This window comes from Nocardia brevicatena NBRC 12119 (assembly GCF_000308495.1).
Lineage (GTDB): Bacteria > Actinomycetota > Actinomycetes > Mycobacteriales > Mycobacteriaceae > Nocardia > Nocardia brevicatena.
In genome coordinates this window covers 1-57088 of record NZ_BAFU01000064.1, presented here as the reverse complement: position 1 = coordinate 57088, position 57088 = coordinate 1, and the positions used below count along the sequence as shown (strand labels likewise).

55 protein-coding genes and 2 pseudogenes (1 of these 57 cut by a window edge) are annotated in these 57088 nt (G+C 68.6%); 34 read left to right on the top strand and 23 right to left on the bottom strand.

Translation table 11 applies throughout. The features are described from left to right. Positions 1–2190 carry the 3' portion of an ATP-binding protein gene (locus ON20_RS17220; protein WP_040836767.1) on the top strand. It extends 417 nt beyond the left edge of the window, so 2190 of the gene's 2607 nt are visible here — the last part of the coding sequence; its start codon lies off the left edge, out of view; it ends in the stop codon at positions 2188–2190. Positions 2191–2454: 264 nt separating this feature from the next. Here the strand turns inward: ON20_RS17220 and ON20_RS17215 are convergent, their stop codons facing one another. After that, positions 2455–2718: a DUF2631 domain-containing protein gene (locus ON20_RS17215; RefSeq protein ID WP_040836765.1), complete on the bottom strand. Its 264-nt coding sequence runs from the start codon at positions 2716–2718 to the stop codon at positions 2455–2457. Positions 2719–2835: 117 nt separating this feature from the next. Here ON20_RS17215 and dxr point away from each other — a divergent pair, with 117 nt between their 5' ends. The 5 genes from dxr (at position 2836) to ON20_RS17190 (ending at position 9472) form a co-directional block, all read left to right on the top strand. Then, positions 2836–3993 carry a 1-deoxy-D-xylulose-5-phosphate reductoisomerase gene (dxr, locus tag ON20_RS17210; protein ID WP_040836823.1) on the top strand — a complete coding sequence of 386 codons (1158 nt, stop codon included), beginning with the start codon at positions 2836–2838 and terminating at the stop codon, positions 3991–3993. 133 nt (positions 3994–4126) lie between these two features. Then, positions 4127–5326 carry a M50 family metallopeptidase gene (locus tag ON20_RS17205; RefSeq protein WP_040836763.1) on the top strand — a complete coding sequence of 400 codons (1200 nt, stop codon included), beginning with the start codon at positions 4127–4129 and terminating at the stop codon, positions 5324–5326. 110 nt (positions 5327–5436) lie between these two features. Further along, positions 5437–6597 carry a flavodoxin-dependent (E)-4-hydroxy-3-methylbut-2-enyl-diphosphate synthase gene (ispG, locus tag ON20_RS17200; protein WP_040836761.1) on the top strand — a complete coding sequence of 387 codons (1161 nt, stop codon included), beginning with the start codon at positions 5437–5439 and terminating at the stop codon, positions 6595–6597. Positions 6598–6756: 159 nt separating this feature from the next. Beyond that, positions 6757–7620: a GNAT family N-acetyltransferase gene (locus ON20_RS17195; RefSeq protein ID WP_083864999.1), complete on the top strand. Its 864-nt coding sequence runs from the start codon at positions 6757–6759 to the stop codon at positions 7618–7620. A gap of 64 nt (positions 7621–7684) precedes the next feature. Further along, entirely contained in the window at positions 7685–9472 is a 1788-nt protein-coding gene (locus ON20_RS17190) for a penicillin-binding transpeptidase domain-containing protein (RefSeq protein WP_040836759.1), read from the top strand. Positions 9473–9502: 30 nt separating this feature from the next. Here ON20_RS17190 and ON20_RS17185 read toward each other — a convergent pair whose 3' ends face one another. The 8 genes and pseudogenes from ON20_RS17185 to ON20_RS17150 all read right to left on the bottom strand — a co-directional run bounded on the left by ON20_RS17185 (position 9503) and on the right by ON20_RS17150 (position 14713). Beyond that, entirely contained in the window at positions 9503–9727 is a 225-nt protein-coding gene (locus tag ON20_RS17185; RefSeq protein WP_040836758.1) for a hypothetical protein, read from the bottom strand. 215 nt (positions 9728–9942) lie between these two features. Further along, complete coding sequence (locus ON20_RS17180) at positions 9943–10443, bottom strand: peroxynitrite isomerase (protein WP_040836756.1); 501 nt, start codon at positions 10441–10443, stop codon at positions 9943–9945. Between the two features lie 110 nt (positions 10444–10553). After that, on the bottom strand, positions 10554–11093 hold the full coding sequence (locus ON20_RS17175; protein WP_245547285.1) for a hypothetical protein: 540 nt from the start codon (positions 11091–11093) through the stop codon (positions 10554–10556). A 301-nt stretch (positions 11094–11394) separates the two neighbouring features. Further along, positions 11395–11711 (bottom strand): annotated as a pseudogene (locus tag ON20_RS17170) (amino acid permease); the annotation flags it as partial. Between the two features lie 232 nt (positions 11712–11943). Then, on the bottom strand, positions 11944–12804 hold the full coding sequence (locus ON20_RS17165; RefSeq protein WP_040836751.1) for a helix-turn-helix domain-containing protein: 861 nt from the start codon (positions 12802–12804) through the stop codon (positions 11944–11946). 254 nt (positions 12805–13058) lie between these two features. After that, a complete protein-coding gene (locus ON20_RS17160; protein ID WP_051162679.1) occupies positions 13059–13670 on the bottom strand; it encodes a TetR/AcrR family transcriptional regulator in 612 nt (203 codons plus the stop codon). Between the two features lie 179 nt (positions 13671–13849). Next, positions 13850–14347, bottom strand: coding sequence for an alpha/beta hydrolase (locus ON20_RS17155; RefSeq protein ID WP_040836749.1), 498 nt, complete (start codon positions 14345–14347; stop codon positions 13850–13852). Between the two features lie 171 nt (positions 14348–14518). Continuing rightward, the gene (locus tag ON20_RS17150) at positions 14519–14713 is read right to left on the bottom strand and encodes a hypothetical protein (protein ID WP_218002538.1); all 195 of its coding nucleotides are present in this window, start codon (positions 14711–14713) and stop codon (positions 14519–14521) included. A gap of 523 nt (positions 14714–15236) precedes the next feature. On the opposite strand from ON20_RS17150, the gene ON20_RS17145 reads away from it, so the two are divergent. The 5 genes from ON20_RS17145 to ON20_RS17125 all read left to right on the top strand — a co-directional run bounded on the left by ON20_RS17145 (position 15237) and on the right by ON20_RS17125 (position 19944). Continuing rightward, on the top strand, positions 15237–15680 hold the full coding sequence (locus ON20_RS17145) for a DUF4254 domain-containing protein (RefSeq protein ID WP_245547284.1): 444 nt from the start codon (positions 15237–15239) through the stop codon (positions 15678–15680). A 113-nt stretch (positions 15681–15793) separates the two neighbouring features. Continuing rightward, the gene (locus tag ON20_RS17140) at positions 15794–16609 is read left to right on the top strand and encodes a GntR family transcriptional regulator (protein ID WP_245547283.1); all 816 of its coding nucleotides are present in this window, start codon (positions 15794–15796) and stop codon (positions 16607–16609) included. 156 nt (positions 16610–16765) lie between these two features. Continuing rightward, a complete protein-coding gene (gene map / locus ON20_RS17135) occupies positions 16766–17629 on the top strand; it encodes a type I methionyl aminopeptidase (RefSeq protein WP_040836819.1) in 864 nt (287 codons plus the stop codon). Further along, the gene (locus ON20_RS17130; RefSeq protein WP_051162677.1) at positions 17626–19242 is read left to right on the top strand and encodes a cobyric acid synthase; all 1617 of its coding nucleotides are present in this window, start codon (positions 17626–17628) and stop codon (positions 19240–19242) included. The genes map and ON20_RS17130 overlap by 4 nt, the downstream gene beginning before the upstream one ends. A 138-nt stretch (positions 19243–19380) precedes the next feature. Then, the gene (locus ON20_RS17125) at positions 19381–19944 is read left to right on the top strand and encodes a hypothetical protein (RefSeq protein ID WP_040836817.1); all 564 of its coding nucleotides are present in this window, start codon (positions 19381–19383) and stop codon (positions 19942–19944) included. A 4-nt stretch (positions 19945–19948) separates the two neighbouring features. Here ON20_RS17125 and ON20_RS17120 read toward each other — a convergent pair whose 3' ends face one another. Then, positions 19949–20968, bottom strand: coding sequence for an alpha/beta hydrolase (locus ON20_RS17120; protein WP_040836815.1), 1020 nt, complete (start codon positions 20966–20968; stop codon positions 19949–19951). Between the two features lie 461 nt (positions 20969–21429). On the opposite strand from ON20_RS17120, the gene mqo reads away from it, so the two are divergent. From mqo to ON20_RS17090, 6 genes are all read left to right on the top strand, one after another. Beyond that, positions 21430–22950, top strand: coding sequence for a malate dehydrogenase (quinone) (mqo, locus tag ON20_RS17115; protein ID WP_040836745.1), 1521 nt, complete (start codon positions 21430–21432; stop codon positions 22948–22950). 126 nt (positions 22951–23076) lie between these two features. Then, the gene (locus ON20_RS17110; protein WP_040836743.1) at positions 23077–23526 is read left to right on the top strand and encodes a GNAT family N-acetyltransferase; all 450 of its coding nucleotides are present in this window, start codon (positions 23077–23079) and stop codon (positions 23524–23526) included. Positions 23527–23603: 77 nt separating this feature from the next. After that, a complete protein-coding gene (locus ON20_RS17105; protein ID WP_051162689.1) occupies positions 23604–25667 on the top strand; it encodes a magnesium chelatase subunit D family protein in 2064 nt (687 codons plus the stop codon). Positions 25668–25746: 79 nt separating this feature from the next. Next, entirely contained in the window at positions 25747–26361 is a 615-nt protein-coding gene (gene cobO, locus ON20_RS17100) for a cob(I)yrinic acid a,c-diamide adenosyltransferase (RefSeq protein WP_040836742.1), read from the top strand. A 37-nt stretch (positions 26362–26398) separates the two neighbouring features. Beyond that, positions 26399–27871 carry a cobyrinic acid a,c-diamide synthase CobB gene (locus tag ON20_RS17095; protein ID WP_040836741.1) on the top strand — a complete coding sequence of 491 codons (1473 nt, stop codon included), beginning with the start codon at positions 26399–26401 and terminating at the stop codon, positions 27869–27871. Further along, positions 27858–28277: a cobalamin biosynthesis protein gene (locus tag ON20_RS17090; protein ID WP_245547282.1), complete on the top strand. Its 420-nt coding sequence runs from the start codon at positions 27858–27860 to the stop codon at positions 28275–28277. Before ON20_RS17095 ends, ON20_RS17090 begins: the two co-directional genes overlap by 14 nt. Before the next feature lie 382 nt (positions 28278–28659). Here ON20_RS17090 and ON20_RS17085 read toward each other — a convergent pair whose 3' ends face one another. Further along, on the bottom strand, positions 28660–29646 hold the full coding sequence (locus tag ON20_RS17085) for a helix-turn-helix domain-containing protein (protein WP_245547281.1): 987 nt from the start codon (positions 29644–29646) through the stop codon (positions 28660–28662). 71 nt (positions 29647–29717) lie between these two features. Between ON20_RS17085 and ON20_RS17080 the strand changes: the two genes are divergently transcribed. Then, positions 29718–30068, top strand: a complete 351-nt coding sequence (locus tag ON20_RS17080; RefSeq protein WP_051162675.1) for a cupin domain-containing protein — start codon at positions 29718–29720, stop codon at positions 30066–30068. 16 nt (positions 30069–30084) lie between these two features. Here the strand turns inward: ON20_RS17080 and ON20_RS17075 are convergent, their stop codons facing one another. Together ON20_RS17075 and ON20_RS17070 are read right to left on the bottom strand one after the other, a co-directional pair. Beyond that, positions 30085–31215 carry an Rv3169 family protein gene (locus ON20_RS17075; protein WP_051162673.1) on the bottom strand — a complete coding sequence of 377 codons (1131 nt, stop codon included), beginning with the start codon at positions 31213–31215 and terminating at the stop codon, positions 30085–30087. A 4-nt stretch (positions 31216–31219) separates the two neighbouring features. After that, the gene (locus ON20_RS17070) at positions 31220–32350 is read right to left on the bottom strand and encodes a phosphotransferase family protein (RefSeq protein WP_040836739.1); all 1131 of its coding nucleotides are present in this window, start codon (positions 32348–32350) and stop codon (positions 31220–31222) included. A gap of 241 nt (positions 32351–32591) precedes the next feature. On the opposite strand from ON20_RS17070, the gene cobA reads away from it, so the two are divergent. Both cobA and ON20_RS17060 read left to right on the top strand, forming a co-directional pair. Continuing rightward, complete coding sequence (cobA, locus tag ON20_RS17065; RefSeq protein ID WP_051162670.1) at positions 32592–33869, top strand: uroporphyrinogen-III C-methyltransferase; 1278 nt, start codon at positions 32592–32594, stop codon at positions 33867–33869. Positions 33870–33875: 6 nt separating this feature from the next. Then, positions 33876–35372 (top strand): MFS transporter, encoded by a 1497-nt coding sequence (locus tag ON20_RS17060; protein WP_040836738.1) that lies wholly within the window; start codon positions 33876–33878, stop codon positions 35370–35372. A 147-nt stretch (positions 35373–35519) separates the two neighbouring features. Here ON20_RS17060 and ON20_RS17055 read toward each other — a convergent pair whose 3' ends face one another. Both ON20_RS17055 and yaaA read right to left on the bottom strand, forming a co-directional pair. Then, positions 35520–35930, bottom strand: a complete 411-nt coding sequence (locus ON20_RS17055) for a PPOX class F420-dependent oxidoreductase (RefSeq protein ID WP_040836735.1) — start codon at positions 35928–35930, stop codon at positions 35520–35522. A 173-nt stretch (positions 35931–36103) separates the two neighbouring features. Beyond that, on the bottom strand, positions 36104–36847 hold the full coding sequence (gene yaaA, locus ON20_RS17050; RefSeq protein WP_040836733.1) for a peroxide stress protein YaaA: 744 nt from the start codon (positions 36845–36847) through the stop codon (positions 36104–36106). A 231-nt stretch (positions 36848–37078) separates the two neighbouring features. On the opposite strand from yaaA, the gene ON20_RS17045 reads away from it, so the two are divergent. The 4 genes from ON20_RS17045 (at position 37079) to ON20_RS41240 (ending at position 40422) form a co-directional block, all read left to right on the top strand. Beyond that, the gene (locus tag ON20_RS17045; RefSeq protein WP_040836732.1) at positions 37079–38827 is read left to right on the top strand and encodes a proline--tRNA ligase; all 1749 of its coding nucleotides are present in this window, start codon (positions 37079–37081) and stop codon (positions 38825–38827) included. 479 nt (positions 38828–39306) lie between these two features. Then, entirely contained in the window at positions 39307–39798 is a 492-nt protein-coding gene (locus tag ON20_RS17040; protein ID WP_040836730.1) for a beta-class carbonic anhydrase, read from the top strand. A 222-nt stretch (positions 39799–40020) separates the two neighbouring features. Then, positions 40021–40215, top strand: a complete 195-nt coding sequence (locus ON20_RS41245; RefSeq protein ID WP_245547280.1) for a helix-turn-helix domain-containing protein — start codon at positions 40021–40023, stop codon at positions 40213–40215. Between the two features lie 24 nt (positions 40216–40239). Continuing rightward, positions 40240–40422 carry a hypothetical protein gene (locus ON20_RS41240; RefSeq protein ID WP_245547279.1) on the top strand — a complete coding sequence of 61 codons (183 nt, stop codon included), beginning with the start codon at positions 40240–40242 and terminating at the stop codon, positions 40420–40422. Positions 40423–40884: 462 nt separating this feature from the next. Here the strand turns inward: ON20_RS41240 and ON20_RS17030 are convergent, their stop codons facing one another. Beyond that, positions 40885–41763, bottom strand: a complete 879-nt coding sequence (locus tag ON20_RS17030) for an SDR family NAD(P)-dependent oxidoreductase (RefSeq protein WP_051162687.1) — start codon at positions 41761–41763, stop codon at positions 40885–40887. 132 nt (positions 41764–41895) lie between these two features. Between ON20_RS17030 and ON20_RS17025 the strand changes: the two genes are divergently transcribed. After that, the gene (locus ON20_RS17025; protein WP_040836728.1) at positions 41896–42528 is read left to right on the top strand and encodes a TetR/AcrR family transcriptional regulator; all 633 of its coding nucleotides are present in this window, start codon (positions 41896–41898) and stop codon (positions 42526–42528) included. Positions 42529–42554: 26 nt separating this feature from the next. Here the strand turns inward: ON20_RS17025 and ON20_RS17020 are convergent, their stop codons facing one another. Both ON20_RS17020 and ON20_RS17015 read right to left on the bottom strand, forming a co-directional pair. Further along, the gene (locus tag ON20_RS17020) at positions 42555–43334 is read right to left on the bottom strand and encodes a class I SAM-dependent methyltransferase (RefSeq protein WP_051162667.1); all 780 of its coding nucleotides are present in this window, start codon (positions 43332–43334) and stop codon (positions 42555–42557) included. Positions 43335–43520: 186 nt separating this feature from the next. After that, positions 43521–43895: a VOC family protein gene (locus tag ON20_RS17015; RefSeq protein ID WP_040836726.1), complete on the bottom strand. Its 375-nt coding sequence runs from the start codon at positions 43893–43895 to the stop codon at positions 43521–43523. Positions 43896–43975: 80 nt separating this feature from the next. Here ON20_RS17015 and ON20_RS17010 point away from each other — a divergent pair, with 80 nt between their 5' ends. Further along, entirely contained in the window at positions 43976–44437 is a 462-nt protein-coding gene (locus ON20_RS17010) for a MarR family winged helix-turn-helix transcriptional regulator (RefSeq protein WP_040836724.1), read from the top strand. Positions 44438–44464: 27 nt separating this feature from the next. Here the strand turns inward: ON20_RS17010 and ON20_RS17005 are convergent, their stop codons facing one another. Then, a complete protein-coding gene (locus tag ON20_RS17005; RefSeq protein WP_040836722.1) occupies positions 44465–47692 on the bottom strand; it encodes an AfsR/SARP family transcriptional regulator in 3228 nt (1075 codons plus the stop codon). A 206-nt stretch (positions 47693–47898) separates the two neighbouring features. Between ON20_RS17005 and ON20_RS17000 the strand changes: the two genes are divergently transcribed. From ON20_RS17000 to ON20_RS16990, 3 genes are all read left to right on the top strand, one after another. Then, positions 47899–48813 carry an alpha/beta fold hydrolase gene (locus ON20_RS17000; protein WP_040836720.1) on the top strand — a complete coding sequence of 305 codons (915 nt, stop codon included), beginning with the start codon at positions 47899–47901 and terminating at the stop codon, positions 48811–48813. Continuing rightward, a complete protein-coding gene (locus ON20_RS16995; protein ID WP_040836718.1) occupies positions 48810–49397 on the top strand; it encodes an NADPH-dependent FMN reductase in 588 nt (195 codons plus the stop codon). The genes ON20_RS17000 and ON20_RS16995 overlap by 4 nt, the downstream gene beginning before the upstream one ends. A gap of 204 nt (positions 49398–49601) precedes the next feature. Continuing rightward, the gene (locus tag ON20_RS16990; RefSeq protein ID WP_040836717.1) at positions 49602–50153 is read left to right on the top strand and encodes a dihydrofolate reductase family protein; all 552 of its coding nucleotides are present in this window, start codon (positions 49602–49604) and stop codon (positions 50151–50153) included. 151 nt (positions 50154–50304) lie between these two features. Here ON20_RS16990 and ON20_RS16985 read toward each other — a convergent pair whose 3' ends face one another. Both ON20_RS16985 and ON20_RS16980 read right to left on the bottom strand, forming a co-directional pair. Continuing rightward, positions 50305–50730 carry an SRPBCC family protein gene (locus ON20_RS16985; protein WP_040836716.1) on the bottom strand — a complete coding sequence of 142 codons (426 nt, stop codon included), beginning with the start codon at positions 50728–50730 and terminating at the stop codon, positions 50305–50307. Between the two features lie 57 nt (positions 50731–50787). After that, on the bottom strand, positions 50788–52632 hold the full coding sequence (locus ON20_RS16980) for a hypothetical protein (RefSeq protein WP_245547278.1): 1845 nt from the start codon (positions 52630–52632) through the stop codon (positions 50788–50790). 292 nt (positions 52633–52924) lie between these two features. Here ON20_RS16980 and ON20_RS38995 point away from each other — a divergent pair. After that, positions 52925–53020, top strand: a pseudogene (locus ON20_RS38995) (3-alpha-hydroxysteroid dehydrogenase); the annotation flags it as partial. 42 nt (positions 53021–53062) lie between these two features. Here the strand turns inward: ON20_RS38995 and ON20_RS16975 are convergent. Together ON20_RS16975 and ON20_RS16970 are read right to left on the bottom strand one after the other, a co-directional pair. Beyond that, positions 53063–53500 carry a ferritin-like domain-containing protein gene (locus tag ON20_RS16975; protein WP_040836715.1) on the bottom strand — a complete coding sequence of 146 codons (438 nt, stop codon included), beginning with the start codon at positions 53498–53500 and terminating at the stop codon, positions 53063–53065. Positions 53501–53575: 75 nt separating this feature from the next. Next, on the bottom strand, positions 53576–54073 hold the full coding sequence (locus tag ON20_RS16970; protein WP_040836800.1) for a hypothetical protein: 498 nt from the start codon (positions 54071–54073) through the stop codon (positions 53576–53578). A gap of 389 nt (positions 54074–54462) precedes the next feature. Between ON20_RS16970 and rimP the strand changes: the two genes are divergently transcribed. The 4 genes from rimP to ON20_RS16955 form a co-directional block, all read left to right on the top strand. Beyond that, entirely contained in the window at positions 54463–55083 is a 621-nt protein-coding gene (gene rimP / locus ON20_RS16965; protein ID WP_040836714.1) for a ribosome maturation factor RimP, read from the top strand. Continuing rightward, positions 55080–56108, top strand: a complete 1029-nt coding sequence (gene nusA, locus ON20_RS16960) for a transcription termination factor NusA (protein ID WP_040836712.1) — start codon at positions 55080–55082, stop codon at positions 56106–56108. Before rimP ends, nusA begins: the two co-directional genes overlap by 4 nt. A 182-nt stretch (positions 56109–56290) precedes the next feature. Beyond that, positions 56291–56557 carry a YlxR family protein gene (locus ON20_RS38990; protein WP_245547277.1) on the top strand — a complete coding sequence of 89 codons (267 nt, stop codon included), beginning with the start codon at positions 56291–56293 and terminating at the stop codon, positions 56555–56557. Between the two features lie 114 nt (positions 56558–56671). Continuing rightward, positions 56672–57088, top strand: a 417-nt coding sequence (locus ON20_RS16955; RefSeq protein WP_040836711.1) for a translation initiation factor IF-2 N-terminal domain-containing protein, incomplete at its 3' end; no start/stop codon positions are given.

Here is a 57088-nt window from a genome sequence, read left to right as displayed (position 1 = left end):
GTGGCGAGTGTGGTCGCCGACCTGCTCGAGGTGGTACCGGAGTTGACCGTGCTGGCCACCAGTCGCGAGCCGATCGGCTGGGCCGACGAATACCTCGTCCCGGTTCCACCGTTGACCGACCAGCAGGCATCGCTTCTGTTCCGCCGCCGCGCCGAACTCACCGGATACCTGCTTGCCGGGAAGGATCAGATGCGGACCGCCGCCAAGATCTGTCGCCGGTTGCACAATCATCCCCTCTACATCCAGTTGGCGGCCGCCCGGTTGCGACATCAGCCACCCGCGCTGGTGTTGAGCGGGCTCACCGGACGGGCCGACGATGCCCGACTGCGGTGGCCGCGCAGTGTTCGCGCGGGAGTCGAGCCCCGCCATTACGGGGTCGGTGACGCCATCACCTGGTCCTATGAGTTGTGCACGGAAAAAGAGCGCCTGCTGTTCGAGCGTCTGTCGGTCTTCGCCGCGGGCTATCACACCGGCTCCGACACTGCCGACCCGGACGCGCCGGTGGATGTCGGTGCCGACCTGGAGGCCATCGAGGCCATCTGCAGCGACGACGAGTCGATCGAGGACCGGACCGACGTGGGTGTGGCCTTGGCTCGAGACGAAATCGAGGATCTGCTCGACCGGCTCGTCGATCACGCGCTGGTATCGGTGCACCGGACATCGACCACGATGCGGTACGCCCTGCTGGAAAGCCTGCGGGTGTATGCCCAGGACCGGCTGCGGCAACGCGGCCACGCCGGGATGGACGAGCCTGCCCGCCTCGCCGACCGGCACTTGCGGTACTACCGGGACAAAATCTGTGACGCCGCCACCTCCTGGCCGATCTCCGAGGGACAGAACCTCATGAGCTGGGTCCGAACAGTGTGGGCCGATACTCTGACCGCACTCGAGACCGGCCTCACCACTCCTGCCCGTGCATCACTCGGCCTGGAAATCTGTATCGGACTGTTCACCATGCAGAATTATGTCAACGGGTCGGTACGAGAAATGCGCAACTGGACCGAACGTTGCCTGAACGCTACCCGTGCACTGGGCACTCGCCCCACCGCACTCCAGGTTGCGGGCATGGCAGCCCTCTCCGGACTCGCCCTGATTCAGGGCGATCAGAGGGAGGCCGGACAGATACTCGAGGGCTGTGTCGCCGCCTGCATAGAGGACCCGGAGATCAGAGCGACCTGGCGGGACGCCCCCGAGACGGATATCGGCCTCCCTGCTCCCGTCGAACACATGTGGGGGCAGGAATTACTGCTCGTCCACAACGATATTCGTGCCCTCGATGTGTTCTTGCGCGCCCGAGACAAATTCCTCGCCGAGAGAAATTATGGTCCGGCGGCGTACGAGGAACTGCATGTCGCCTTCACGGCGGGTCTCCTGGGGACCGCCGAGCAATCCCGGGAGCTCACCCAACGTTACTACGAGCGTGTCGATACTCCCGGTACACCGCGGGAGAAATCCTGGGCCGAGCTCACACGGGCGATCGCTTTGACCTGGCACGGTGATCCTGTCGAGGCGTTGGAGCTGGAGCGGTCCTCGCTGGCCTATCAGCTCACCGTCGGTGACCGGTGGGTGGGGATGTGGGCCGTGCAGATTCGTATCTGGACGTTGGCACGCCTGATCACCGACCTCCTGGCCGCCGATCACCCCGACCATGCCAGGTTGGCGGACCTTGCCACCGAGATCGCCCATCTCGCGGGGGGAACGGCGGCCATGGCCGACAAATTCGGCCTTGTCGCCAATGCGATGAGCCACTTGATCGCCAAGTCCGTCGAGGCCGTCGCGGTTGCCCATCGGATACTGGGGTCCGACGTATACACCACGGCGGAAGCGCGTGGCAGGCGCTTGCGCCCCGAGTACAACGAGACACAACGGCTCGTCCTGGGCACCTTCACCATCGATACCCCATCGAATGATCACTCGGCCGGACGCGGGTTCGTCTCCCGTTGGCACGACTTGACCCAGGCCGAACGAGAGGTTGCGGTCCTGGCCGCGGCCGGCTGGACCAATCCCGCCATCGCCGCCCGCCGCGGGAAATCCATCCGGACCATCGATGCGCAGATCACCGCCATCCTGCGGAAACTGGCGGTCGTGTCCCGCGAGGACACCATCGAACATATCCCGCGCGACACCATCGACGAAGTCCGCATCGAGGCCGCGCGACAACCCGACAACCGAAAGAGCCGAAAAAAGTAGCGTTGTCCTCGCTGTGCTTATCAATAGTTGCTGCTAACGGTCCGGCCACCTTCGGCGGCGCCTTTGGCACGAACTCCATGTACGCGGTTTCGAACACCGCAAGACCATGTCTTATCGAACCGAAGTCTTATCGAACCGAAACTTCTTGGTTGCCTTGGCCGTTGAGGTTGGTCACCGTCGTGAATCGGAATCCGGGCAACAGCGGGACCGGGCACACAGGGTCGTTGTGGCGAGTGGGAATGTTGCCCGGCCGCTCGGCGCGGTTCAGCGTGGCCTGCGGCGCAGGACGGAATCGCGGATCAGGATGATCGCGAGTAGCGCGGCGAAGCCGACGAGGAAGTAATTCTCCACATTGCCCTGGTGGTTGCCGATGAGCATGCCCAGCAGGGCGATGACCACGAACCAACCCGCGACCTGGAAGGTGCGGCGGGACTCGCCGCTCCAGCCCCACGCCGCCGACGGAACCTCGGCAGGGTCCACGGTGGTGACGACGCGGTCATGGGCGGGTTCGAGTTCCGTGGCGGACACGATCGCTCCTCCTCGAGAGAACGGGATACTGCCGATATCGTGGCATACGACCGGTCGTCGTAGCCACCAGGGGCGGGGTCGGTGACCCGGCGGGGTCCGTTCGGTGACAATGGGCTGGTGTCACACATCCGCAGAGTCCTCCTGCTCGGCAGCACCGGTTCCATCGGAACCCAGGCACTCGAGGTGATCGCCGCCAACCCGGACAGATTCGAGATCGTGGGTCTGGCCGCCCGCGGCGGGAACACCGATCTGCTCGCCGCGCAGATCGCCGCCATCGGCACCGGAAATGTCGCGGTCGCCGACCCCGTCGCCGCGCAGCGGCTGGGGGTGGAGTTGAACGGGCCGGGCGCGGTGACCGAACTGGTGCGGCGCACGGAAGCGGATGTGGTACTCAACGCCCTGGTGGGCTCGCTCGGGCTGGAGCCGACGCTGGCGACGCTGGAGTCGGGCACGCGGTTGGCGCTGGCGAACAAGGAGTCGCTGGTCGCGGGCGGATCGCTGGTGACGAACGCCGCCGCGCCGGGCCAGATCGTGCCGGTCGATTCGGAGCATTCCGCGCTGGCCCAGTGCCTGCGCGGCGGGCGGGCCGAGGAGGTGGACCGGCTGGTCCTCACCGCCTCGGGCGGGCCGTTCCGAGGGTGGACGACACAGATGCTGCGCGAGGTGAATCCGGATGAGGCCAAGGCCCACCCCACCTGGTCGATGGGCCCGATGAACACGCTGAACTCGGCGTCGTTGGTGAACAAGGGTTTGGAACTGATCGAAACCCACCTGCTGTTCGGTATCGGCTACGACCGCATCGAGGTCACCGTGCACCCGCAGTCGATCGTGCACTCCATGGTCACCTTCACCGACGGCTCCACCCTCGCTCAGGCCGGCCCGCCCGATATGAAACTGCCCATCGCGCTGGCCCTGGGTTGGCCCGATCGAGTTCCCGGCGCCGCGGCGGCCTGTGATTTCGGCACCGCCGCCACCTGGACGTTCGAACCGGTCGACAACGAGGTGTTCCCGGCGGTCGAACTGGCCCGGCGCGCGGGAATGGCGGGCGGATGCGTACCCGCGGTGTACAACGCGGCCAACGAAGTAGCGGTGCAGGCGTTCCTCGACGGTGTGATCCGGTTCCCGGATATCGTGCGCACGGTCGAGCGGGCGGTGGACGCCGCCGACGGTTGGCGTACCGAGCCCACCTCGCTCGCGGAGGTGTTGGCCGCGGACTCGTGGGCGCGCGACCATGCCCGCGGCATGGTGGGCGGTTCCGCCTTGTCCAACTCGTGAGCCGATTTCCGGTCGAGGCAGGCAGCACCCAACGTTGGTGGGCGGTTACTGTTGATACGTGCTCGCGGCCGATTCGGTGCGCGTGCGCGCCGGGAGTCGACGAGCTGCGCAACGCAGGAGGGCTGTAGGGCAGATGGTGTTCGCATTGGGATTCGTCCTGTTCGCCCTCGGCATCACGCTCTCGATCGCATTGCACGAGTGCGGGCATATGTGGACGGCGCAGGCCACCGGTATGAAAGTGCGCCGCTACTTCATCGGTTTCGGCCCCAAGATCTTCTCGTTCCGCCGTGGGGAAACCGAATACGGGGTGAAAGCCCTGCCGCTGGGTGGTTTCTGCGATATCGCCGGGATGACCGCGCTCGACGAACTGGCCCCGGAAGAGCTCGACCGGGCCATGTACCGACAGGCCGCCTGGAAGCGTCTGGTGGTCATGAGCGGCGGTATCGCGATGAACTTCGTGCTCGGTTTCGTCCTCATCGTGGTGCTCGCGGTCGGGTGGGGTCTGCCGCGCCTGAATCAGCCGCCGGAGACCGCTCTGGGCGAGATGAGCTGTGTGGCGCCGCAGAACCCCGACGGTTCGCTGGGCACCTGCACCGGGCTCGGCCCGGCGCAGCGCGCGGGGCTGCGGCGCGGTGACGTGGTTACCGCCGTCAACGGTGTGGAGGTCGACACCTGGAAGGAATTCCAGCAGCTCACCCAGCGGCAGACCGGCCCGTTCGCCTACACCGTCGAGCGCGACGGCCAGACCCTCACCGTGCCCATCACCCCCGAGCGGGTCATGCGCTACCCCGCCGACGGCGGGCCGGGGCGCGAGGTCGGGGTGGTCGGCGTCGGCATGGACTACTACGAACCCGTCCAGTACGGCGTTCTCGCCGCGATACCGGCCTCCCTCGATTTCACCGGCGACCTGTTCGTCCGTACTTTCCAGTCCCTGCTGCAACTGCCCGCGAAGGTATCGGCGCTGTGGACCGCTGTCACCGGTGGTGAGCGGGACCCCGAGACCCCTGTCAGTGTCTACGGCGCCAGCCGGATCGGCGGTGAATCGGCGGAGCTCGGGAAGTGGAACGTTTTCATCCTGGTCCTGGCCAGCCTGAACTTCTTCCTCGGCGCGTTCAATATCCTGCCGCTGCTCCCGCTGGACGGCGGCCATATCGCCGTGGTGCTCTACGAGAAGATCCGCAACACCGTGCGCGGCCGGCGCGGCCTGGCCCCCGGCGCCCCCGTCGACTACCTCAAACTCCTACCCATGACCTATGTCGCGGTAGTGGTGGGCGGCGCGTACATGCTCCTGACCCTCGCCGCGGATATCGTCAATCCGATCAGCATCCTCTAGGACCCGAACCGGTGACGCGCTGTCATGGCGGTCACACGGGCGGCTTCGCGTGTCCCGACTAGACTCGGCAGGTGAACGGCCCCACTGGAGATGAAAGCAGGCATCCGAACGTGACCAGCACAATCGGATTGGGTATGCCGGCCGCGCCCGCGGCCGTGCTCGCACCCCGACGCAAGACCCGTCAGCTGATGGTGGGCGGTGTCGGTGTCGGCAGCGACCACCCGATCTCGGTGCAGTCGATGACCACCACCAAAACCCACGACATCAATGCGACCCTGCAGCAGATCGCGGAGCTCACCGCGTCGGGCTGCGATATCGTGCGGGTCGCCTGCCCGCGGCAGGAGGACGCCGACGCGCTCGCCACGATCGCGAAGAAGTCGCAGATCCCGGTGATCGCCGATATCCACTTCCAACCGCGCTATATCTTTGCCGCCATCGACGCCGGGTGCGCCGCGGTGCGCGTCAACCCGGGCAACATCAAGGAGTTCGACGGTCGGGTCGCCGAGGTCGCCAAGGCGGCCGGCGCCGCCGGTATCCCGATTCGTATCGGTGTGAACGCGGGTTCCCTGGACAAGCGGATGATGGCCAAATACGGCAAGGCCACCCCGGAGGCCTTGGTCGAATCGGCGCTGTGGGAGGCGAGCCTGTTCGAGGAGCACGGGTTCGGCGATATCAAGATCTCGGTCAAGCACAACGACCCGGTGGTGATGGTCGAGGCGTACCGGCAGTTGGCCGCGCGGTGCGACTATCCGCTGCACCTGGGTGTCACCGAGGCGGGTCCGGCGTTCCAGGGCACCATCAAATCGGCGGTGGCGTTCGGCGCGCTGTTGAGCGAGGGCATCGGCGACACCATTCGGGTGTCGCTGTCGGCTCCGCCCGCCGAAGAGGTCAAGGTCGGTACGCAGATTCTGCAGTCGCTGAATCTGCGGCCGCGGAAACTGGAGATCGTCTCGTGCCCGTCGTGCGGCCGAGCGCAGGTGGACGTCTACACCTTGGCCAACGAGGTGACCGCCGGTCTGGACGGACTCGAGGTGCCGCTGCGGGTGGCCGTCATGGGTTGCGTGGTCAACGGTCCGGGCGAGGCGCGGGAGGCCGACCTCGGCGTGGCTTCGGGCAACGGCAAGGGCCAGATCTTCGTCAAGGGTGAGGTGATCAAGACCGTGCCCGAGGCGCAGATCGTGGAGACCCTGATCGAAGAGGCCATACGGATCGCCGAGGAGATGGGCGGGGACGCGGGCACCGGGCGACCGGTTGTCACCCCCGTCGGCTGAGTGATCGGGCCGCTCGATGCGGATTCGTGGCCTCTCGCACGATCGCACCGTGGCGGCCCGCGCGGTCCGTCGGCCATATCGCCCGGTCGATGGACACATTCCGATGTAGACGGCGCATACCTGTACCGCCGCGCCGCCGTTCGTGGCAGGCTGTGGAACGTGCGGAGTCTGCTGGAGCCGACACGGCGCGCGAAGTATGTTCCCGCGCGCCGGCTCGCGAAGCGGGACCTGGCCCAGGTCCTCCGGGTGCTCGACGCCGACCCGGTGGCGTGCTGTATGGTCGCCGCCCGGGTCCAGGAGTACGGGTTGGACACCCAATGTGGTCAGGGTGAACTGTGGAGCCGCGGCGGGCCCGCCGACTCACTGTGCTTCTCCGGGGTGAACCTGGTGCCGTTGCGCGGTGACCGCGACGCCCTGCGGGCCTTCGCCGACCGGGCGATCCGCTGGCCGCGCATCTGTTCGTCGGTGGTCGGCCGCCAGGAGTTGGCGCTGCCGTTGTGGGAGATGCTCGTCGACCATTGGGGGCCGGAACGGGAACTGCGCGGTAGTCAGCCGCTGCTGGCGCTGAGCGGTGCCGCGCCGGCGACCGCCGACCCGCGGGTGCGGCAGGTCCGGCTCGACGAACTGGAGCCCTACCTCGAGGCCGCCATCGCCATGTTCATCGAAGAGGTCGGGGTGGACCCGCGCGCCGGTGACGGCGGCCGCGCCTACCGTAGGCGGGTGGCCGGTCTCATCGAAGCCGGACGGGCCTGGGCCCGATTCGACGACGGCACAGTGGTTTTCAAGGCGGAAGTGGGAGCGCAGTCCCGACACACCGGCCAGATCCAGGGCGTGTGGGTACATCCCGAACACCGCGGTCACGGCCTCGGCACCGCCGGCACCGCCGCGGTCGCCAATGCCGTTGTCGCCTCGGGGCGCACCGCCAGTCTGTACGTCAACGACTTCAACGAGATCGCCCGCCGAGCCTACCGTGCGGTCGGGTTTCGACAGATCGCCACCTTCGCCACCGTGATGCTGGACTGATCGCCGGTCCGGTCCCGGTGTGCCCCAGCGGATTGCCGGTGTCCGGCCGTTACGATCGGTGCCGATGTCGATCCGCCTGATCCTCGTGCTGACAGCCGCGGTGTTCACAATCGCGGCTTCCGGCTGTGCCTCGGTTCGGAGCGGGCCTCTGCCCGCGGCGGATGCGTTCCTCGCCGCTTTCGCCGCCCGGGATGTCGAGACCGCCGCGGCCCGCACCACCGTCCCCGAAACCGCCCGTACGGTACTGCTGTCCGCGTGGGAACAGCTGCAGGCCGAAGAGCTTTCCGCGCAGACCGGTTCGGCGCGGACCACCGGGGATATCGCCACTGTCGACTACACCTACCGGTGGCGGTTGCCGAAGAACCGCGTATGGACCTACACCGGCCAGTTGCAGCTGGGTCGCAGCGACGGCCGGTGGAAGGTGCGCTGGAGCTCGTCCGCTGTCCATCCGCGTCTCGGCGACACCCAGACCCTGGTCCTCCGGGCGGATCCCGCGCCCAGGGCCCGGGTGAACGAACAGTCCGGCAGCGATGTGTTGGTACCGGGCACGCTGTCGCGGGTGACGTTCACCCTCGCCGATTCCGAGGATCCGCGCGCGACGGCCGAGGCGCTGTCGGCGGCATTGAGCCGGTTCGACAAGCAGCTCGAACCCGAGCGGATCCTGGGCGCGGCACGTCGGGCCGGCGGAGCCCATACGCTGATCCGGTTGAGCGAGGCCGAGTTCGGACAGGTCGGCGCGCAGATCCTCGGCCTGCCCGGGGTGCGGGTGACCGAGGAATGGGGCATGGTACCGACCGAGCGGGGATTCGCGCCCGATCTGCTCGCCCAGGTGCGACAGACCGTCGTCGACGAGGGGGACGGCAAGGCCGGCTGGAGTGTGGTGGTGCTGAACGCCAACGGTGTGGAGACGGGGGTGCTGCACGAGGTGCCGTCGCAGCCGGCCCCGTCGTTCGCGCTGAGCGTGGACCGCAATGTGCAGGACGCCGCTCAGCGCGCTGTCGACGGACGCGCCGAACAGGCCATGATGGTGGTGTTGCAGCCGTCGACCGGCGGGATTCTGGCGGTCGCGCAGAACCAGGCCGCGGACCGGGACGGACCGGTGTCCACCATCGGGCAGTATCCGCCCGGTTCGGTGTTCAAAACGGTGACCGCCGCGGCGGCCATGACCGCCGACCTGGCCGGCCCCGATACCGTGCTGCCGTGCCCGAGTACGGCTGTGATCGGCGAACGCACCATCCCCAATTACAATCTTTTCTCCGTCGGCGACGTACCCATGGCCACCGCCTTCGAACGATCGTGCAATACCTCGTTCGCGATACTGGCCGGTGAATTGCCGGCCGAGGCGTTGCACGATACCGCGGCGGCATTGGGGATCGGGCCCGATTACACGGTGGCGGGACTGCCGACCTTCTCCGGTTCGGTTCCGGTGGCCCAGGATTCGACCGAACGCGTCGAGAACGGTATCGGTCAGGGCATGGTAGTGGTCAGCCCGTTCGGGATGGCCGTGCTCGCGGCGACGGTCGCGCACGGGTCCACGCCGGTGCCATATCTGATCGCGGGCCGGGAAACCGCGGTCGACGGTGACCGGCCGAAGATCGACCCGGCGGTGATCGACGGGCTGCGGACGATGATGCGCAAGGTCGTCACCGACGGCACCGCGGCGCGCATCGCGGATCAGGGCGAGGTGTTCGGTAAGACCGGCGAGGCCGAGGTCGACGGCGGTTCGCATTCCTGGTTCGTCGGCTACCGCGGTGACCTGGCGTTCGCGACGCTACTGGTCGAGGGCGGTAGTTCGGATAATGCGGTGGCCGTTACCCGGGATATGCTGGCGGCGCTGCCGCCGGGTTATTGAGCTCGCCCGATCGGAGGGGGCCCGATGAGGTTACGGTACGGCGCCCGCGAGGCCGAGCCAGGTCGCGTCCGGGTAGACCACGTGGACGAGCTTGACGGCGCTGTCGTCGACCGACCTCGGTGCGGTCACTTCTTTGGGGGCGTCCGGGGCGGATACCGGCGCGGACGCCGCGATATCGGTATCGAGGATCTCGACGACGCCGGCGCCGCCCAGAATCATTCCGGCTGTGATGAGAGCGAGAGTGACATGTTTCATGTCCGGCTCCCTCGGATCAGAGATTTCGGCAGATGGGAGAGGTCGAGCGGTTCCTTCGCGGTTGCGCAACCCGAAAGTTGTGTCCTGGCAATTTGCCGTTGAGGCCAAATTAAGCCCGTATAGCCGGCAAGACAAGGTGGAGAGCTCACGAGACGGGCGGTCGGCACGAATCGTGATGACCGCCCCGAGCCCGTGACCGGTTTGTGATGAACTGTTCAGATTCTGTGCAGCGTGGCCGCCAGATGATGCTGTAAAGGCTGCCCGACGGCGGCCATGCGCAGCGTGTATTCGATGATGTCACCGTATTGGTGGATCGACCGACCGAGTTCGGTCACCGGCTTCGCCGTGCGGGTGCGGCCGATGACGGTGGACTTCAGTTCCAGCCGAATCCCCCCGTCGTCGGTCACCGTCAGCGGTCCTTCACAGATCTCGATGATACCCGTGGGGTGGGCGAGGACGAGTTCCACCCGGTCGGGCCGCGGACAGCGCAGGTATCCCGTTTCCGCGTGCAGTGGGCGGCTGTCCTCGGTGGAGCGGGTGCGCTGCCGATAGGTGAGGAAGGGCCGGCCGATATGGCCGAAGTCGATCTCCTCCAGGTAGCCGAATGGTTCGATGGTGGGGTATTCGCCCGCGCCGGAGCCGCGCCAAGTCCCCAACAGACCGGCCAGCGGGGTGATATCGGGATGCGGAGCGATACTCGGTCGCGGTTCGGCCACGGCGACGAGCCTAATGGATGCCGCCGGCCATGGTCCGTCGACAGCCCCGCGCGTGGCCGCGACGATGGCGCGGCCCCGCGTGGGTAACGGTGCCGGTTTCGCCCCGCCGGTCAGCCCCGCTGCTTCTTGCGGCCGAACGGCCAGAACGACCGACTCCGGCGGCGGGGCAGGGCGGCGTAGACCATGGTCATCTCGGCGAAGACCCCCGCCTCCTGCTCGCGTTCGGAGCCGAAATCGTCGCGGCCGAGAATCTGCTCGATGGACCCGGGCGCAATGGTCGAGAGCGCGTCGAGCAGCGCGGGGTCGAGCGCGCTGAAGGAGATACGGGTCTGTTCGGCGTCGGCTTCCGTCGACGGGGTCGTACCGTAGTGGCCGAGCAGCATATGCCCGACCGCGTGCAACACGATATGTTCGGCGTTGCGGCCGGTGGCCGCGGAATCATAGACGATGATGTCGTCGTGTTTGCGGGCGATCCACAGTCCGTTACCGCCGCAGCCGATATCGGCCAGGGCCGACCGGTGAACCGGTTGCAGCGACAGCGGCCGCTTCCGGTATTTGGCCACCGCGGCGAGGTAGGCGTTGAGGTTCCACGGGTCGGGTAGCGGAACCGTCCCGGCCGCATCGCGAAACCTGGCTTCCATACTTGTCATCGGCGAATACGTTACCGATCGCGCGGGCGCCCGTCATGTCCACGATCGGTACTCGCTTCCGTCGACCGGACGCACCGGTGCGGTCGACGGAAGAAGCGTCGACGGCGGGATTACTCCACGTCGATCGCCGGGTCGATGGAGTTGTTCCCGGACCGCTGCCCGAGCATGCGGTTCACCACCCACAGCACGGCCCCGGTCGCCGGCAGCACTCCCGCGACGGTGTACTGCCGGAGGTCCCGGTCGGTGAGGTGGAGAACTCGGTCACCCGGCCGAAGCCGCCGTTGCCGAAGCCCAGTGCCTACAGTCCGACCACGATGACGATCGACAGGCCCGACAACTCCACACAGGTCAACAGCACATTGGCCTTGACGCTCTCGCTCACCCCGCGCAGGTTGATCGCCGCGAGCGCTACCGTGAACGCCAGCGCGAGGGGGTTATCCCGATACCGGTACCGAGGTCGAATTCGAACGCCTCGGCGAAGTTCGACGCGAAGGCCCGCGCGGCCGTGGAGGCCGAGGTGATACCGGAGCATATGACCGTGAAGGTCACCATGAAGGTGAGGAAGTGGATACCGAATGCCTTGTGCGTACAGAGGGCTGCGCCCGCCGCCTGCGGATACGCAGCAGCCACGGGCCCATCGCCCGCTTCGGCTCGGGCAATTTCTGCGCGCCGGGCGTGGCGTGGACATCGGCCATGGAACCCCTCGTTTCCGCAATGGCTCGGTGAGATATGCGGTTGGTGACCGGCCGGACAGCGGTCGTGCCGGTAGGAATACCCGTTCGGCCCGTCGATCGGACGTGTGGCCCGAGGTGCTCGGCGCCGGTGCCGCGCGATACGACCGTTGCGTACATCACCCCGTGCGTTCGGCCGCTTCGGCGATCATGGCCGCGGAATCCCTCGGGCTCAACGCCATTGCACGCAGCTGGTCGAAAATGACGCCGAACCGGCGGATCTCGGTATGCCCCTCGATGAGCGCGTCCCCAGCGATACCCTCGGCGTACACCAGCTCCGGATCGGCCGGGTCGGGGAAGTCCAGGATCGTGAAGGACCCGATCATGCCGGGATGCGCTCCCGCGTCGAACGGCAGGATCTGCAGGATCACATTCTTGCGCTTGGTTTCCTCGCCCAGCCGGCGCAACTGACCGCTCATCACCTCCGGGCCGCCGACCACCCGTCGGATGGCCGCCTCGTCCAGGACCACCCACAGTTCGAGAGGGTCGTCCTTGTCCAGTACGGCCGCGCGGTCCATTCGGGCGCGGGCGCGGCGTTCCAGCACCACGGGTTCGAGTTTCGGCATACAGGTATCGATGACCGCCATCGCGTACTGCTCGGTCTGCAGCAGTCCGGGGATGAACGAGGTCTGGTAGTGCCGTGCCGACAGCGCGACCGACTCGAAATTGATGTACGCCGCATACACTTCGGAGAGACTGGCCTCGTACGGGCGTGACATTCCCGGCTTCTGGGCGTCCGAGAGCAGCGTCAGCGCATCCTGGCGCCGTTCCTCGCCCACGCCGTAGAGATCCAGCATCGTCATCAGGGTGCGTCGCTGCGGTCGCGCCTGCGCCGTCTCGATGCGATAGAGCGTCGTGACATTGATCCCGGTTCGGGCGCTGACCTCTTCCTTGGTCAAGCCGGCGTTTTCTCGCATTTCCAGCAGTAGCACCGACAGTCGGCGCAACCCCGCGGTGAGGATGGTGCGTTTACCCGCCATGGCCTTCCTTTCGCTTCCGCTATGCGGTTCGCACTATTGCGGCCTGATTCCTGTGTTCACGCATGTGTATGAACACGTATTGGTGAGGGAAGATCGCCTGATTTCGGTCAATATACCGGTGCGAGAACACCGTCGGACCGTCCCCGATGGCTCGCATGTGACAGCCGGTGTGGCCGGAAGAGGACAGAACGTGTCGACTGTTCGGTGAATTCGCGGGGCTCCGTGTTCGGGAAACGGTGCTTTGTTCCGCTCGGTCAGCCGGTCGACAGCGCGGTAGCTCCGTCGCTGGTGGTTCGGTCCATCCTCAGCAGTGCGATGGCCGCCCGGTAGGCGAGGTCGGGGGCGTGTGCCGGGATGGGTTGTCCCGCCTTCAGGTACCGCCGTACCACCGCGTACGGCAGGTCGACCATCGCCAGCGCAACCTGGTCGGCGTCGGTGTCGAGCCGGCGAACCAGCTCGTCGATGGCGGCGTGAACCTCGGCGTTCTCCTGCTCCGCGCGTCGTCGGGAGTCGGCGGCCCAGGCGGCCTCACCGAGTTCGGCGGAGCCGACGAGCAGCACCGCCGCCTCGTCGGGGTTGATGCGGGACCATTCGACGGTGTGGCGGGCGGCGAGCGCCACGGCGAGATGGGGCGGCTCTGTCGTGAGCGCGGCGAGCAGGCCCTGGTGAAAACGTCCGAGCGTGCGCAGCCACAGTGCCGCCAGTAACGCCGACCGGTCGGGGAACCGGTGATAGACGGAACCGCTGGGCGCACCGACGGCGTGGGCGACCGAGGACATGGTCAGTGCCGCGGCACCGCCGCGGGCGAGGAGTGCCACTGCGGCGTCCAAGAGCTGGTCGGCGTGGTGTTTCGGCGGCCTTCCCACGTATTCGAGAATATGCTCCGACTCGTATCGAGGGAGCGCCGGTACCGCGGTGGGGAAGTATGGAGATCCCGGGCGAATCTCGGCGCCTCGTCACGGCCACGGCAAACGTACGGTGAACCGGGTGACCACGCTCGCTCGTTCGACTCGCCGGTCTGTTTCGGCCGGGGTCACGTATCCGATCACGTGGCCGGGCATCGCCGTACGGCCGGAAGCGTCAGGTCGATGAGATACCGGTCGGCGGCCGAGGTGACACATGAGCCGCGACCGTAGACGCCGTGGCCCCCGCCCTCGTAGGTCGGCAATGTCGCGCGGGTGGTCTGCGCCGCCACTCGGGCCGCCCACTCGTGTGGTGTCGCCGGATCGTGCCGGGAGTTGATGACCAGGATCGGGGGACCGTCGACGACATGGGGCCGGTGCGGCCGATTCGGTGGTTCGATCGGCCAATCGGAGCAGTTACTTCCTGCGCCCCAGGCGAAATGAGCGCGCACCGTCGGGGCCTCGGCATTCTGTTGGTGACGGTCGCGCAACCACTGTGCCTGGTCGACGGTGTCGAAGTTCTGGTCCGCGCCTACCGCGATCGCGGGGAAGAGGATGGGCGTACCGGACCTGCGCGGTCGAGTGGGCGGCCCGGACGGCTCGGCCGTCCGGGCGGTCAGAGCCAGGAGATCGGCCGCCAACTTCGGCTGGTCGGGGGTGTACAGCGGGGCGGTGACCCGTTGAGTGAGATCGATGGGCCACTGTGGCGCATCGGGCCCCTAGATCCGCGGAGAACGTGTCACCGCGCAGTATTTCGTCGATGCCCGAGGTGCCGGGGCCGCCCGGCAGCGACGCCCGTGTGCCGACTCGGTTCACGGCGTCGTCGGCACGATCGCGATATCGATTGTCGCGCCGTCCCGGTCCGACCGGTCGAGCGGTACCGGGATGGTCGCGCAATCGTATTCGGCGTTCTCGGGACAAGGGTGCCAGCGTGGTCCGGCCGGCGGATCGGCGCATGCGGTGAGCACTCCGGCGAAGACGAAGACGACGACGGCGGCGATGAGCACGAGAGACGGGTGACGGGGAAAAGCATGGGCGCGATTGTCGATACGGTGGCCGCCGTTCCACATCACCCTGCCGAGCCGGTTCCGCTCACTCTCCCGTAGGGCCCCTGCTCATCGGTTGTTCTCGCCCGCAACGGAATCGCCGGACCCCGGGGCGCTCGGCAGAAAACCCTGTCACCCGAGCATGGTCGAAGACACCGGTGGGGGTCGTCCGTGCTCGAGCAGGTCCGGCGGGCGATGCGGGCGCCGACGGCGATATCTCGGGGTATCTCACCCGCACGGCGGACCGGGCGAGGAACCGTGCAGGCTGCCGGTGCTCCGGCACGGAGGTCATAGGAACACCTCAATGCCGCAAGGACATAGTGAACGCAGCAAAGAGAATGCATTCTTGTGTTCTTGCATCTGTAAGAGCATGATCCAGTTAGCCTAGTTGTGAGCAACCGATCCGATGGCCGGGACAACCGAATCGAGAGTCGATGATGGTCGTACAGAATGTGCAGGTGCCGGGTGATTCCGAGGGGCGTGGATGAGTGCGCCGACCGCTGCGGAACTACCCACCGCACCTCAATTGTTGTGCGCGTTCCAGGGCAGAAGGTTCGAGGATCGCGCCATGCTGCGTTCCGCGCACGCGCTCGTGGACCTGCATCGCCGGTGCGCCCAGATCGGTGATCCGGCCTTGACCGCCGAGATGGATGCGCGGCGGGCGCGTCTCGTGGAGGACATCAACGAGGGGATCGCGCGGCAGATACCGCAGCACCGGTGCGGTGCGTCGCTCCACGCCGAGAGCCTGGGGGCGATGATCGACCGGATGGCCCGCAGCTGGGTGGAGGCCAACCGGGCGATCGATGTCGATGGCGTTCGCAGCGACAATACCCACAAACACTGGTACCACCTGGCCCAATTGGTCGACGGGTATACGGACCTGGTCGCCGATGTGCTCGGCGGGCGCCGGCGCCTTCCCGTGCAGTAACCGGGTCCTGTCGCACTCGTTTCCTTCGCATGGACCGGACCGATGTGTGTGCGTAGGGACGAGGACGTGATTTTCAATTGGTCTAGACCAATTGGCGGGATAGGGTGACCGATATGGAACCGATGGAGGGGGCTCGTCCATACACCAGCCGCGCCAAGTTTTTTCGGCAGCGGACCGTCGAGACGCGGGGGACGGGTGAGGTGGATTCCGGGCCGGCGGGTGCCGAAACGCCGTCGAAGGCGCATCGGGTGCGCGGCGCGATCGAACAGCTGCTCACCGATCTGCACGCGGGGGACCCGGTGCCCGCCGAACGGGAATTGGCCGCCCGGTTCGGAGTCGCCCGGGAAACCGTCCGTCACGCGCTGCGGGACCTCATGGTGGCCGGCCGGATTCGCAGGGCCGGCCGGGGCACGGTGGTGGGGCGGTCGAAGCTGGTGCAGCCGCTCGCGCTGGAGTCCATGGCCGATGCGGCGGCCCGGCCCGGATGGAAAACCGGTCGGACACTGCTGTCCTGGGAAGACCAGCCCGCCGAGGGCGAGGTCGCCCGCGATCTCGGCCTGGCCGCGGGGACGCCGGTGATGTGCCTGGAGCGGATATTGCTGGCCGACGACGAACCGATCGGCCTGGAGACCACTCACCTCTCACTGGACCGGTTCGGCTGGCTGCGCGCCGGGTTCGATCCGACCACCTCGCTGTACACTACGATCAGCAATTCCGGAATCGAGTACTCCGGTGCGACCGAACGTATCGAGACCATCCTCGCCGGCCCGCGCGAGACCACCCTGCTCGGCTGCGGTCCCGGGATACCCCTGATGCTGGTCACCCGCTGCAGCGTGGATAGCGGCGGCCGGCCCATCGAACGAATGTGCACGCTGTACCGAGGCGACCGGATAGCGTTCGAGGCGCGCCTCGGCGCCCCCATGTGCTGAGCCGAACCCCCACCCGACCCCCGGCCGTGGGATGCCGGTTCGCGCCCGGGCGTCCCGACACCGCTCGCGCCCCGTATTCCGGTCGCCGGGGTGCGGATGCGCGGATCCGGCCGCCGTATCGACGACCGCGGCGCCCGGTCCGGATACTCTGGACGCATGTCCGTGCGTACCCGTCAGCCGCTAGTCCCCGGAACCCCTACCCCCATTCGCGAGGTCCCCCGCGGTATCGAGCGACCGGAGTACGCGTGGAAACCCACCGCCAACGAAGGGCGCGAACCGTGGGTGCAGACCCCGGAGACCATCGAGAGGATGCGGATCGCCGGACGGTTGGCGGCGCAGGCCCTGGCCGAAGCGGGCAAGGCGGTGGCGCCAGGGGTCACCACCGACGAATTGGACCGGATCGTGCACGAATACCTGTGCGATCACAGCGCCTATCCCTCGACGCTCGGCTACAAGGGGTTCCCGAAATCGTGCTGCACCTCGCTCAACGAGGTGATCTGCCACGGTATCCCCGACACCACGGTCATCGAGGACGGTGACATCGTCAATATCGACGTCACCGCCTATATCCACGGCGTGCACGGCGACACCAACGCCACCTTCCTCGCGGGCGATGTCGACGAGGAGGTCCGTCTGCTCGTCGAACGCACCGAAGAGGCCACCATGCGCGCCATCAAGGCCGTGCGGCCCGGGCGGGCGCTCAATGTGATCGGGCGGGTCATCGAGTCCTACGCCAATCGCTTCGGCTACGGCGTGGTGCGCGATTTCACCGGTCACGGTGTCGGCCCTACCTTCCACAGCGGTCTGGTGATCCTGCACTACGACCAGCCCGCCGTGGAGACCGTCATCGAACCCGGCATGACCTTCACCATCGAACCCATGATCAACCTGGGCGGTATCGCCTACGACATCTGGGACGACGGGTGGACCGTGGTCACCAAGGACCGCAAGTGGACCGCCCAGTTCGAACACACCCTGGTCGTCACCGAAACCGGCACGGAAATCCTCACCCTGCCGTGACCGCGTCCGCCGGTGCCGGGACCGAGCGGCCCGGCCTCCGGGGCGCGCTGCTGGTCGCCGGCACCACCTCCGATGCGGGCAAGAGCGTGCTCGTCGCCGGGATCTGCCGGATGCTGGCCCGTCGCGGGGTGCGGGTGGCGCCGTTCAAGGCGCAGAACATGTCGAACAACTCCGTCGTCACCCTCGACGGTGGTGAGATCGGCCGTGCCCAAGCCCTCCAGGCCCGGGCCTGCGGGCTGGAGCCGAGTGTGCGGTTCAACCCCGTCCTGCTCAAACCGGGTAGCGACCGGCGTTCCCAGCTGGTGGTGCGCGGTGCGGCCGTGGACACGGTGGGGGCCCGCGACTATTTCCGGCACCGGCGGCGGCTGCGTGAGGTGGTGGCCGCCGAACTGGCCGCCCTGCGCGCCGAGTTCGACGTGGTGATCTGCGAGGGCGCGGGCTCACCCGCCGAGATCAACCTGCGCGCCACCGACCTGGCGAATATGGGGCTGGCCCGCGCGGCTGGACTGCCGGTGCTGGTGGTCGGCGATATCGACCGCGGGGGTGTGCTCGCGCATCTGTTCGGCACCCTCGCCGTGCTCGAACCGGACGACCAGCGGCTCATCGCCGGCTTCGTGGTCAACAAGTTCCGCGGCGACGTGGAGCTGCTGCGGCCGGGCCTGGACCGGCTGGCCGAACTCACCGGCCGTCCCACCCTGGGAGTGCTGCCCTACCGGGACGAACTCTGGATTGACGCCGAGGACTCGCTCGGCACCGTCGCGGACGCGCCGGTCGGGCGGCCCGCACCGCCGAGAGGCGCCGACTGGCTCACCGTCGCCGCCGTCCGGATGCCCCGGATCTCCAATTCCACCGATATCGAGGCGCTCGCCTGCGAACCGGGGGTCTCGGTGCGCTGGGTGAGCGAACCGTCCCGACTCGCCGACGCCGACCTGGTGGTGCTGCCCGGCAGCAAGTCCACCGTCGACGATCTGGCCTGGCTGCACCGCACCGGCCTCGCGGACGCGCTGCGGCGGCGGGCGGCGGCGGGCCGACCGATCCTGGGGATCTGCGGCGGATACCAGATGCTCGGTCGTCGTATCGACGACCGGGTGGAGTCCGCGACGGGCGAGACGGTGGGACTCGGGCTGTTCGATATGGAGGTCGAATTCGCCGAACCGAAGGTCCTGCGGCGCACGTCGGTCGTAGGAGCGCCCGAGACCGCCCTCGCGGGGATACCCGGCGACGGGTACGAGATCCACCACGGGCGGGTTCGCCGCCTCGCCGAAGCCCCCTGGCTGCGGGTCGTCGGCGGCCCGGACGCGGGGGAAGGCGCCGTGCGCGGTGCGCTCTGGGGCACCCATCTGCACGGCCTGCTGGAATCGGACGACTTCCGTCGCGCCTGGCTCGCCGAGGTCGCCGAGCGCGCCGGCCGCACGGGGTACACGGTTGCCCCGGACACGCGTGTCGCGGCGGTTCGCGCGGCGCAACTGGACCTGCTCGCCGATCTCGTCGCCGACCACCTCGACCTGCCCGAATTGGAACGTCTCCTCACCGAGGGCGCGCCGGTGGGTCTGCCGGTGCTCACACCCGGGTTCGCCGCCTGTTCCGGCATCGACCGATTCGCCGGCCGGTAGCCGCGCGGTCGGCGACGGATGCGTCGCGTCCCGGACCGTCGCCGCCCCGTGATGCCCGGTGATCGGGCGGTTACGATCCACCGGCGGTTTTCCCGGAGCGCTACACCGGCGCCCGTGTCCGGTGTAGCGTCGTTCGGCATGAAATCTCGGCGCATCGCGGTCGGCGATCGGGCCTGGACGGTGCGGGTCGACGGACCGGTGACGCAGCACAGTGTGCTGCTGCTGCCCGATACAGGGGACCCACCGGACGTCTACGACCGGGTATGTGCTCGGCTGCACAGTTCCGATCTGCGGACCATCGTGTTCGAGACGGCCGAGGACCTGAATACGGCGGGGGTGTATGCGACGCTCGACGATATCGGGGTGTCGTGGGTGAACGTCGCCGGTCGCGGCGCGGGCGCCGCCGTGGCGTGGAAGGTGTGCGCGACCGGGTTCGGCCGGTTCGTCAGCCTCGTGGTCGCCGACCGCGGGCACCCCGCGGTCCCCGACGCCGGCGGTACCGTCCTGGACCCGGACTGCAGGGCGGTGGAACTGCCCACGACCGTGCTGGTGACCAAGGGACTGCCGCGATCGGTGGCCGACGCCTCGGGCCGCTACGTATACGGCGAATTCCGGGTCGTGGACCTGGACGTCGACAATGTCGCCGCCGAGGCCGACCAGGAGTTCGCCACCGAGATCGTGTTGCGGACCAGTATGTGGTGACGCCTCAGGCCCGGATACGGCGATGGTTCGCCAGCCAGTCCAGCCAGGCGTCCAGTTCCGCGAACGCGGTCGCCCGCGGTTCGGCCGCGGACAGGAACACGTCGTGGCGGGCGCCGTCGATCGGCACGATATTGGTGCGGTCGCCCAGGCAGCCTGCCCAGCGCTGGATCTGCTGCACATCGAGTACCGCGTCGGCCGCGTCCACCTCGGGGCAGTAGGCCGAGGCGAACTTCGTCACCCGGGAGCGCAGCAGCAGCGCCGGGACCCCGATGTCCAGTCCCCGCTGCAGTCGCGCATGTCCTCGCCGGATCGCCCGCAGCCAGCCGAAGCGGACGGGGAAGCCGGGCAGCGGCTTCCAGTCCAGGTTGTACTCCCACTCCCCGGAGACACTGTGGTGCAGGCTGTCGCCGTAGGAGGTGGTCTTGGCCAGCGCCACGGGAGCCCTGCGCCGGATCCGGCCCATGACATCGATGGCTCGGGTGACACCGGCGCTGCGCAGGTACGCCGGACCCTGCAGATCGAACCACGGACTGTTGAGGACCACCCCGCTGACTCCGGCCGCCGCCGTCCCTTCGGCGCGGTTGAGACGGTCCAGCCACAGCGATGTGACCAGGCCGCCCGTCGAATGGGCCATTATCAGCACCGACGAGCCGGTTTCCTCGCGAACGATGCGCAGCGACTCGTTCAGTTCGGCGTCGTAGAGCGCCAGGTCGCTGATGAAGTGCGGGCTTTGTCCGTCCCGCAGTGAACGTCCGCATTTGCGCAGGTCCAGCGCGTAGAACCGGTGACCGCGCTCGGTGAGGTGTTCGGCCAGATGCTTCTGGAAGAAATAGTCGGTGAAACCATGCACATACAGCACCGTGTCGGCGGCGGCCTCCGCCCGGGGGTCGGGCAGATGCCGGACCAGGGTGGCGAAGACCTCGCCCTCCCCGTCCGGGTCAGGACCCAGGTCCAGGGTGCGCTGCTGATAGCCGGTGCCGAGGATATCCGGGCGCCAAGGGCCGGTGCGGTCCGTATCGGACATTCCGACCGCAGTCTCGTTCGTCACGGGAACCAATGTAGGCGAAACCTCCGCCTCCGCTCCGGCCATGCGCATCGGCGAAACCTCCGCCTCCGCTCCGGCCATGCGCATCGGCGAAACCTCCGCCTCCGCTCCGGCCATGCGCATCGGCGAAACCTCCGCCTCCGCTCCGGCCATGCGCATCTGGGGTGGGCCGGGCTTCGCGGGGTCGGGCCGGGAGGAATTTACGTCACAATCCGCTTCCTCACTGCAGGTCCACGGGGTAGCGAGGTGCACAATTGGCCTTAGGTGAACGACGGGTAACCTACATCCCGCCGCTCCTTCGGTTCCACGACCGAAGGCCGCGCCCCACAGCGAAAGCCGCCACCGTCAAGCCTTTCGCCACAACCGCATAGCAGCCGTGCCCAGGCGGGGAACACCCAATAAGGCGTCCCCCGCGCACCAGGACGAGGAAGTCGATCACCGTGCCGAACACTGCCCAGACCGAAAAGACCGATGTCGTTCTCATCGGTGCCGGCATCATGAGCGCCACTCTCGGTGCGCTGCTGCGCCGGCTTCAGCCGGACTGGTCGATCACGGTGTTCGAACGGTTGGACGCCGCCGCCGCCGAGAGCAGCGATCCATGGAACAACGCGGGCACCGGGCATTCGGCGCTGTGTGAGCTCAACTACAGCCCGCAGAAACCCGACGGTTCGGTGGACGTCACCAAGGCCGTCGATATCAACGAACGCTTCCAGGTCTCCAGGCAGTTCTGGGCCTACGCGGTGGAGAACGGGATCCTCGGCGACCCGTCCGGCTTCATCAACCCCATTCCGCACGTCAGCTTCGTCCACGGCGCCGACGATGTGCAATACCTGCGCAGGCGTTACGAGACGCTGGCCCCGAATCCGCTGTTCCCGGGTATGGAGTACATCGACAGCCCCGACGAGTTCGCCCGCCGGCTACCGCTCATGGCCCGCGGCCGTGACTTCAGCGAACCCGTCGCCCTCAACTGGACCGACGGCGGCACCGATATCGACTTCGGCACGCTCACCAAGGAGCTGCTCGCCTACATCGGCGCCACCGGTGCCGAAATCGCCTTCGGACACGAGGTGCTCGATCTCGCCAAGCAGCGGGACGGCGGCTGGAAGGTCACGGTGCGCAATCTGCGCTCCCGTCGCAGGCGCACCGTGAGCGCCGAATTCGTCTTCGTCGGCGCCGGCGGCGGCGCGCTGCCACTGCTGCAGAAGTCCGGTATCCGCGAGATCAAGGGCTTTGCCGGGTTCCCGGTATCCGGCCAGTTCCTGCGCTGTACCAACCCCGATCTGATCGACCGGCACGAGGCCAAGGTGTACGGCAAGGCCGCGGTCGGCGCGCCGCCGATGTCGGTGCCACACCTGGACACCCGCGTCATCAACGGCAAACCGGGCCTGCTGTTCGGTCCGTACGCCGGCTGGACCCCGAAGTTCCTCAAGGACGGTTCCAACATCGACCTGTTCAAGTCGATCAAACCGGGCAACCTCACCCCCATGCTCGGTGTCGGGGTCACCGAACTGGGTCTGGTCAAATACCTCGTCACCGAGCTGATGAAATCGCAGACCGGCCGGGTGTACACCATGGAGGAGTTCATCCCACGCGCCGACGGTCGCGACTGGGAACTCATCACCGCCGGCCAGCGAGTGCAGATGATCCGTCGCCAGGGCGTGGGTGGTGTGCTCGAACTGGGCACCGCTGTGATCGCCTCCGCGGACGGCTCCATCGCCGGCCTGCTCGGCGCCTCCCCGGGTGCGTCCACCTGCGTGACGGCCATGCTCGACGTGCTCGAACGCTGTTTCCCGCAGGAGTATGCGGCCTGGACCCCGAAGTTGAAGGAAATGGTGCCGTCGCTGGGTGTGAAACTCTCGGAGGACAAGGCGCTGTTCTCCGAGGTGTGGGAATGGACCTCCAAGGCGTTGCATCTCACCGGCGATCGGGCCAGGGCCGGCCGGGTCGCCCCCGCGTCGTAACAACCGGACGCCCCCCTTACCACGCGGGGCCGCTCCGATCTCGGTGAGAGGCGATATTCGGTGACGAAACCCGCACCTTGCCCCGAAAACTTCTGAAACGGGCCTCGAGTGTGATAGCAAGGCGCGATGATGTCAACGGTTCAACTCCGACGGTCGTGGGCGCAGGATCTCGACACCGCGACCCTGTACCAGCTGCTGAAGCTTCGTGTCGAAATTTTCGTGGTGGAGCAGAAAAGTCCGTACCCGGAGCTGGACGGGCTGGACCTGCTGCCGGAGACCAGGCATTTCTGGCTCGACGACGAGGGTGAGATCATCGCCACCGTGCGGCTGTGGGAAGAGCACGACGACGGGGTGAAGACCTTCCGCATCGGCCACCTGTGCACCGCCGTTCCGGCCCGCGGCCACGGCTACACCACCCGCCTGCTGCAGGCCGCGCTCGCCGAGGCCGGGCCGCATACCGTGCGGATCAATGCGCAGACCTACCTGATCGATCTGTACACCAGGCACGGTTTCGAGATCGACGGCGAGGAATTCGACGAGGGCGGTGTACCCCACGTGCCCATGCGCAAGGGCTGAGGGAGGCGGGGCGTTCCGGCGCGCTGTCCGGGACGCCCTAGAGTGAGGCTGTGTCACTGTCGCATGCCGAGACCGCCCTGCCGTCCCGTGGTTCCACGCGCTCCGCATCGGGGGGCCCAGCGAGCGGGGACGATGTCGGGTTTCCGTTCTCGGCGGTGGTGGGCCAGCAGCGGCTGCAGCTGGCGCTGATCCTGTGTGCCGTGCACCCCGGTATCGGCGGTGTGCTGGTCCGCGGGGAGAAGGGCACCGCGAAATCCACCGTGGTCCGTGCGCTGGCGCGGCTGCTGCCACCGGTGGTGGACGAAACCGGGGCGCGTCCGGCCCGACTGGTGGAGTTGCCGGTGGGCGCCACCGAGGACCGGGTCGTCGGCTCGCTCGACCTGGAACGCATTCTGCGCGACGGTGAGCAGGCGTTCCGTCCCGGTCTGCTGGCCGCGGCGCACCACGGTGTGCTCTACGTCGACGAGGTGAACCTGCTGCACGACCACCTGGTGGACGTGTTGCTGGACGCGGCGGCCATGGGCCGAGTGCATATCGAACGCGACGGCGTCTCGCATTCCCATCCGGCGCGGTTCGTCCTCGTCGGCACCATGAACCCGGAAGAGGGCGAGCTGCGGCCGCAGCTGCTGGACCGCTTCGGTCTCACGGTCGACGTCGCCGCCTCACGCGAGGTGGAGGTGCGGATGGCGGTGGTACGCGGCAGGCTCGAGTACGAGGCCGATCCGGCCGGGTTCGTCGCACGCTACGCCGATGCCGACGCCGAAATCGCCGACCGCATCCTCACCGCGCGCGACCGGCTGCCCGGTGTGACGCTCAACGAAACGGAACTGCGTCGGATCGCGGCCCTGTGCGCGTCGTTCGAGGTCGATGGAATGCGGGCCGACCTGGTGGTCGCCCGCACAGCGGTCGCGCACGCGGCGTGGTGCGGGCGCGATACCGTCACCGCCGAGGATGTGCGGATCGCCGCCGAACTCGCCCTGCCGCATCGGCGGCGGCGTGACCCGTTCGACGAGCCGGGTATCAGCGAGGAACAGCTGGACGAGGCGATGCGGTCGGCGGCCGAGCAGGTCGAACAGGCCGCGGACACCGGCGACCGGTCGGACAGCGGCGCGGACCGGGACGACGACCCCGACGGTGGACCGGATTCCCCCGGCGGGGGTGAGACGCCGCGCGACGCGGACCCCCCGCACACCCGGGACGGCGATCGAACCCGAAACGGCGACATCCGGCCTCCGGAAACGGGTAACCGGCCGAGCGAGACCGATGGCGACGGTCGCCCCGACACCGCTGCCCGGGAAACCGGGGCAAAACTGCCCGCGGACGCGACCCGCTCCCGAATCCGGCCGCCGCGCTGGGAGGTTCCCGGTATCGGCGAAGGCGCACCCGGCCGCCGCTCCCGCGCTCGGACCCGCCAGGGCCGTGTCGTGCGCGCGACCCCCGAATCCACGGGGGGACTGCACCTGCTCGGCACCGTTTTCGCCGCCGCCCCACACCAGTACGCGCGTGGACGCCGTGGCGGACCGCTGCGTTTCGCCCCCGGCGACCTGCGGGGCGCGTATCGCGAGGGCCGGGAAGGCAATCTGGTGGTGTTCGTGGTCGACGTCTCCGGCTCGATGGCGGCCCGGGACCGGCTGGCCGCCGTCACCGATGCCATTGTGGCGCTGCTGCGCGATGCCTACCAGCGACGTGACAAGGTCGCGGTGATCACCGTGCGTGGCGCGGACGCCGAACTGGTCCTGCCGCCGACCTCGTCGGTCGATATCGCCGTCCGCAGGCTCGCCGATATCCGCACCGGTGGCAAGACCCCCCTCGCGGCGGGATTGCTGAAGGCTCGCGAGGTGGTGCGTGCCGAGCGCGTCCGCGATCCGCACCGTCGCCCCATGCTGGTCCTGCTCACCGACGGCCGCGCGACCGGAGGCAGCGACGCCCTGCCCCGGGCCCGTACCGCCGCCGGGCTGCTTGCCCGAGAGAACCTCACCTCGATCGTCGTCGACTGCGAACGCGGCATGATCCGCCTCGGCCTCGCCGCCGAACTGGCCCACACGCTACGCGGCGTCACCGTGCGGCTGGCGGAGTTGACCGGTGACTCGGTGGCCGAGGTGGTTCGGGCCGGCGCACCGGGCGCGGCCCGGGCGGCCTGACCGTTTCCGATGACCCCGCGGCCCGCGCCGCATTCGACGACCCGGCGACCCGAGCCGCTGGAGACGACAAGGAGTTTCGATGCCCAAAGGGGTGCCGGATGCCATCCCCGACGACGGTCTCACCACCAGACAGCGGCGAAACCAGCCGGTGCTGGCGGTGCACACCGGCCCGGGCAAGGGTAAATCCACCGCCGCCTTCGGAATGGCGCTGCGGGCCTGGAACCAGGGCTTCGATATCGCGGTGTTCCAATTCGTCAAGAGCGCCAAATGGAAGGTCGGTGAGGAAGCGGCCTTCCGCGTACTCGGCCGATTGCACGAGGAAACCGGCGCGGGCGGGCCGGTGCAGTGGCACAAGATGGGCGAAGGCTGGTCCTGGAGCCGTAAACAGGGCACCGAAACCGATCACGCCGCCGCCGCGCTCGCGGGATGGCGGGAGATCGCCCGCCGGCTCGCCGCCGAGGAGCACCGGTTCTACGTCCTGGACGAATTCACCTATCCGATGAAATGGGGGTGGGTCGATATCGACGAGGTCGTGGAAACCCTGCGCAACCGGCCCGGCAACCAGCATGTGATCGTCACCGGCCGTGATGCCCCGGCCACCCTGCTCGAAGCCGCCGACCTGGTCACCGAGATGACCAAGATCCGCCACCCCATGGACGCCGGCCGCAAGGGCCAGCGAGGCATCGAATGGTGACCGCCCACACCCGTGCGCCGGACGGGGCGGGGCGGCCGTGAATTCGCCCGCGCGGGGGGTGGTGATCGCGGCGCCCGCGTCGGGCAGCGGGAAGACGACCGTCTCCACCGGACTGGTGGGCGCGCTGCGCCGGGCAGGGTATCGGGTGGCGCCGTTCAAGGTGGGCCCGGACTATATCGATCCCGGCTATCACGGGCTCGCCGCCGGCCGTCCCGGCCGCAATCTGGACCCGGTGTTGGTCGGCGTGGACCGAATCGCGCCACTGTACCGGCACGGGTGCCACGACTGTGATCTCGCGGTGGTCGAGGGTGTTATGGGACTGTTCGACGGGCGGATCGACGAACAGTTCCATGGCCCGGTCGCCGAGGGGTCGACAGCCCAGGTCGCCGCCCTGCTCGGCCTTCCGGTGGTGCTCGTGGTGGATGCGCGCGGCCACAGCCAGAGTCTCGCCGCGCTCCTGCACGGTTTCGCCACCTTCGATACGGCGGTCCGCCTCGGCGGCGTCATCCTGAACCGGGTCGGTAGCGTTCGCCACGAACAGGTGTTGCGCGCCGCCTGCGACCGGGTCGGCCTGCCGGTCCTGGGCGCTCTGCCCCGGCTGGCCGAACTCGAGGTGCCGTCCCGGCACCTGGGCCTTGTCCCCGCCGTCGAACACGGCGTCGCCGCCACCACCGCGGTCGAGGCCATGACGGCCTTGGCCGCCGAGCATATCGACCTGTCCGCTGTCGCGGCTCTGGCCGCCCCGACCGCGGTGGGCCCGAGTTGGGATGCCGCCCGCGAACTGGAGGCCGGCCGGGTCGCGGATCGGGCAGCGGTCGGATCGTCGCCGTCCGCTTCGGCGGCGCTCCACTCCGCGCCGCGGCCGTCGACGTCCGTATCGGATATCGCGCCGCTGGTCGCCGTGGCCGGCGGTCCGGCCTTCACCTTCGGCTACGCCGAGCACCGTGAACTACTCGTCGCCGCGGGCGCGCAGGTGGTTGTCTTCGATCCGCTGCACGACACTCTGCCCGCCGGGACCGCCGGGCTGGTCCTGCCCGGCGGCTTCCCCGAGGTACACGCGGCAGTCCTGGCAGCCAACACCGCGCTGCGCTTCGCGGTGGCCGAGCAGGCACGTCGCGGCCTGCCGATCCATGCCGAATGCGCGGGCCTGCTGTATCTGACCGGGTCCCTGGACGGTCACCCGATGGCCGGAGTGATCGACGCGGCCGCGGAATTCGGTCCCCGCCTGACCCTCGGCTACCGTGATGCGGTGGCCCTGGTGGATTCGCCGCTGTGGCGGGCCGGTGAACGGGTTCGCGGCCACGAATTCCACCGCACCCGCCTGCGGGACCGCGGTACCCGCCCGTCGGTCTGGGGTTGGCGGGCGGCGGGGGAGCGGATCCGGGAAGGTGCCCTGGTCGGGCAGGTGCATGCCTCCTACCTGCACACCCATCCGGCCGGGTATCCGGCGGCGGTGTACCGTTTCGTCGCCGCCGCCGCGGCCTACGCCCGCCGCCGTGTCACGATCTGACCGTCCGGGCGCCCGGTTCGCCTCCGGTGATATGCCCGCCCCGGCGCCACCGAACGCGTTGGCGGTAGGTCTGGGTCTGCGCCCGAATACGGCGCCGGAACGTATCCTCGCGGCGCTGGCCGAGGTTTTGCCCCGGCGACGCATCGCTTGCCTGGCGACGATCGACCGCCGCGCCGGCGAGCCCGGTCCGCGCGCCGCCGCGGCCGCACTCGGTATTCCGATCCGCTTCTACTCCGCCGACGCGCTCGCCGGGGTGGCGGTGCCGAACCCGTCTCCACGAACGGCCGCCGCGCTCGGCATCCCCGGCGTCGCCGAGGCGGCGGCCCTTCTGGCAGGCGGCGGCGACCTGTTCCTACCCCGGCGCACGGTCGACGGAATCGTCATCGCCGCGGCGATCGCCCCCTGAGCGCGCCGCGACAGCTGTTCTTCGGACACCACCCGGGGCCGACGACCCGATCGGCGGGCACGGGGTGATATCGCGCAACGCAAGGCCGCCGTGGCCGCTGCGCCGGCGTTCGGCACCGTGCACATGCCCACGACCACGGTGCGGGGACGGCTGTTGGTCGGCGGGCCGCGGCGATCGGTACCGACTCGCCGGCACCCGACGGCGGTAGCGTGGTCATTCGGGCCGCGGCGTGGTCATCATCGTGTCGAGCGTATCCGGCGCGTCCTCCTCGGTCACCGATCACAAGATCGCCGCCGCGCACCGGGATCGATCGTCGGCCGACGATCCGTCGCGAGTGCCGTCACTCCATCGGCGAATCGGCCGGAGACGACGGTCGGTGGAGTCAACCGCGGAACGTGCGGCGGTAGGCGGCCGGGGTGGTACCGACAACAGTGTGGAATCGGCGGCGCAGATTGGTCGCCGAGCCGAGGCCGACCCGGGCGGCTATGGATTCGATCGGCAGGTCGGTCTCCTCCAGCAGGGCGCGGGCGGCGGTGACACGCTGGATGAGCAGCCAGCGCCCAGGGGCGATGCCCAATTGCTCGTCGAATCTGCGGGCCAGGGTGCGCGGGGAGAGCCCGGCCTCGGCGGCCATATCGGATAGGCCGATAGGCCGGTCCAGGCGGCCGAGGACCCAGTGCAGCAGCGCGGCAAGGGAATCGCCGCCGGTCGGTGCGGTGGGCGTCGGTACATACTGTGCCTGGCCGCCTTCGCGGTGCGGCGGCATGACCATGTACCGGGCCAGTCGTGCGGCGTATGCGGCGCCGTGGTCGGTGCGCACCAGGTGTAGGCACAGGTCGATTCCGGCGCCCGCCCCGGCGCTGGTCGCGATATCGCCGTGGTCGACGTACAGCACGTCGGGATCGACCCGTATCCGCGGGAAGCGCCGACACAGTTCTGCCGTGCGCCCCCAGTGCGTGGTCGCGATCCGATCATCGAGCAAACCGGTCTGGGCCAAGGCGAAGGCGCCCGTGCAGATCGAGACCAGCCGCGCCCCGCGTTCGTGCGCCCGGAGCAAGGCATGCCGGACCGCGGGGGCCAGTGGTGCGTCGACCGGCAGCCAGCCGGGGATCAAGACCGTATCCGCGGTGTCGAGCATCGATAACCCGTCCGGGACCAGCATCCCGTAGCCGGCCGTGGTCGCGACCTCGCCGGGACGCTCCGTGCACACCCGGAGGTCGTAGTGGGAGGGCAGTCCCGTGCGCGGTGTGCCGAAAACCTCCACGGCACAGCCCAGTTCGAAGGGCGCCTGCGGCGGTTTCACCAGGACGGCAACCTGATGCCGACCCTCGGACACGTGCGGATCGGCCATGGCGGAAAAGTCGGCCATGGCAAGAAAGTACCGAATAATGTCTTTCGAGACACTGGGAGCCTGCCGGTGCCGCCGGCACCCTTGGCCGTATGACCGAAACCCCCCGCCCCGAAAACGGACCGGATATGCCCGGCTACACCTGGTCGACGGTGGCCGACGCCCCGGTACGGGAACTCTTTCCCGGTATTCACCTGCGGTCGCTCTGGTCCGGTTCCCGCGGGGCGAGCGCGCATGTCCTGGAAATGGCGGCCGGGAGCCGTAGGGAAGGTGTCGACGTGCACAGCCCCGGACCGGAGGAGGTGTTCGTCGTCTCCGGCACCTTCAACGACGGCGTCCGCGACTACCCGACCGGTTCGTTCATCCACGCCCCGGCCGGCTCCTGGCACGTGCCGCAGACCGCGACCGGCTGCGTGCTGTTCGTCTTCTACCCCGAGGGATAGCGCCAATCCGAAAACGCTACGGCGCCACAGAGGACCAATCCGTGAAACCCGTCGGATCGTGTCGTCCGACGCTGGCGTGTTCGAATAGCCCCCAGCCCACGGCGTCACCACAGCAGGCGTGCGCCACATGGTCGGTGACGCCGTAGGGGACGCGGGCGGCGACGGTGGGGTCGGTGAGGTCGTAGCGGCTCGACGACGACCAGTTCCGTCCCTTCCACTGCCCGTGCTGCCAGTCCGGATCGCCGCCGTAACCGCAGCCCACATGCAGCGGGATACCGGTGAGTGTGCGGATCTCGATATCCAGTGGTTTCCCGTCGGAGGCGGTGAGCTCCATCCGCGCACCCCGCGGATGCCGGGTGCCGGGCAGATAGTCGAAGGTGATACGCGGCCAGCCGAGTTGCTCCACCCGACCGTCCGGCCACACCCGCACCGCGTCGTTGAGGATGCGGTGTCCGTCGGGTTCCTCCTGCACGATCACCACAACGGCGAAATCGTCGAAACGCAATGGAACATACAGCCACCAGAACCCACCGGACGGTTCGTCGGCCGTACGCCCGGGTGGTTCGGCCTCGCCGAGGGGGCGTATACCCCAGGAACGGTCCCGCGTACCGGTCCACACCGAGGGATCGACGGTGATGTCGCGGCCATCGATGTGCAGGGCGCCGGCCCAGGAGCCCACCTGCGCGAAACGGGACGCTTCGATGATCGGCCGGTTACCGCTGAGTACCAGATGCGGTTGTTCCTGCACCGCCGGGAACGCGCCCGTCCAGGTCATATCGAAGGCGAGTTCGTCGTGCTCGCAGATCACCCGCACCCGGCGCAGGGGGTCCACCACCTCGATCCGGTATCCCCCGACGCTCATATCGAAGTTCCGGTCGCCGAGCGCGTCGGAGAACCGCACCGTGCGCACCTCGTCGCCGCGGCGAATCGCGGCGTAACCGTCCACCACCCCGAGGTTCGGGTACACGCCGAAGCCGGTGACCAGCATGGTCCCACCCGCTCGGTCGTGGGCGTTGAAATAGCTGCGGTCGTAGAAGTTCCGGTCGCTGCTCACCGAACGGGAGATCGGCAGGGGTGCCTGGTGGATGGGGAACTCGTCCAGTGGACCGGGTGCCGGGCCCGGGGTGCGGGCGAGGGGGTCGGTCATGGCGTCAATCCCATTCGTAGGTTCCGGCGAGCAGCTTTTCCAAACACGCTCGGTGCATGACGTAGTCGTCCGGATCGTCCGGGGCGGTGTCCTCGCCCATGCCGATCATCCGCAGCTTCATCCGGGCGATCACGATGGCATGCCGCAGCGCGGCGTACACGAGGTGGAAGTCGAGGTCGCGAACCGTGTGGCCACTGCTGCGCTCGTAGCGCGCGACCACGTCGGAGCGGCGCATGAAATCGGGCAGGCCGGGCAGGCGGAACCGGAGCGCGATGTCCTGGAAGAAGCGGTGCAGGAAGATCATCCACGCCAGATCCAGTTCGCGTGGACCCAGGGCCGCCATCTCCCAGTCCAGGACTGCGACCGGGGTGAAATCACGGTAGATGATATTGCCCGGGCGAGAATCACCCCAGCTCAACACGTCCGGACCGGGATCGTCGGGGAAGTTGCGCTCCAGCCATTCGAAGGCTCGCTCGATCAGTGGGATCTCGTAGCCCTCGTCGACGAGCGCCCATTGATACCAGCGTCGTTGCGCATCAAGATGCCGACGCAACGTCGAACCCGGCCCGTCCAACACCGGAAACCGCTGCGCGGGCTCGGGGATGGCGTGAATCCGGGCCAACATATCCACCGTGGCCTCGGTGAGCCGGGCCCGTTCCGCGACGGTCGCGTCGTGGAGCCACCCGGCGAACACATACGGCGGGTTGTCGCCCGGCACCTGCCCCTCCACCCGGTCCATCACGAAAAACGGCACACCGAGCGTTTTCTCGTCGGTTTCCAGCCAGCGCAGCGGCGGGATCGGCACATCGGTGGTCGCCGCGACACCGGACATCACCGTGTATTGCAGCTCCAGGTCGTAGGTTTCGAAAACCGGGAAGGCGTCGGCGTCCGGCGCCATCCGTACCACGAACGAACCGCTGTCGGCCACTCCGTCCACGGTCCACTGCGCCTCGAACAGCACCGACGAACTCGACATCCCTCCCGCCCGCGGCCGTGACAGCGCGCTGATCTCCGGCTTCCGGTCGGCACCGACCCGGATACCCAACCATTGCGCGAGGTCCTCGGCGAGGGTGTGCAGATCACGTCCGCCGGTGGTGAGCCGGCGGCGATCGGTGGGGGCGGGGTTGTCCGGCATCGTCGTCCCTCCTGGCGCCATGCGGTGGTGGCGCGGACGGACCGATGGCAGGGGTTACCGAGTCCGCCCGTTTGCGGAGAGACTGTAACCCGTTCCACCCTCGCTCGGAGGCGAAGCGCGGAAATTGATCGCTCCGTTCCCTTCGAAGGAAGTGCGCACGATCGTTCGTTCGTGGACCGCCTGCTCGGCCGAGTCCGGCCGACGACCGGGCCCGCCGGCGCAGGACGTAGGCTCGAGACTTGTGCCGAATACGTCAACCGATACCGACCACCTATCGGGCGGGGACCCGAATTACCTGGTCGGACTGGATCTGAACGGACGAAAGGTCGTTGTCGTCGGTGGCGGCTCGGTCGCACAGCGCCGGCTCGGTCTGCTCATCGCCTCCGGCGCCGACGTGCACGTGATCGCGCGCGAGGTGACGCCCGCGGTGGAGGGGATGGCCACCGCGGGACAGATCACCCTCACGCTGCGCGAATACGATCCCGGCGATCTCGACGGCGCCTGGTACGCCATCGCCTGCACCGACGAGCCCGAAACCAATGCCGCCGTGGTCGCCGAGGCGACCTCGCGGCGTGTCTTCTGCGTGCGCGCCGATATCGCCCGCCGCGGTACGGCCGTCACCCCGGCCACCGCCCGATACGAGGGACTCACCCTCGGCGTCCTGGCGGGCGGTGCGCATCGGCGCTCGGCGGCGGTGCGCACCGCGCTGCTCGAGGCCCTGCAGTCGGGAACGGTGACCGATGACGTCACCCCGATGACCCCGGGCGTGGCGCTGGTCGGCGGCGGACCCGGCGACCCGGACCTGATCACCGTACGCGGCCGGCGCCTGCTGGCGCGCGCCGATCTGGTGGTCGCCGACCGGCTCGCCCCACCGGAACTGCTCGCCGAACTCGGTCCCGACGTGGAGGTTGTGGACGCCGCCAAGATCCCGTACGGGCGGGCCATGGCGCAGGAGGCGATCAATACGACCCTCGTCGACGGAGCAAGAGCCGGCAAGTTCGTGGTGCGGCTCAAGGGCGGTGATCCGTATGTGTTCGGCCGCGGCTACGAGGAACTGGAGGCCTGCGTCGCGGCCGGGGTCCCGGTGACCGTGGTCCCGGGCGTCACCAGCTCTATCGCGGTTCCGGCCGCGGCGGGTATCCCGGTCACCCACCGCGGGGTGACCCACGAGTTCGTGGTGGTGAGCGGCCACATCGCACCGGACCACCCGGACTCGCTGGTCGACTGGCCGGCCCTGGCCCGGTTGCGCGGCACGATCGTGCTGATGATGGCGGTGGAGCGGATCGGACAGTTCGCGACCGCGCTGCTCGACGGCGGCCGATCCACCGACACCCCGGTCACCGTCATCCAGGAGGGCACGCTGCGCGGCCAGCGGGTCCTGCGGGCCCGCCTCGATACCGTCGCCGAACGGGTCCGCGCCGAAGGAATCCGACCGCCCGCCATCGTGGTGATCGGACCGACCGCGGCGTTCGACGCCGATCCCGCGCCCCGGGACGCCGAGAACAGTCCGTTACAGTGACCAATTGTGCTCGATAACCCCGCGGCGACGACGCAGTACCCGGTGACCAAGCGGGCCTTCGGCCTCGCCATTCTCGTACTGAGCGGGTTGCAGCTCATGGTGGTGCTGGACGGCACCGTGGTGATTCTGGCCCTGCCCCGGCTCCAGGAAGAGATGGGGCTGACGGGTTCCGGCAGCGCCTGGACGGTCACCGCCTACGGGTTGCCGTTCGCCGGGCTCATGCTGCTCGGCGGTCGGATCGGGGACTCGTTCGGCCGGCGTCGCATGTTCGTCCTGGGGGTGGCACTGTTCACGCTGGCCTCGCTGTTGTGCGGGTTCGCGCAGAACCAGTGGATGCTCATCGCCGCGCGAGCCTTCCAGGGCACCGGTGCCGCGCTCGCCGCGCCCACCGCGTTCGCGTTGGTGGCCGGCACCTTCGCGCCGGGCCGGGTCCGCAATCAGGCCTTCGCGATCTTCGGGTCCATGGTGGCGGTCGGTTCGGTCGGCGGTCTCGTGATCGGCGGTGCCCTCACCGAGGCGAGCTGGCGCTGGATCTTCCTGATCAATGTGCCGATCGGCGTGCTCATCGTGCTCGGGGCCGTCTTCGCGCTGCGTGATACCGATCACCACCGGCTCACCCTGGACATCCGGGGCGCGGCAATCGGCACGCTGGCCTGCGCGGCCATCGTCTTCGGCGCCACCGAGGGACCGGAACTCGGCTGGGGCAGCCCGGCCGTCTACGGGTCGCTGATCGGCGGTGTGGTGCTGCTGGTGGTCTTCATCTTCGCGGAACGCTATGTGGACAATCCGCTGCTGCCGTGGTCGTTGTTCGACAGCCGGGACCGGGTCTCCACCTTCGTGGTGATCCTGCTCGCCAGCGGTGTCCTGGGTGCCACCACCTATTTCTCCGGGCTCTTCGTGCAGAACGTGGTGGGATACAGCCCGCTGCTGGCCGGGATCTCGTTCATCCCGTTCACCCTCGGAGTCGGCGCCGGCAGCGCACTGGCATCGAAAATGGCGATGCGGATCGCGCCGCGCTGGCTGCTGGTGAGCGCGTCGGTGGTGCTGGTCGCGGGCCTGCTGTATGGCTCGACCCTGGACGGCGGCGTGGAGTACTGGACCACCCTGCTGCCATTGTTCGTGGTGATCGGCTTCGGCATCGGGGTGGCCATGGTGCTGATCCCGCTGTGCGTCCTGGTCGGGGTGCCGCCGGACGATATCGGTCCGCTGTCGGCGGTCGGCCAGATGTTTTTGAATCTGGGCACCCCCGTCGCGATCGGCGTGCTCACCCCCATCGCGGCCTCCCGCACCCTGTCCGAGGGCGGACGCACCGGTAAGCCGGCCGATATGACACCGGCCGAGATCGTCGCACTGGGCAGCGGGTACACGCTGGTGTTGTTCGTCGCCGCCATCGGGGCACTGCTGGTGGGCCTGATCGCACTCACCTTGCGCTATACCGCCGACGAGGTGGCCAGGGCTCAGCACGCGCAGGAAGCGGCACAGGCTTCCGGCGATATGGAGTGATCCGCCCGCGGTGCGGAGAATATGACGAGCCCGGGAGGTATGGCCGTCCTCCCGGTGTCCGGGGCGCGGCCCCGGACCGGCGCAGCGGAAGAGATGGCCGAAGATCGCCTCGCCGCTGCGGCGATCGGAGTGCTGCCGCGCGACCGCTCACATACGCCCGGTGATCTTCGTCGGCCTCACCCGCACCACCACGCGCTCGCCGTCGTTCTTCGAGGCCGGGTTGAACTCGGCATACGGCTTGCCCGTGTACTTCCGCGACAGCCGGTCGGGCAGCGCCCGTTCGAGGTCGGGGGTGACGGTGGCCGTGCCGCGGATCTCGGCGTAGACATACGGGTTGTCCGGCGGGTTGAGCATCACCGTCACCCTCGGATCGCGGGCGAGGTTCTTGGCCTGCGCCCGGTCGACGGTGGTGGAGTAGAGCAGTTCGTCGCCGTCGCGTTCGAGCCAGATGACGGTGAGATGCGGATGTCCGTCCCGGCCGATGGTGGCCACGGTGGCGAACACCTTGGTCTCGTCGAGGTACTTCTTCACTGTGTCGGAGAGCGCGATATCGGTCACGCTCGAAGACAACCGGATTGCCTGCCGGGGCATTCCGGAGGAGAAGGATCGGCGGGCGGAGTACAAACCGTGGGATCGATCCGCTTTCGCCCGGTGTGCACTTCGAGGGTTTCCCAGGTCCCGGCCGGCATGGCCGGTTCGGTTCTCATGGCGAGTCGGTGGCGGCGGAAGCGTTACGTGATGACGAGTAGTTCGGTGGGCGAGGCGGTTTCGATGCGCAACCCGGCCTTGGACGCGACCCGGGCGACGCCGCGGATATCGGTGGGCTCGGCCCGGGTGAGCACCAGTGCGCGAGTGAGCAGACCCTTGTGGTGTTTGTTGAAATGACTCACCACCGTGCGGGAACCATCCGGATATTCGGTGAGGACGGACGCGGTAACGGCACCCGGTACGCGGCCGAGTTGTTGATAGGTTCCCGACCGCAGGTCGATCACCAGTTCGCCGGCCGCGGCCTCCTGTAGGGCCGGGCCGAGATGGTCGCGCCACACCGCGGAGAGGGTGGGAAGTCCCGGCAGTTTGGTTCCGCCGGACAGTCGGTAGGCCGGTATCGGATCGCCGGCCCGGACCGCGCCGAACAGCGCCGATCCGATCGCGAGCCGGGCGTAGGCCTTCGCCCGCTGTGCCTTGGTGAGCGAGCCCGCGTCCAGGGCGTCGTAGAGAACACCGGTGTAGCGTTCCAGCGCCGGCCGGGTGGGGGAGGTGCGCAGCACGGCATTACGTGCGATCTCGGCGTCGGCGTGCGCGCCCAGGCCGAGCGCCTTCCGGGAGGCCGCCGGATCGGCGGCCAACTCCACGACCGCCTCGACCAACTGTTCGCGTACCGCCTCGAGTTTCGGAAACGCGAGCGCGGACACATCCAGGGGTGCCCCGGTGCCGCCGTCGGATTTCGTTTCGGAGGGGGGAAGCAGCACCAGCACGAGCAGACACGGTAGCGGGGGCCCGCGGCGGTCACGGCTCCGCCCCGCCGGCGCGGTCCGGGGCCGTCGCCCACGGGCGCTCGACGGGCGTTGCGGTGTTATCCGACCGGCCGACCCGCGAAGGGTGTATCCGGCCTGTTCACCCGGCCGAAGCCGCCGGTGCCGACATTGCGGCGCGAAGCCGGGAATGCGTTGTGAGCAGCATCGAGGCAGGGGCTACGCTGGGCAACCGTGATCACCCGCCTGTCCCGATTGTTCCTCCGTACGTTGCGCGACGATCCCGCCGATGCCGAGGTGCCCAGCCACAAGCTGCTGGTGCGCGCCGGCTACGTGCGTCGGATCGCGCCGGGCGTGTACACGTGGCTGCCGCTGGGCCTGCGGGTGCTGCACAAGGTGGAGGAGGTGGTGCGCCAGGAGATGAATACCATCGGCGCGCAGGAGATCTCGCTGCCCGCGCTGCTGCCGCGCGACCCGTACGAGACCACCAACCGCTGGACCGAATACGGCGACGGCCTGTTCCGCCTGCAGGACCGCAAGGGTGCCGACTATCTGCTCGGCCCCACCCATGAGGAACTGTTCGCGCTCACCGTCAAGGGCGAGTACAGCTCCTACAAGGATTTGCCGGTCATCCTGTACCAGATCCAGACCAAATACCGCGACGAGGAACGCCCGCGCGCCGGTATCCTGCGCGGCCGCGAGTTCATCATGAAGGACTCCTACTCCTTCGATCTCGACGAAGCCGGGCTGAAGGCCAGCTATGACGCCCACCGCCAGGCATACCAGCGCATCTTCGATCGGCTCGGCATCGAGTATGTGATCGTCGCCGCCACCTCCGGCGCCATGGGCGGCAGCGCGTCCGAGGAGTTCCTGGCCAACAGCCCGGTCGGCGAGGACACCTACGTGACATGCCGTGAGTCGGGCTACGCGGCGAATGTCGAGGCCGTGATCACCCCCGCCCCCGACCCGCTGCCGATCGAGGGCCTGCCCGAGGCCGTCGTGCACGACACCCCGGACACCCCCACCATTGCCACTCTCGTCGAGTGGGCCAACAGGGCGGGGGTCTGCGACCGTCCCGTCACCGCCGCCGACACCTTGAAGAACGTCATGGTGAAACTGCGCCGGCCCGACGGCAAGATCGAGATCGTCGGTATCGGTGTCCCCGGTGACCGCGAGGTCGACGGCAAACGTCTGGGGGCCTCCGTCGAACCGGCCGAGGTGGAATTGCTCACCGATGCCGACTTCGCCGCCAACCCGTTCTTGGTGAAGGGTTATATCGGCCCGAAGGCTTTGCAGGCCAATGGTGTTCGCTACCTCGTCGACCCGCGCGTGGTGCCCGGCACCTCGTGGATCACCGGCGCCGACGAACCCGGCAAACATGTTGTGGGCCTGGTCGTGGGCCGCGATTTCACTCCCGATGGCACCATCGAGGCCGCCGAGGTCCGCGACGGCGACCCCTCGCCCGACGGGCGTGGCACCCTGGTCTCCGCCCGTGGTATCGAGATCGGCCATATCTTCCAGCTCGGCTACAAGTACACCGACGCCTTCGAGGTCGACGTCCTCGGCGAGAACGGTAAACCGGTCCGCCTCATCATGGGCTCCTACGGTATCGGTGTCTCCCGGATGGTCGCCGTCATCGCCGAACAGCAGCATGACGACAAGGGCCTGCGCTGGCCGTCCGAGGTCGCCCCTTACGACGTGCACGTGGTGATCGCCAACAAGGACGAGGCCGCTCGCGCTGGCGCCGAACAGGTCGTTGCCACGTTGGACGCCCAGGGCCTGGATGTCCTCTTCGACGACCGCACCGCCTCGCCCGGGGTGAAGTTCAAGGACGCCGAACTGCTCGGTATGCCGTATGTGCTGGTGATCGGCCGCGGCTGGACCGAGGGCAAGATCGAACTGCGCGACCGGTTCAGCGGTGAGGCCACCGATATCCCGGCCGATTCGGCAGTGGAGACGGTCCTGTCCCGAGTGCGGGGCTGACCGCTCCGAGCGCGGACAACAGACCGCAGACGGCCCCGGCGCGGATCACGCCGGAGCCGTCTGCCGGCGTGCGTAGTGACGCAGTTCACTGTCCGGTGGTGTCACATGGGCCGCTTCCCGGTCTCGAAAGCCGATGTAACAGCACGACACGCCCCGCGTCGCGGGACCGGGACAAGGAAGGACATCCGCCGGCGAGCGGGTCGGGTTCGGGGGCCTCGCGCGCTTTTCGTACGACAGGCAGCGTGACCCGATCGCTTCGGTACGGACCAGCAGCTCACCTGGCCCGGATTCCGGCACCGGAGCCTCTTCGGTGAAGAGGACCTCGGGGCCGCCATTGGACTCATAGCGGATACGGCGCACGGACACCTCCGCGGGGTATTAACTCACCGTGAGCGAATACCTCGCCTCGAGCGCCACCTCCCGGCACCGTCGATGCATACATGTGAATGTCTTCACCTCACCTCGGCAAAGGAGCGAACATGTCCGTGACCGACGAGTACCTGGCCAACAATGCCGAATACGCCGCCCAATTCGGCGGGCCGCTCCCGCTGCCGCCGAGCAAACATGTCGCCGTGGTGGCGTGCATGGACGCCCGGCTGGACATCTACCGAATCCTCGGCCTGAAAGAAGGTGAAGCGCATGTCATTCGGAACGCGGGCGGGGTGATCACCGATGACGAGGTGCGCTCGCTGGCCATCAGTCAGCGACTGCTGGGTACGACGGAGATCATCCTCATCCACCACACCGACTGCGGCATGCTGACCTTCACCGACGACGAGTTCAAACGCGCCATCCGGGACGAGGTCGGTCTCGAGCCCGCTTGGTCGGCGGAGTCGTTCCCGGACCTCGACGGGGATGTGCGCCAATCGATTCGACGCATCGAGAACAGCCCGTTCATCACCAAGACGACCTCCCTGCGCGGCTTCGTCTTCGACGTCGCCACCGGCAAGCTCGACGAGGTGCTGTCCTGAGCCGGGTCGACACGAGGAAGGCCCGAGAGGACCGACGATCGCGGCCTCTCCGAAACGGCCGAAAGTCGGGTACGGCCGGGATTCGGCGGTGACGTGGACGCTGCCGCCGCCGTCGGAAGCGGGCCGAGGCCATCGGAAAGCGTAGCGCGCGAACCCCGCCCTTCAGGGCGGGGACAGCGCATCGGTTCGGCTGTGACGCGCCGGCCTGTTACCGTCTCGAGCATGGGGGTTGCGGTGGTGAGGCGGGCGTACAAGTACCGCTTTTATCCGACTTCCGGTCAAGCGCAACAGCTTTCGGTGACCTTCGGCTGTGTCCGCTACGTGTACAACCGGGCACTGGCGGAGCGCTCCCGAGCCTGGACCCGGCAGCAGCGGCGCGTCGACTACGCCGATACGTCCCTGATGCCGACGCAGTGAAAGCGCGACCCCGACACCGCGTGGTTGGCGGAACCGTCGAAAGGACCGCTGCAGCCGGCTCTGCGAAACCTCCAGGGCGCGTTCGACAGGTTCTGGCGCAAACAGGGCGGGTATCCGCAATTCGAGAAGAAGGGCAGGTCGAAGGATTCGGCCACCTACTTCTCGAACTGTTTCACCTACCGCGACGGGGAAATCAAGCTCGCCTAGCAGTCCGAGCCGTTGAATATCCGCTGGTCTCGGCCGCTGCCGGAGGGTGCGCAGCCGTCGCAGGTCACGGTGTCTCGGGACTTCGCGAGCCGCTATCGCATTTCGATCCTCGTAGAGGATGTGATCGCATCCCACCGGCGGGTCGGCTCGCACTGTTCGAATCGTTTTCGTTCGATCACCGCGGACGGGATGTCGGCGGAGTGTGTCGCTGCCACGCGTGCCGTTCGGGGTCCGGTCCGATCCCGGTCACCCGTTCGATCCGCGTTCGCAGACGGTCGATCGGATCCCCTGTGCCGCAGCCGATGTCGAGGGCACTGCGGGCGTCCTCGATGCGACTCGATCGACCGCCCGGCCTCCGTAGAAGTCGTTGTGGCTCCATGGATGCCGCGCGTTGAACCGGTCGATGTGTGAAATCACGCCCACCGCGTCACCGTAACGGTGATCGGACGGACCGGCATCGAGCTACCGTGGCCCGGGCGCGTCCCGGTATCCGTGCCGGTGGCCCTGGGAAAGGCCCGTGGAGCTCAGCAGTTTCTCCGTGTGGCGGGCCAGGCGTTCGGCCGCGGCGGGGTCGAACGCTGCGCCACCGATATCGACAGGGGTGTCCTGCATGAAGGCGGACAACGGGGCCGACGGCGGGTTGTCCAGGTGGGGCAGGATGCGGGCGAGGGCGGTTTCGACGGGCTGGGCGCGGTTCCGCATACCGGCGACCACGGCCGCGTCGGCCGGGGAATAGTCGCCGGTGAAACCGGTGGCGGTGAGACCTGGATGCAGGAGCAGGTAGCGGATGCGGCTGTGTGGGTAGCGGTGGGTGAACGCGACCGCGAGCAGGTCGCTGAGTTTGCCGCACTGGTGCATGATCGCGTCCGGGTCGTAGGAGCGGCCGAATTGGAGGTCGGCCCACCGGATATGGGAGAGATCGCCGCCGGGACCGGACAGATCCACCAGCACCGGCGTGGCCGCTCGTTCCATATGGGCGACCAGCCCGTGTCCGAGTAGGTAGCGGCTCAGGTAGAAGAGGGCGAAATTGGCCTCGAATCCCTCCGCGGTCACCGCGCGCTGCGACCGGTAGTACCGTGCGCCGAGCACCAGGACATCGACGACCGGGTAGGTGCCGGTGATCCGGTCGAGCACCCGCTGGTTCTCGGCTACCAGGCTCAGATCCGCTCGAATGAACTCGAGCCGGTCGGTCGCGCCGAGCGTGGCCGCGGCGTCGTGGAGCGTTCGGCCCTTGGTGGGGTTCGTACCGATGGCGACGACGCGGTCGCCGCGCTTCAGATAGGTCAGGGCGAGCGCCTTGCCGATGCCGTCGGTTCCGCCGGTGATCACCACGGTTTTCATCGAGACCTCCATGGGATGAGCAGCTCCGGGCGTCTACCCGGCGACTTTTGGACTCTTGAGTCTAAACACTTGGCTCCAATAGTCTAGACTCGTGGGTCTGGAAAGCTGACCGTCTCGTCTTAGGATGAGCGGGTGGCCACCCCCGGAATCTCGCCCCGTCCCCGCGGGCGCATCGACAAGCAACAGGCAGTGCTGGCCGCCGCGTTCACCGTGTTCGCGCGTACCGGCTACGCACAGGCCCGAGTGGACCGGATCGCCGCCGAGGCGGGCGTCGCCAAGGCCACGGTCTACAACCACTTCGGCGATAAGGAGCAGATCTTTCGGCAAGCCGTGCAAGTGCTGTCGGAGACCGCGCTGGCGGCCAACCTGGCCGTCGTGGAACAGCTGGCCGACCCCGGTCCGGACCTGAGGAAGACCCTGCGATCCGTCGGTGCGGAGCTGGTCCGGTGCTACTGCACCCCGGAATCCCGCGCCCTACGGCGCCTGGTGTGCGCCGAGGCCGGACGGTTTCCCGATCTTCTCGGGGTGGTCGACGGCGTCGCCGACCGAGTCGTGCGGACGCTCGCCGACCGGCTCGCCCGGCTCGCATTGGCCGGCGCGCTGCGTATCGACGATCCGGATATGGCCGCGGCGCAGCTGGCCGCGCTGCTCACCGGACCGTTGCAGGCTCGGTACCGGTTCGGTGACGAGCCGGTACCCGAGGCCGAGGTGAATACCGTGACCGACGCCGCGATCACCACGTTCCTCGCCGCTTTCGGTCGCTGAGCCGGCCGTCGGCGGACGGTCTCGACTCAGTGATGCGAAGTGTCGGTGCCGCTTCGGCGACGGAGGCATTCGAGCAGCAGGAACATCGGACGGGTGAAGTTCTCGTTCCACCAGGGGTCCGAGGATCGCTGCCGCTCCGTTGGGTGGGGTTCGCGCAGCGCGGAGACGGTGAAACCCGCGTCGGTGATCATGGTGATGTAGGCCTCGAGGGAATGGAACTGTTGCCACGACGGCGCAGGGGAGACGAGGCCGTCCACGGTGAAATGCTGTTCCACGGTGCGCACGCGGAAATACGAGTCGGCGGATGGACCGACGCCGCGGGCGCGGTCGGTGCGCGAGGCGTAGAAGCACGGGTGCATACCGAGGATGACAAGCCGGCCGGAATCGGTGAGTACTCGGGAGAATTCGCGGAATCGGCGTTCGGGGGCGGCGACACCGTGGGGGAGGCGGTTGGCGACGACGAGGTCGACGCTTGCGTCCGGCACGGGGAGGTCGGCGACATCGGCATGGTGGTAGGTGGCGCGGCCGCCTCCCGCCTCGGGATGTCGTTCGGCGGCGTCGACGAGCTCGCGGCAGGTGTCCACGGCGTGGATCTGAGCGGCCCCGCGTCGCAGCAGTTCTCGGGTCAGATAGCCCTCGCCGCAGCCCGCGTCGAGAACCCTTCGGCCCGCGCACGAGCCGATCATGTCCAACAGGGCGGGATCGGTGAGCTCTACCTGATACTTGTCCCGGCGTTCTCGGATGATCCGGATCCAGAACCGCGCGTTTCTGCGGTATCCGTCGAAGATCTGGGAGTCATCCGCCATGCTGCCACCTTATGGGGCAGTGGTTCTGCTCTCGACCTTGCTCGGTGCGGCAGTGGCGACATTGCGCCTTCCCGTGGCCTCCGCCATCCGGCCATGAGCCCTACGTGCGCTCGATGGCCGGGGTGGAATCGTCGGCCCGGAAGGCGAGGTGCGGGATCCCGCCTGCGGCCCGGTCGATACGGTCGGTCACCGGCGGGTTCCGTGGACGGTCAGAACGTAGCCCTCGGGGCCGGTGAAGGAGAACGTCGGACCGAACGGGCTGTCGGAGACCGGTGTGAGGACCTCGACTCCGCCGCTGGTGAGCCGGTCGTGCAGCGCGTGCGCGTCGGGGGTGGCGAACCAGAGGGCGACTCCCAGGCCGGGGCGTCCGGCGTCGAGGTCGGTTCCGGGTAGTGGTTCACGCACGGCGAACGGGATCGGCTCGGTCTCGAAGACGACCGCCCCGGGAGGTGAGACGGGGCTGCGGCGTAGGCCGAGGTGCTGCTCGCAGAAGGTGGCGGCCGCTTCCACGTCGTGCACCTGCAATGCCATGAAGTCTGGGCCGTCGATGGTGACAGTCATGGGATTCCCCTTGTTTCAATGTCATAATATTGACATAAGAGACGCTAGCGCGAGCGCATCCGGCATGTCAAACTATTGACATGAAGAATCCGCGGACGGACGAATCACCGCACCCGGCCGACGATGTGACCGAATATGTGGGCTACCGGCTCAAACGCGCGCACGCGGCCCTACGCGGTGCCATGGACAAGGTGCTCCGCGACCATGACCTGACCGTTCCGCAGTACGCCTGCCTGGAAGTTCTCGCTCTGCGGCCGGGCCTGAGCAATGCCGAACTCGCCCGCGCCATCTTCGTCACCCGACAGTCGGTGAACGTCGTGCTGCGTGGACTGCAGGACGCGGGCCTGGTCACCCGCCCCGACGCCGTGGACCACGGCCGGGCACGCCCCATCCACCTCACCGACGAAGGACGCCGGCGTCTGCAGGTCGCCCAAACCCACGTCTACGCCATCGAGACCCGCATGACCCAGGCCATCCCCGGGCGGCGCCTGCACGCCCTCCTCGACGACCTCGACCGCATGGCCCACGCTCTCGAGGAATGACCCGAGCCGTCGAGGCAGGAGATCGACTCAGAAGGTGACGGCGCGGACTTCCGTGCGGCGAGCCGCCGCTGCCAATATGCGGGCCTCGGCCGGCGTGAGACGCTCACCCGCGCTGTGGAGTTCGCCGAAGGTCCGCTCACCGAGAGCGAGTACAGCGCGCTCGGTGGGGCCGTCGATATCGGGGCGTTCGGCGGGAAGCACGGCGAGACCGTGAGCTGCGCGCACCGCCGCAGAGGTTCCGAGAAGGCGGGCAGCGGTCTCGGCCGCACCGAGAGCGAGCAGCGCGGACGCCAGCGCGGCCAGGGCGAAGACGGTATCGCGGGGCGCGCAGATGCGTCGGGCACCGTCGAGCGCGGCGAGGTAGAGGTCGAACGCGGCGCTCGGGTTGCCGCGCGCCTCACGGATATAGCCCCATTGGACCTGGAGCATCGGCAGGAACAGAGGTGTTTCCTCGCCGTCGGTGCCAGGTAGCGCGTGCAGTTCGTCGAGGAGCTTCTCGGCCGTGTCGAAGTCGCCGGTATGGCGGGCGGTGAAGGCCAGAACCAGCGCGGCGAAGGCGCCGGCGAGACCGTAGCCGTGTTCGGCGGCGAGCCGCCGGCCCTGTTCACCGAGGGCGCGGGCGCGGTCGAACTCGGTGCCCTGCATAGCGATCCAGCCCAACCAGCACAGGTGGGTGCAGACCTGGCCCCACAGTTCGAGCTCTCGGGCCAGAGCCAGTGCCTCGGTGTGGATTTCGGCGGCGCCGGCCAGATCACCGGTGAGTTCGGCCAGACCGCCCAGCCATTCGGCGGCCCGAACCCTGCCCCAGCGGTCGCCGAGTTCGGCGAAGAGCCGGCCCGCCGTGCGGGCATGTCGTTCCAGGGCGGGCAGATCGACCAGATTGTGCGCCGTCGTGGCCGAGGCGATATGTCCGAATGCCGTACCCCAGCGGTCGCCGAACCGCTCGCATGTTGCCATCGCCTCGTCCAGCAGCGCCCGCACCTCCGGTAGATCGCCGGCCTCCAGGCTGGAGAACGCGAGAAACAACTGTCCGCGCGCCCGCTCGATCGGGTCGTCGACGGCCTCGTACAGGGCGGCGGCCGTTGCCGAGATGGCGTTGACGTCGGCGAATTCGCCTTGCTGGAAGGTGAATCCGGTATTCCGTACCCGGGCCAGTGCCGCCAGGCGCGGGTTGCCGCCGAGCGCCAGGGCCGCGTCCAATAGGCGACGGGCCTCGGTCAGCCGGCCCCGCAGCTGCCAGTACCAGGAGAGAGCGGTCACCATGCGCAGTGCCCGGTCCGCGTCGCCCGTCCGGAGGAAACCATCCAGTGCCGCACGCAGATTCGCGAAATCTGCATCGAGCCGGCCCAGCCAGCGCTGCTGGTCGGCGCCGTACAGTTCGGCTTCGGCCCGTTCGGCCAGGCGCAGATAGTACTCATGGTGGACCCGATGCACCGCCTCGGATTCACCCGCCTCGGCCAGCCGGTCCAGGCCGAACGCCGCCACCGATTCGAGCAGCCGATACCGGCGGCCCGCGGTGTGCACCAGGGAACGATCCACCAGCCGTGCCACCACGTCGGCGACCCTCGACTCGTCCACGCCCGCCCCGGCGCATACCGCTTCGGCGGCCTCCAGACCGCATCCGCCGGTGTGCACAGCCAGCCGGCGCAGCACCATCTGCTCCGTCTCGTCGAGCAGTCCCCAGCTCCAATCGATCATCGCGGCCAGCGTCTGCCGGCGCGGGGGCCCGCCGCGATGGCCGGTGGCCAGCAATGTGAACCGGTCGTCGAGCCGGGCGACAATTTCGTGCACGCCCAGGGCCCGGACCCGGGTGGCGGCCAGTTCCAGGGCCAGCGGGATACCGTCGAGTCGGCGGCACAGCGTGGCGACCGGCTCGGCGGTCTCGGCGTCGAGCGTGAAATCGCGGGCTGCGGCGCGGGCCCGGGCCATGAAGAGCCGGACGGCGCCCGTATCGGCGAGTTCGTCGAGGGAGGCCGTGCGCGCCGGCACCTGTAAGGGCTCCACCGGCACGATGTCCTCGCCGGGCAGCCGCAGCGGCTCGCGGCTGGTGGCCAGGACATGCAGCCGCGGCGCCGCGCCGAGCAGTAGTTCGGTCAGGTCGGCGGCGTGATCCACGACGTGCTCGCAGTTGTCCAGCACCAACAACAGTTCCTGATCCGCCAGCGCCGCGCAGAGCAGTTCGGTGGGTTCGGCGCTGTCGGCGGTGGGAATACCGAGCACCTGCGCCACCGTTTCGGCGAGAACCGTCACGCTGTCGGCCTGCGCCGGCGCCAGGGCGGCCAGTTCCACCAGCCATGTTCCATGCGGAAACCGGTCGGCCAGGGCGGTGGCCGCGGCCAGCGAGAGGCGGGTCTTGCCGACGCCACCCGGTCCGGTCAGTGTCACCAGCCTGGCATCGGTGACCACGCGACACAGCTGTGCGAGATCGGTGTCACGGCCGATCAGCTCGGTGCGCTGAGCCGGGATATTCGAGCTGCGGCGGCGAACCACCACGGTCTCCGGACGCGGGATTTCCAATGGCAGGTCCTGGGTGAGGATCGCGCCGTGCAGCGCGACCAGCTCCGGGCTCGGATCCAGCCCGAGTTCCTCGGCCAGCTGCCGGCGCAGATCCTCGTAGCCGGCCAGCGCCTCGGACTGTCGACCCGCACCGTAGAGGGCACGCAGGTGTGCTGCGCGCAGGCGCTCACGCAGGGGGTATTCGGCCACGAACGGGCCCAGCTCGCCGGCCACCTCCCGGTATTCGCCCAGTTCCAACCGGGCCTCGGCGAGCTCCTCCACCGCCACGAGGCGTTGCTCCTCCAGTTGTGCGACGGCGGGTCCGACGAACGCGGCGTCGCGGAAGTCGGCGAACGCGGGACCGCGCCACAGGCCGAGCGCCTCGGTGAGCGCTCGGGCCCGGCCGGCGGTATCGCTCGCCTCCCGCGCGGTGGCCAGCAGGGTCCGGAAACGCAGCGCATCCACCTCGGTGGTGGCCAGCCGGTATCCGGGCGGCGGCGAGATGACCAGTTCGCGGCCGCCCGCTTCGGCGTTCTCGAGGGCCCGACGTAGCTGGGACGCCTTGGCGGCCAGGGTTCCCGCCGGGTTCCCGGGTGGATCGTCGGCCCAGATATCGTCCACCAGCCGGTCGGCGGAAACCGGCAGGCCGGGTGCCACCAGCAGATCGGCCAGCAGCGCCCGCACCTTGACCCCCGGGATCGGCACAACGGTGCCTGTATCCGTCCACACGGTCAGCGGACCGAGCACACCGAATCGCATGGCAGCAGCCTAATCGGCAGGTCCGACAGCGCCCCACCCTCGGCCGCGCGCGATCCGAGCGGATGCCTTCGGCCCACGCATGTTCGAACGAAAGCACACGGTGACCCCCTGCGCTGTCGGGAACCGGAAGGTGACCGTAAACAAACCGGAAGGCGGGCGGCCCATTGTGAGAACAACACGCAATACCGAACCGCAGAGGAATCGACATGAAACTCACCATTGCGCTCGCCGCGGCCGCCGCGCTCGCCGCCACCGCTCTGCTGACCGGGTGCGGAGCCGGCCCGGCCGAACCGCCCGCCGCCGAATCCGTCGCACCGGGCGCCTACGCCGAGGTCAACGGCCTGCGCATGTACTACGAGGTGCACGGCACCCCCACCGAACGTCCGCCACTGGTGCTGCTGCACGGCGCACTGTCCGGTATCGGCACCGATTTCGGCGAGCTCATCCCGGAACTGTCGAAAACCCGGCAGGTGATCGCGGTCGAACAGCAGGCGCACGGACACACCGCCGATATCGACCGTCCGCTGCGCACCCCGCAGATGGCCGAGGACACCGTGGCCTTGCTGCGCGGGATCGGTGTGCAGCGCGCCGATTTCCTCGGCTACAGCATGGGGGCGGGTGTCGCGCTGGAGATCACGCTGCGGCATCCGGATATGGTGCGCAAACAGATTCTCGCCGCCGGCGGTCTGGGTGCCGAGTCCATGCACCCGGGGCTGATGGAGGGGGTCACCAAGGTGAAACCGGAAGATCTGTACGGCAGCCCGTTCCACACCGACTATCTGGCCAACGCGCCTCGCCCACAGGACTTCCCCCGGCTGGTCGAGCGGGTACGCGAGCTCAACCAGAACGCGATCCTGTCCTACGACCGGGAACAGGTGCGGCGAATCACCGCGCCCACACTCACCGTGATCGGCGACTCCGATATCGTCCGGCCCGAACACGCGGTCGAGATGTTCCGGCTGTTCGGTGGCGGCGTCATGGGCGACACCCCCGCGGGTCTGCCGGACTCGCAGTTGGCGATTCTGCCCGGTACCTCGCATGTCGGCCTGGTACACCGGCCCGATCTGCTGCTGCCGATCATCCCGGCGTTCCTCGACGCCCCGGTGAAGGGCGCGCGGTGACCGACCACGGCCGGGTACGGGTGGCGTTGATCGTGGGCAGCACCCGCACCGGACGTTTCGGTCCCACCGTGGCCGACTGGTTCGCCGGCCGGCTGCGCCGCCGGCGCGGACTCGAGCTGGACCGGATCGACCTGGCCACCGTCGGGCTGCCCGATCGGCTCACCGGCCCCGACGAGCCGCTCCCGGACACGGTGTGCGCACTCGGTGCCCGACTCGCCGCCGCCGACGCGTTCGTGGTGGTGACCCCCGAGTACAACCGGAGTTTCCCGGCCGCGGTGAAGAACGCCATCGACTGGTTCGAGGTCGAATGGGCGGCCAAACCGGTGACGGTAGTGGGCTACGGCAGCGAATCCGAGGGCGGTCACGCGGCGGCCCAGCTGCGGCAGGTGTTCGGCGAGCTCAACGCGGTGCCGATCCGGCGCACGGTCACCATCGCCAAGGCGTGGCAGCGATTCGCCGCCGACGGCAGTTGGCCGCGCCGCGACGCCGAACTCGACGACAGCGTCAACGGCACGCTCGACCAGTTGCTCTGGTGGGCGAACGCATTGCGCGAAGCGCGGGCCAAGACCCCGTTCGTGCGGTAGAAACCGATGAAGTACCCGCGGGGACAGCTGTCACCCGCACGAAACCGCTAGTCTTCGTCGCGCGCCGGTCAGCGGCGCGTGAGATGACGGACCGACCGTAAACAAACCGTAAGGCACCTCGAGCAGAGTTGCTCTCGACAGCGCGGGACCCGCGGAACACGGTACCGCGCAGCACGATCACCCGGTAGGAAAGGAAACACCATCATGGGCACCATCGCAGTTCACGAATTCATCTCGCTCGACGGCGTGTACGAGAACCCCTCCTGGACCTTCGGGTTCGGTTTCGACCCGAAAATGGGCGAAACCCTGGGGGCCATCACCTCCGCGTCCAAGGCGATCCTGTTGGGCCGCCACACCTTCGAGATGTTCGCTCCGGCCTGGTCGACCCGCACCGTCGAAGATGATCCGGGCGCCCCGTTCTTCAACGACACCACCAAGTACGTCGTCGGCTCGAACAAGCCGCAGGTGGAATGGAACAACAGCGTTCATCTCGGCGCCTACGACCCGGATGTCATCCGCAAGCTCAAGGACGAGGTCGACGGGACCATCTACATCAGTGGCAGCGGCACCCTGGTGCGGGCGTTGCTGAAGGAGGAACTCGTCGACCACCTGCACCTGTTCGTCTTCCCGATCGCCCTCGGCTCGGGTGAGAAACTGTGGGCCGACGGAGTCGATTCGGCCAAGTTCGCGCTCGGGGCCCACGACGTGTACTCCAACGGCGTCGTCCACCTGGACTACGGCCCGGCCGCGTCCTGAACCGGCGGAATCGTCCCGTATCCGGATCACCCCTACCGTGGGCCCGGCCGTTCATGGCCGGGCCCACGGTCATGTCCGGGGCCATCGATTCGGTGCCGGCGCCATCCCGTCCGAGACCCGGCTGCCCGGGTCGCCGTACACCGGCGTCGCGCTAGTCCGGTCGGGCCTCCGCGCGGTGGGCCAGGCCCGCGGCCTCCATCTCCAGGTACCGCCGGGTGAGGCCGGCGGTGGCGCGGCCGACCGCCCAGGAGAGCGGACCGTTGTGGTCCAGGGTGAGGTGGACTCTGGTGGCGCCCGCGCGCTCGGTGAGGCGATGGCCGGCGATGGTGGTGAGACCGGGATTGCGGGCCTGCCAGGTGAATTCGACTCCCGGGGTCATACGGGTGACGGTCCAGATGGCGGAGGGCAGCCGCGGCTGGTGTATCTCCACGCGGCTGCCGACGGCGAACTCACCGGAATCCAGGCGCTGGACCGCACGCATGGATTCGGTCCAGTTGGGCCAGGATTCGACATCGATGAGGATGCGCCAGACCGTATCCGCGCTCGCTCGGATATCCGTGGTGGCGTCGAAATGCATGGCCTACGGTAACGCCGTGGCCACCGGTCCGGGAGGGTATTTCGGGTTGTTCGGGGTTCAGTTGTCGTACGAGGCCACTCCCACCGGGCCCCTGCCGATGCACAGCTCCTGTCCGTGGGTCTGCGACCGTATCCGGAGCGCGGAACCACTACCCAGCAGACGGACGTAGACGGTGTGCATCCCCGCGCGCACCGGTACCGAGACAGGCGGGTGGCCGTCGAACCCGACGTCGATCCGACCGTCGCGGGCGGCGAAGTAGTTGAGCTGCGCGGTCCATTGATGGGAGATCATGGGTCCGTCGAGCGGGAGCCGGACGGCCGCGTCTCCGCGGATGCGGTAGCCGCAGGACGGTTCCGGACCCGGGACGATACCGCGGTTCCACCAGACCGCGGCGTCGACGATCTCCCCGGCGTCGGTGATCATCCGCAGCCGCGGGGTCGAGTCGGCGAACGCGTCGGGCGCGATCGGTGACAGCACCTGGCTGCTCAGATTCTGGGGATAGGCCATCGGACTCAGCACGCCCCACGGCGTTTCCTGTTCCAGTAGCGGCGCCCCGTCCCAGCGCGTGAACTCTGCTTTCAGCGTGGTGACGTACTCCCTGGTCGGTCCGGCCGACCAACTGCGCGTAAAGGTGTAGGTCGACCACAGACTGCTCACCAGGAACAGTGCGACCAGCGTCGCCACCGCACGCGGTTGCGGCGACCGCGCCGGCCGTCGGCCCGGTCGGGGTCGCGACCGCAGCAACAGCGCGCCCGCCACGGTCAGCGCGAGCCCCAGATCGGCCAGATACCGCAGCGACAGGACAAGCTCCTCGACGGTATTGGGGCCGCCGCGCGCCAGCGCCACCGGCAATTGCACCGCCACCACATAGACCACGGCCGCCGCCCAGATCGGCCATACCCGAGCCCGGGTGCGCAGGGTCCACACCACGAACGCCGCCACCAGCAGCCACGCCCCCACCACCGTCCAGGGGGGCGATACCGCCCACGGTGAGGCCGGCAGCCACCGTTCCCAACCCCACGGCCCACCCACCAGCGCGGTCACCACACCGGCCGAGGTCGCACCGGGCCGTAGCCCTGTCAGATCCCCGGAACTGCCCCGAACCGGCGACAGATCCACCACCAGCAGGTAGCCGATCAGCCAGCAGCCCAGCGCCGCGGCGGTCCCTGCCCACAACGCCGCCCCGCGCCGCGCGACCTCCCGAATCCGCGGGCCCGCACCGTCGACATATCCCACCAGTACCGCGACGGTGAACGCCACGAACGGCACGATCGCCGCCTTCTCGAAGAACAGCAGCGCCGCCGCCGTGACCGCGGTCCCGGTCCACGCGTACCGCCGTCGCCCGGTGCGGACCAGCAGCACCGCGTCGGTGACCACCCAGGCGAACGCGATCTGCAGCGGCAGCGCGTTCAGCCCCGCCGCCCACCAGGCGAACGCGGGCAGCGTCAACGGGCAGAACAGATAGAACACCAGCGGCAGCAGAACCGCCCACCGCTTGCCGACCAGCACGAACAGCATGCGCACAACGGCTGCCGAGGCCATCGACTGCAACACCAGCAGGGTGCTCACCGGGCCGGCCCACCCCAGCGGCGCCACCTTCGTCACCACCCAGGCCGTGACGAAGGCCAGCGGCATGAAATGCCCGTCGTGGTTGTACAGCAGCAACTCCGCCGAGAACAGCGGATACCGGCCCGCGCGACCGGTGAGGATGAGGTCGTCCCAGTAGAAGTAGCCGTTCCCGGCGACCCATCCGCGCAGCACCACCTGTACGACGATCAGGCCGACCGCCGCGACGGCCACCGGCCCGCCGAGACGCGCCGACCAGCGGGCGAACGACAGTCGCGACTGCTCTTGGAATCGAGTGGATGAGGGCTCCGCGGTGGCGGTCGGAGCGATACCCATTTGACCTCCTCCCCTTCCTGAAGGGAGAGGATTCCAACCCTCACGAGTCGGGTTTCCTGTTTCACCGCAAACAGCTGAAAAGGCAGGCCTTTTACAGTCTTACGTCCGCTCCACAGGCTTTTTGTGTCTCCGCCGGCCCGGCGGCGACAGTCCAGGACTATATCAGATGCGCTAACCTCCGCCTGAACGCGGAGGCTTGCGCGCTACGTTCGCTGGGTCACTCGACCCTGGAGGACACCGCCGGACGAGGTCCGGCGACAGCCCGCGTGGGGCGCAGAGAAAGCGAGGGCGTGTCCGATTCCCGGCCGCCGACGAGTCCGCGTACGCGACCGGTTCGGAGTTCGTGGTGGACGGCGGTCTGATGACCGGGGTTCCGCACAAGTCCTGACCGCGGGCCAGGAGGCGGCCGCGTGTCGCCGCCGACAACGGGTCAGGAGGCGGGGCGGCCGGGAAACGCGGTGGTGGCCGGCTCCGCGCCGAGAATCCGTTGCCAGGTGGCCAGCCGCACGGCGCATTCGGTGAGCGCCTCGACACCCGTGCGGCGCGTCAGGGGCGAATCGGCTTGTTCGACCACCGACCGCCACGCCGCAGCCGTATCGGTTTCGACCGTGACGGCCAAGCGGTACGCGGAGCCTGGGTCGCTCGGTGGGTCGGGCACGGTGTAGGCGGGTTCCGCGGACGGGGCGGTCACGTCGGTGGCGGCGAGCGCGTCGACGGTGGCGTCCCGGCGCGCCCGGTGGGCGGCGCTGTACTGGTGGATCAACAGGCGGTTCTCCGGAGCCGTATAGGCCATGACCAGGCCATAGGCGTACACGGCGGCGTACTCGGCGTCCAATGCGTCGAGCAGCGCCTGCGTGGCATCACTCATGCGGGGAGTCTCCTTCGGGCACAGGCGGGTGCCCTGCGTGGTTACGCTGCGCTACCGCCCCCGGGTGCTGACCGCTCATGCCAGGAGAACCTCCGCGTGCACGGCGCAGGCGGCGCTGATCGACGCGAGCAGCCCGGCCCGGTAGCCGGACTGGGTGCCGGCCAGGTCGAGTGCTGACCGCCGCGCGGCGGTCAGTCGGTCGCGCAGGGTGGTGACGTCCGGCGGTTCGACCGGGGTTGTGGTGGGCGACGGGGGCGGGGTGCGGTGGGTGGGGGTGGTGCCGTCGCCGTACACGCCGATCACCCGCTCGATTTCGGTGCGCAGCGCGTCGGCGTGTGCGGTGCGCTGGGCGGCGATGGTTTTCAGCGCCGCCGAGCGCTGCGGGTCCAGGGCGATGGCCGCGGTCGCGGCGGCGGCGTCGGCGCGGGCCCTGATCTCCTGGGCGGCAAGGGGATCCGGTTCGTGGATCGTATCGTCGGCGCAGCCGGCAATTGCGGCGAGCGCGAATCCGCCGACCGCGGCGCCGCCCGCCGCGCGCAGTACGGTACGGCGATTCGGGGCATGGGAGCCGATGCTGTGCCGGGCCGGCGGGATTCCGGTGCTGTGCCCGGCGATCGGCCGGGCAGGAGGTCGGTGTGGCACCGGACCATCGTGCCAGACCCGCGCCGGGTGTCGAATCGTGCCGGCGCGTTCGCGTACGGCGGCCGGGCGGTTGCGTGCGCGGACAGCGACCGACGGGACCACCTGTGCCGTATGCGGTACGTTCGCCCGGGCGGGACCCGGCGGCGCGGGCGCGGATCGAACCCGGCGGCCGAGCCGTACGGAGATTGTGGGACGCGCGGACGCCACGGGCAGGGGCACGAACCGTCGGCCGCTGGTCCTTTACACTTTTCAGGCGCGATACGCTAGATCTCCGGTACAGAATTTCCGCCCGCGTCACAACTGAACCAGGAGCCGCCCATATGCCGATGCCGACCGAGGAGAGGGTGAGCCGGCTTGTTGCCGGACTAGTCGAGGACCGAGGATTCGACCTCGAGGGCGTGGAGATATCGGCCGCGGGCGGGCAGGCGCGGGTTCGGGTGATCGTGGACAGCGACGACGCCGCCGACCTGGACCGGATCGCCGAGCTCAGCACGCGGCTGTCGGACCGTCTGGACGAGGCGGACGATTTCGGGTCGACGCGGTACCTGCTCGAGGTCACCACACCCGGTATCGGCCGGCCGCTCACCGCGGAGCGACACTGGCGTCGGGCGCGCGGCCGCAAGGTGCGGGTGACGCTGCGGCCCGAGACTCCCGCCCCGGAACCCGGCTGCCCGCCGCAGTTCGAGGCCCGGGTTGGCGCATTGGCCGGTGATGCGGTGACACTGATCGTGGGCGGCAAACGCGCACCGCATCCGGTTATTGTCGCCTTGCGTGATATCGCGAACGCCGTGGTCGAGGTGGAGTTCTCCCCGCCGGGCGCGCGCGAACTGGAACTTGCCGGGGGCGTCGCCCCCGGTCGCCCACCCGCGGGAGCGGACGCCGCGGAAACCGCAGAAGGCACTGTTGCAGCGTCCGATTCGATCGAAGGGACCATGGAATGAACATCGAAATCGAAGCCCTGCGCGCCATAGTCGCGGACAAGGGGATCTCGATCGAGACCGTGATCTCCGCGATCGAGTCCGCCCTGCTCACCGCCTACCGGCACACCGAGGGCCACCAGCCCAACGCGCGGATCGACATCAATCAGAAAACCGGTGTGGTGCGGGTGCTGGCCCGCGAACTCGACGCCGACGGCACTGTGATCTCCGAATGGGACGACACTCCCGAGGGCTTCGGTCGGATCGCCGCCACCACCGCCCGACAGGTGGTGCTGCAACGACTGCGGGACGCGGAGAACGAGAAGTCCTTCGGTGAGTTCTCCACCCACGAGGGCGATATCGTCGGCGGCGTCGTCCAGCGCGACGCCCGCGCCAACGCCCGCGGCACCGTGGTGGTGCGTATCGGCAGCGAGCTGCACGGGGCGGAGGGGCTGATCCCGTCCGCCGAACAGGTGCCGGGGGAGACCTACGAGCACGGCGACCGGATCAAGTGCTACGTGGTCGGGGTCTCGCGGGGCGCGCGCGGCCCGCAGATCACCCTGTCGCGCACCCACCCGAACCTCGTGCGGCGGCTGTTCGCGCTCGAGGTGCCGGAGATCGCGGACGGCTCGGTGGAGATCGTCGCGGTGGCCCGCGAGGCCGGTCACCGTTCCAAGATCGCGGTGCGCTCCACCGTGCCCGGGGTCAACGCCAAAGGTGCCTGTATCGGGCCCATGGGGCAGCGGGTGCGCAATGTGATGAGCGAACTGGCCGGCGAGAAGATCGATATCATCGACTACGCCGAGGACCCGGCAACCTTCGTGGGTAATGCACTGTCGCCGTCGAAGGTGGTATCGGTCACAGTGGTCGACCCCGATGCCCGCGCGGCCCGGGTGGTCGTCCCCGACTTCCAGCTGTCGCTGGCGATCGGCAAAGAAGGCCAGAACGCCCGGCTGGCGGCGCGGTTGACCGGTTGGCGGATCGATATCCGCAGCGACGCGGCGCCCGACGTGGGTGGCGGTATGCGGACGGAGGCGAAACGCAGTTGATCCGACAACAGGGAACAACCGGGCTCGATGGCGGGTTGGAAAGCTCGTCGGGGGCGGGGTTCGATCACCGGAACCGGGCAACGGTAGAGTGGACACCGGATCGGCCCGAGCCTCCGGTTGCCCCGCCCGGTCGTACCGTCTCCGCGACGCCTCGGCGTCGAGCGGTTCCGGTACGGACGTGCGTGGGTTGTCGGAAGCGCGAGCCGGCCGTCGATCTGCTGCGGATCGTGGCGGGGGCACGTGAGACCGGTAACGGTACGAGCGTGACCGCGATACTTCCCGACCCGCGGCGCAGATTTTCCGGGAGGGGTGCCTGGCTGCACCCCCTTTCGGTTTGTCTGAGCACAGCGGAACGACGCCGAGCGATCGGCAGAGCACTACGAGTGTCCGGACATCTGGATATCTCAGCCGTGGAGCATCACCTCGAGAACAGGCACGAGCACTCATGAGCACACCGTGAAGTACCAACGATGAACGCCCATCGGAGATAACCCGAGGTCGTGCGGGGCCCCGTCGCCAGACGCGGACGGGTGGCACTGCTCGACCTCTCAGTGAGGAGAGCAGTGGCAGGCAAGGCCCGCGTGCACGAGTTGGCCAAAGAACTCGGTGTCACGAGCAAAGAACTACTCGCAACGCTCAAGGAGCAGGGCGAGTTCGTGAAATCGGCGTCGTCGACGGTGGAGGCACCCGTCGCCCGCCGATTGCGTGAATCGTTCGCGGCGAAATCCGCGCCGACGAACGGAAACAAGACCATGGCGAAGCCGGGGCCGTCCACGGCGGCCCGTCCGGCCGTCAAACCCTCGGCCCGGCCCGCGCCCGGCCCCAAACCGGGCCCGCGCGCTCCCGAGCAGGCCAAACCCGCGGCCGCGCCCACCGGTGCCGTATCCGAGACGCCTGCGGTCGGTCCCAAGCCCGGTCCGGCGGTGAAACCCGGCCCGGCGCCCGCCCGCGACTCTGCTCCCACCCCGAATGCCGCGGCC

What these genes read in the sequence shown, in the direction of transcription:
- ON20_RS17190 (WP_040836759.1), top strand. Translation starts at nt 7,685, where the DNA reads ATGTCGATCCGCCTGATCCTCGTGCTGACAGCCGCGGTGTTCACAATC.
- ON20_RS16980 (WP_245547278.1), bottom strand. Translation starts at nt 52,632, where the DNA reads ATGGGTATCGCTCCGACCGCCACCGCGGAGCCCTCATCCACTCGATTC.
- ON20_RS17205 (WP_040836763.1), top strand. Translation starts at nt 4,127, where the DNA reads ATGGTGTTCGCATTGGGATTCGTCCTGTTCGCCCTCGGCATCACGCTC.
- rimP (WP_040836714.1), top strand. Translation starts at nt 54,463, where the DNA reads ATGCCGATGCCGACCGAGGAGAGGGTGAGCCGGCTTGTTGCCGGACTA.
- ON20_RS17070 (WP_040836739.1), bottom strand. Translation starts at nt 32,350, where the DNA reads ATGCCGGACAACCCCGCCCCCACCGATCGCCGCCGGCTCACCACCGGC.
- ON20_RS17005 (WP_040836722.1), bottom strand. Translation starts at nt 47,692, where the DNA reads ATGCGATTCGGTGTGCTCGGTCCGCTGACCGTGTGGACGGATACAGGC.
- ON20_RS17140 (WP_245547283.1), top strand. Translation starts at nt 15,794, where the DNA reads ATGGAACCGATGGAGGGGGCTCGTCCATACACCAGCCGCGCCAAGTTT.
- cobO (WP_040836742.1), top strand. Translation starts at nt 25,747, where the DNA reads ATGCCCAAAGGGGTGCCGGATGCCATCCCCGACGACGGTCTCACCACC.
- nusA (WP_040836712.1), top strand. Translation starts at nt 55,080, where the DNA reads ATGAACATCGAAATCGAAGCCCTGCGCGCCATAGTCGCGGACAAGGGG.
- ON20_RS17185 (WP_040836758.1), bottom strand. Translation starts at nt 9,727, where the DNA reads ATGAAACATGTCACTCTCGCTCTCATCACAGCCGGAATGATTCTGGGC.
- ON20_RS17080 (WP_051162675.1), top strand. Translation starts at nt 29,718, where the DNA reads ATGACCGAAACCCCCCGCCCCGAAAACGGACCGGATATGCCCGGCTAC.
- ON20_RS17030 (WP_051162687.1), bottom strand. Translation starts at nt 41,763, where the DNA reads ATGAAAACCGTGGTGATCACCGGCGGAACCGACGGCATCGGCAAGGCG.
- ON20_RS17120 (WP_040836815.1), bottom strand. Translation starts at nt 20,968, where the DNA reads ATGTCCGATACGGACCGCACCGGCCCTTGGCGCCCGGATATCCTCGGC.
- ON20_RS16975 (WP_040836715.1), bottom strand. Translation starts at nt 53,500, where the DNA reads ATGAGTGATGCCACGCAGGCGCTGCTCGACGCATTGGACGCCGAGTAC.
- ON20_RS17015 (WP_040836726.1), bottom strand. Translation starts at nt 43,895, where the DNA reads ATGACTGTCACCATCGACGGCCCAGACTTCATGGCATTGCAGGTGCAC.
- ON20_RS17010 (WP_040836724.1), top strand. Translation starts at nt 43,976, where the DNA reads ATGAAGAATCCGCGGACGGACGAATCACCGCACCCGGCCGACGATGTG.
- ON20_RS41245 (WP_245547280.1), top strand. Translation starts at nt 40,021, where the DNA reads ATGGGGGTTGCGGTGGTGAGGCGGGCGTACAAGTACCGCTTTTATCCG.
- ON20_RS17145 (WP_245547284.1), top strand. Translation starts at nt 15,237, where the DNA reads ATGAGTGCGCCGACCGCTGCGGAACTACCCACCGCACCTCAATTGTTG.
- ON20_RS17000 (WP_040836720.1), top strand. Translation starts at nt 47,899, where the DNA reads ATGAAACTCACCATTGCGCTCGCCGCGGCCGCCGCGCTCGCCGCCACC.
- ON20_RS17175 (WP_245547285.1), bottom strand. Translation starts at nt 11,093, where the DNA reads ATGACAAGTATGGAAGCCAGGTTTCGCGATGCGGCCGGGACGGTTCCG.
- ON20_RS16990 (WP_040836717.1), top strand. Translation starts at nt 49,602, where the DNA reads ATGGGCACCATCGCAGTTCACGAATTCATCTCGCTCGACGGCGTGTAC.
- ON20_RS17040 (WP_040836730.1), top strand. Translation starts at nt 39,307, where the DNA reads ATGTCCGTGACCGACGAGTACCTGGCCAACAATGCCGAATACGCCGCC.
- ON20_RS17085 (WP_245547281.1), bottom strand. Translation starts at nt 29,646, where the DNA reads ATGGCCGACTTTTCCGCCATGGCCGATCCGCACGTGTCCGAGGGTCGG.
- ON20_RS17020 (WP_051162667.1), bottom strand. Translation starts at nt 43,334, where the DNA reads ATGGCGGATGACTCCCAGATCTTCGACGGATACCGCAGAAACGCGCGG.
- ON20_RS17125 (WP_040836817.1), top strand. Translation starts at nt 19,381, where the DNA reads ATGAAATCTCGGCGCATCGCGGTCGGCGATCGGGCCTGGACGGTGCGG.
- ON20_RS16985 (WP_040836716.1), bottom strand. Translation starts at nt 50,730, where the DNA reads ATGCATTTCGACGCCACCACGGATATCCGAGCGAGCGCGGATACGGTC.
- ON20_RS17110 (WP_040836743.1), top strand. Translation starts at nt 23,077, where the DNA reads ATGATGTCAACGGTTCAACTCCGACGGTCGTGGGCGCAGGATCTCGAC.
- ON20_RS17165 (WP_040836751.1), bottom strand. Translation starts at nt 12,804, where the DNA reads ATGGCGGGTAAACGCACCATCCTCACCGCGGGGTTGCGCCGACTGTCG.
- ON20_RS17075 (WP_051162673.1), bottom strand. Translation starts at nt 31,215, where the DNA reads ATGACCGACCCCCTCGCCCGCACCCCGGGCCCGGCACCCGGTCCACTG.
- map (WP_040836819.1), top strand. Translation starts at nt 16,766, where the DNA reads ATGTCCGTGCGTACCCGTCAGCCGCTAGTCCCCGGAACCCCTACCCCC.